Raw genomic sequence first — 57,671 nt, 5'->3', positions numbered from 1 at the left:
TTCTCGCGTAACCTGTTTCGGGACCAGGCTCAGGCCTTCGCCCAGGATGCCTTGGCCCTGGCACTGGCGCAAGAAGCCATTAGCCTGGATTTGGATAAACAATTAAGTCCGGAACAACGGTCGTTTTTATACATGCCCTTTATGCACAGTGAATCGAAACTGATTCACGAATTCGCGTTAAAATTATTTCAGCGCTTAAATAATCCCATGAATCTGGGTTACGAAAAAATGCATAAGGTGATTATTGACCGTTTCGGACGCTATCCGCACCGCAATCACATCTTGGCACGTAGCTCAACTGTAGAAGAGCTCGAATTTTTAACCCAACCGAATAGTCGTTTCTAAGCATTTATTGTGTCTCCTCCCGCGCACAGTAAATCGTATGGAGGTTTAACATGAAGAACAGCATTCTAGGCTTGAGCATGGTGGTGGCATTGGCCCTGTCAGGCTGTGCAACCACGCCTTCAAAACCGCTGACTTTTGACCAGCTCGGGCAATTTAGCAATACCCCTCTGAATGCACAAAGCTATCGCATCAGTTTTCAGGCCCGTCCCAATATGAGTTTTGGCACTGCCGAAGAAATTACCTTGGTAAAAGCCGCCCAGACCACAGTACAAAACGGCTTCCGCTATTTTAAGGTGCTGAATGATCCGAGTAACCGCAACCAGCCTCCCCGTCAGGCCGTGGTTTATTCCAGCCCGATGTACTATCCCTATGGCTATTATCGCCGTTATCCCGGCTTCTGGCCTGACCCGTTTTATGACATGCCGCGTGTAGTGACTATTGACCCGGTACAGGTTTCCTATACCATTGAATGTTATAAAGATCAGAAAAAAGCACCCGACGATGCCTTTGATGCCTATTTGATTTTAAAATATTTAGGACAAAAATATGGCCTGGGTCCTAATGGCCAGGTGCTGCCCCCACCTGTACCGAAAACGGCAAAATAACAATAGTTTAGCAACCGACAGGAATCTTGCATGAGCACAGCGGAAGCAATCACCACACCGAGTTTGCAACGCAGTAAACGCTTTGCCACCATTGCCTTAATCAGTGCCATCGTTACGTGGCTGGTGCTGATGCTGGTGGCCAAGCTGATTCCTGAATATGCCTGGTTCATTCATATTTTGATGCTTTCTGCCGAAGCAGGTGTGGTCGGCGGACTGGCCGACTGGTATGCCATTACCGTATTGTTCCGCAATCCGTTTGGGAAAATGCCGATTCCCAAGTTCTTGCTCGATCATACTGAAATCATTCCGCGCAATAAGGCCCGGATTGCCGAATCCATGGGGCGTTTTGTCCAGGAAAACTTTTTATCTCCACAAGTGGTGGAAAGAAGCCTAAAAAGTACCGATCTGAGTCTGGCGATTGGACAATGGCTGGCAAAGCCGGAAAATAACACCCAGGTCATGCAAGTGATTCAGCAAACCGTACCCAAGATTTTCGAATTTGTGGGTCAGGAACAGATTGGAAACTTTATTCAAAACAACAGTGTGCAATGGGTGCGTAATACCCAGGTCAATACCCTGGCCAGTGAAATGCTGCGCGCGGTGCTGGAAAATGATTTCCATCAGGATGTATTGCAACGCGGACTGGATTTGGCGCATGAATGGATGATCTCACATCCTGAACAAGCCCATGAAATGACTCGCCGGCTGTTCAAAGAATTAGGCGTGTGGAAACTGGCCAAAGGTGCCAGCTGGATTGGGATTGATGTACAGCAACGCACCATCGATTCACTGATTGAACGGGTGGAATCCATGCTGGCCGACCCGCAGCATCCGTGGCGGCAAAAAATTGAACAGATGGGCCTGCAGCTTATGCTGGAACTGGCCGATAGTGAAAGTGAGGCCAGTGAGCGCTTAAACCGCACCAAAAATGCCCTGCTGGATAGCCCGCAGGTACTGAATTTTATCAGTGGCGCCGTAGTGATCCTCTGTGATGCCATTAAAGCCGATTTACTCAAGGCAGATTCAGGCATTGCGCAAAACCTGCGTATTGCCATTCAACAGGTCGGGGAAAATATCATTTCCAATCCGGCTGTACGTCAATTGCTGAATGAGCGGATGAGTGGCCTTGCGGTTAATTTAAGTGATCAATACAGCGAAAAAGTGATCCGTTTTATCAGCGAACGCATTCATGAGTGGGATTCGCGCGAAATGATCGACAAAATTGAAAATGAAGTCGGTGGCGACTTGCACATGATCCGGGTCAATGGTGTGGTGGTCGGCGGTTTTATCGGTTTAGTGCTGGGGATTATTCGTGCCCTGATTGACTGGGCGCTTTAGCAGGGAGCAAGGCACCCACACACAGACTCATTCTGAGCTGCATCTGACAGAAAACTAGCCGTGCTTTGCTTTGGTTCAGGCTGAGGACAGCGTAGGCAGAACGACCGCTTTTGCAGTCCTTTTACATAGTACCGGCAATAAAATCAGCATAATAGGAAAAGCAAAGTCCCGGGAATGATCCGTTTAGACAAGCCTAAATCATGCTTTTTTACATCTTTGGCAGCATTTATCCGGCTTCAATTCTGCACTCGTTGTCGGACAAGATTCATTCAATACAAATGGGTTCACCTAAAGACTGTGAAATTTGCTATATTTGCTGTTTTTCTGCGACATTTATTTTTCGACTGATTATGAATACGGCAATCCAAGCAGCTCTCGATCATGCAGTGCAATCTCTTCAAGCTGAAGGTGTACTTCCATCCGACTGGAATAACAGCGGTCATTTAACGCGAACCAAAGACCGAAGCCACGGTGACTTCGCTTCGAATATTGCCATGATTGGTTCTAAAGCTGCAGGTATGAAGCCTCGCGATCTTGCAGAAAAAATTCTTGCAAGCCTTCCTGAAGTAGCAGACATCAGCAAAGCAGAAATTGCGGGTCCCGGCTTTATTAACTTCTTTTTAAATGCCGACCAGCGCTTTGCTGTTTTAGACCAGATTCAGGCGCAACAAGATCAGTTTGGCCGTACCCGGGCCAATGCCGAAAAGCGTATTCAAGTCGAATTTGTTTCAGCAAACCCGACTTCCAGCCTGCACGTCGGTCATGGCCGTGGTGCAGCATACGGCATGACCGTTGCCAACCTGCTGGAAGCAACCGGTGCCAAAGTTGACCGTGAATATTATGTCAATGATGCTGGCCGTCAGATGGACATTCTGGCGACCTCTACCTACCTGCGTTATTTAGAGCTTAGGGGTCAAAGCTTAGTCTTCCCTAAAAATGCTTACCAGGGCGACTACGTTAAAGAAATCGCGCAAAGCATTATCGACCAGGATGGCGATGCTTATGTCCGTCCCGTTGCTGATGTCTACAAAGATGTGCCTGAAGATGTGCAATATGCTGAAGAACTGGATGCAGATGGCAGCAAGGTTGTGCTTTCAGGCGATAAAGAAAAACACATTGATGGCCTGATTCATAACTCTCAAGCCCTGATTGGCGAAGGTTATCGCGTATTCCATCAAGCAGCGCTCAAAGCCATTCTGGATGACATTAAAGATGACTTGGGCGAATTTGGTGTAACCTTCAACCAATGGTTCAGTGAAGCATCTTTAACCGAAAAAATTGAAGAAGCGCTACAAACCCTGGATCAACGTGGATTCTTATACGAACAAGATGGAAATATCTGGTTCAAATCGACTGAATTTGGCGATGAAAAAGACCGCGTAGTCAAACGCCGTAATGGTCAAACCACTTACTTCGCCTCTGACATTGCTTATCACCTGAACAAATTGCAACGTGGCTATACCGATATCGTGGATATCTGGGGTTCAGACCACCACGGTTATATCGCACGTGTTAAAGCAGCGATTGATGCCATGGGCTATGACTCGAAAAAATTGACCGTGCTTCTGGTTCAGTTCGTGAGCCTATGGCGTGGTGGCGAGATGGTGCAGATGTCATCCCGTTCAGGTCAGTTCGTGACCTTACGTGACCTGCGTAAAGAAGTCGGCAACGATGCAGCGCGTTTCTACTACGTGATGCGTAAGTCTGAACAGCACATTGACTTTGACTTGGACCTGGCTGTGTCGCAAAGCAAAGACAATGCCGTGTACTACATTCAATATGCACATGCCCGTATCTGCCGTATGCTAGAAAAAGCAGCGACAACAGGCGTGAACTTTGATGCTGCGAATGCACGTCAATTTGCGGCGAAACTTGCGCTGGATGCAGAAACAGAAATTCTGGCCAAACTTGCAGCCTACCCGGAAATCGTGGTTCGTGCAGCCAACAGTTATGAACCGCATCAAGTCGGTAACTATCTGAAAGAATTGGCAGCATTATTCCACGGTTGGTATAATGAGCATAAAGTACTCAATGATGATGCTGAACTTACACAAGCCCGTTTATTGCTTTCAGTAAACGTACAACAGGTTTTACGTAATGGTTTAGAATTATTAGGTGTATCTGCTCCTGAGGCGATGTAAGCAAAACCAGCTTTTGCATCACTGCAAGACTGAAAGTCATGTTGATGATGCAAGCTTAGCTCATGGTTTATAGACAACAGGCTAAACAAGGGATTATTATTTTAAAAATAAGACCTTGTTTTAAAAAACATTTAATTCAAAAATAACACACGAGGAATCCCACGTGTTTGGAAAAACGCAGCGCGGTGTCTCTGAACGACCGAATAAGCCGAAAAAGCCATTAATTCCTGCATGGCTGGGAACGCTTGTCGTTATTTTAATTGTGTTGAGTTTTGCGGTAGCTTTGATGCTATGGAAACCGTGGGCACCGGTTAAACCGAAAAATCAGATCAGTTCTGAACATTATCAGGAAGATACCAACAAGGACTATCGTTTCTACGATTTATTGCCACAGCAGCAAGTAACACCTATTCCAGATCAGGCAGTCCCTGAAACTAAAAATTCAGAAACTGTGGTGATTGTTGAAGCTCCAGAAACAGAAACCGCTCCTCCAGCTGAGACAGCCGAGCCAGGTCTGGAAAGCGCTGAAGCGCCAGTTGCCCACCAGCCGAGTTATATTTTGCAGGTGCGTAGCTATCCCGATCCAGATAGTGCCGATGCACGCCGTGCCGAAATTATCCTGAATGGTCTGTCTGCTGACGTAGTGAAATCGGTTGAAAGCGGTCAAACCTGGTATCGGGTAATTTCTGGGCCTTATGATTCTCAGGAAGCTGCAATGATTGCACAGCAAACTTTGCAACGCAGTGGCATTGATTCCATTGTGGTGAAACGATAAACCCCAGATATAAAAAAGCGCCTCTATTGAGGCGCTTTTTTATGGCTTAAATTCCCTCTCCTTGCTAGGAGAGGGTTAGGGAGAGGTAATACTTAAAAGCCCCTCCACCTAACCTCCTCCCATAGGGAGAAGGAATATTATTAAACCGTATGCCCCAAAGCTTCGCCCATCACTACAACGGAATTGGCTTTAAACATCGGGTCCCATTGCATTTTATCTTTTTCAAATAGCACCACAGCGGTTGAACCCAAATAGAAACGGCCCAGCTCTGCGCCTTTTTCAAGAAACAGGTTGTGCTGGTTGAGTTCCAGATGTCCACTCGGTTTTACCTTACCCGTTGCCACGGTTTCAATGCCTGCAACAATCATGGCACCGACTAGAACCACCGCCATACGCCCCAGTTCAGTATCAAACAGACAGACCATACGTTCATTACGCGCAAACAGGCCTGGAATATTTTCTGCCGTGGTTTGATTGACCGAGAACAATTCACCTGGCACATACAAGGTTTCAGTCAAAGTTCCGGCAAAAGGCATATGCACACGGTGATAATCTTTAGGTGATAAATACACTGTCGCGAAATGACCATTTTTGAAGGGTTCAGCCAATTGCGGATCGGCAATCAGTTTTTCCACCGAAAAGCTTTGACCCTTGGCCTGAAAAATATCGCCTTCTTCAATTTTACCCAATTGTGAAATGGCACCATCTGCAGGTGACACAATACTGTGCGGATCCGTATCGATTTGACGCACACCCTCTTTTAAAGAGCGGGTAAAAAATTCGTTAAATGATTTGAATTTCAATGCATTGCTTTGTTCAGCAATCGACATATCAATCCCATACTGGGCTTTGAAAGCCTGAATCACGGTATTTTTGATGATTGGGTTTTCGCTCGCTGCGAGTTTACCCACGACACGTGATAACTGGTGTTGGGGCACAACACGTTGAGCTTGAATAAATAATTGTTTTTTTAAACGTGATGTGAAACTCAAGACGGTAACTCTCCGGTAATAATCGGACTGTCGAGGCGGTTGCCCCATTCACTCCACGCACCATCATAAGCCTGTATCTTCCAACCGAGTAATCGACCCAGAATATAGGCCAGACCCGAACGGTGATGTGACTGACAATACACCACCACAGGTTCATTTAAATTGAAACCCAGTTGTTCCAAGCGCTGCTGAGTGCGTTCTAGGGGATGCAATTTTAAATGATTTTCACGATTTAGGGCAGTGCTCCATTCAAAATGTCGCGCATCTGGAATGTGACCGCCGCGTCGCGCTGCGAGTCGAAGACCGGTATATTCATCTTCGGTACGGCAATCCCACAATTGAATGTCATGGTTCTGGACTTTTTCTAACAGCTCTGCATATTCAATACGGTACTTTTCAATATTGCTCTGGTTAATGTCCACTAGAGACCCTACGGGAACTAATTTTTCCACGTCTGAAGAAGTAGGCAAACCGGCGGCCAGCCAGGCATGAATGCCTCCATTCAACAGGCTGGTATTTTCAAAACCCAGACAATGCAGGTTCCAGATCAGGCGCCCTGCCCAGGCACCCCCTTCATCATCATAAGCCACCACATGATGTTCAGGCGAAATGTTCAGGTATTCGATCAGGGCTTTTAAACCCTCTACATCGGGCAATAAACCTGATGCTTGCTCTTCTTGGTGTACCAGCTGTTTCGGCTGCACATGAATGGCATGCGGAATATGCAATTGATCATAAACAGAACGACGGCTTAAATCGACAATGCGTAATTTTTCATTGCCTAAAAATGGAACCAGCTCTTCTGCTTCTATCAGCAGACCAAAATTAAGTGCAGATACAGTCATACTTTTTCATGTTTTATTTAGATCAACATTGCCGATCTTAGCATAAGTCATTTTCACTATTATGCTGATTTTTTACATTCATTTAGCAGAAAATCAGCTATAGCCATCATGATTATTCCGTTTCGGTAAGATTAAATACCTGACGTAAATAGGCCAGAAAGGTATCGTTATCGGTCATGGTTTTTCCTGGGCTGTCGGAAATTTTTGCCACCGATTGACCATTGCATTCCACCAGTTTTAACACAATATTGAGAGGCGCTTGTCCCAAGTCATTGGTTAAATTAGTGCCAATCCCAAAGCTGACCTGAAAACGGTCTTTAAAGTATTGATGCAAGTCCCAGGCTTTTTCCAGATTCAGACCATCACTAAAGGTCAGCATCTTGGTTTTGCTGTCAATTTTTAATTTCTTATAGTGGGCATAGGCTTTGTCACCCCATGCATAGGGATCGCCACTGTCATGCCGCAGACCGTCAAACAGTTTGGCAAAATACAAATCGAAGTCACGCAGGAATGCATCCATCCCCACCACATCCGTCAGGGCAATCCCTAAATCGCCACGATATTCCTGTACCCAGGTTTCCAGTGCCGCTTTCTGAAAATCACGCAAACGCACATCCAGAGCCTGAAAGGCCTGTAAAAACTCATGCGCCATTGTTCCAATCGGCGTAATGCCCAATTCCTTGGCAATCAACACATTGCTGGTACCACGGAAAATATCCGGTGAAGCATGGTTAAATACTTCAATCACATGTTTTTGCCATGCAAAGCTATAACGACGACGCGTACCAAAATCCGACACCAAGAAAGGCGGATCATGAGGCTTCTGTTCTTTTTCATAATGCTTTAACAGTTCGACTTTGGCCTGCAAGCGACGTTCACCTTCTGCCAAAACGTCATCACTGCGAATACGCATGAAATACAGTTCATTGACAATGGCCAGGACAAAAATCTCAAACATCATGGCCTGAACCATCGGGCCCTCAATCCAGATGTCCAGACGGCCTTGCTCATCAATGCTGGCCTTAATAAAACGGCGTTTCAGCTGGAACAGTTCCAGATAATCGACGAAGTCACTTTTGATAAAACGTAAACTGCGGAGATAGAGCAGCTCATCTTCTTTAAACTTAAGCTGGCATAAAGAGTCGAGTTGCTGATTCAAATCGTCCAGAATATCCGTCAGCGGATAAACGGTATCCTCTAAATTACGGCAACGGAAATGATAAACACTGTGCGTTTGAGGAAATTTATGCAGTACCACCTGTAGCATGGTGAATTTATACAAGTCGGTATCAAGCAAAGATTGAATGATTGGAGCCATATCTAATGAAATTTCGCTGTGCTGACTGCATTAAAACACACTTTTTATCTTGATATTGCTAGTTTTGCGTACAGCTGTACCCGTCAAGCCCATAGCGTAAGGGCTAAACCTCACTGTTATTCAGCAATAGAGCCGTATTTCATTTCCTATAAGGTGCCTTGGGTCACGACTCTCACATTTACTTACTCATATCCAGTTTCGTGAAATCCTGCTTGAATTTATTCATGCAAAGATAGCGCAAAATATCTTTAACCAAACCTGATAATCCAGTGGAGATATTATGTGTATTTTAAAGCTTAAATTTCTGCCTGTTTGCTACAATGCTGGAGATAAATTGAAGATTTAAATTGGTTAAGTTATGCGTGCATTATTGCAACGGGTCCTGGAAGCAAAGGTTGTGGTGGATGGTGAAACCACCGGGCAAATTGAAAAAGGCATTCTGGTTTTTCTGGGTCTAGGCAAAGAAGACAATCTGGACAAAGGTAAAAAGCTGATTGATAAGATATTAAAATACCGTTTTTTCGATGATGAACAGGGCAAAATGGGCTGGAATGTCAGCCAAGCCGGTGGAGGAATCTTGCTGGTTTCACAATTTACCTTGATGGCACAAACCCAAAAAGGTTTACGTCCTGACTTTGGTCCAGCCATGCCACCGAGTGAAGCCAAAGCGCTTTATGAACAATTAGTAGAATATGCACAATCCCAATTTGAGCATGTGCAAACCGGTATTTTTGCCGCCGACATGAAAGTGCATTTGGTCAATGATGGGCCAGTGACGTTTAATCTGGAAGTTGAATAACGCGATAATATTGTTATCACAAAAAAGCCCTCGATTGAGGGCTTTTTATTTTTAGCGTATTTATTTAAAAACTATCTGCCTGTTTTTTCACGAATAAATGAACGTACCAGTTTGACTTTTTCTTGGACCGGTTTAGGTAATTTTGGCGGAATGAGTTTGGCAACTTTATTAAACCAGACCAAAAGGCCAAAATCGCCTTCCATCTTAATGGTCCCATTTTGCATGCCAGTCATGAAAGCACTTGGATCACCTTTCATTAAAGTTTTTACGCCCTGTTCACTGTCTGCAAACTGCAAAATGAAGTCCGCTTTTTCTGCATCGCCTGCTACTGTGTCAATTTGCCCATTGTTTACAATAATTTGACGTGCAACACCCAAGTCGGTACCAATTTGAATACGGAATTGACGTTCATGAACCAGCTCAATAAATTTTGGACTGGTACGCGCCAATTGCTTCATACGCAAGGCTAAGCCCGCAACTAACAAATCAAGCGGATCCGTGCTTACATCGACCAGCGGTAATTTTACGACAGGAATCGAAGATAGTTTCATGACATTTAAGCCTATTGTAATTGTTGGAAAATTGACGAGTTATCCTACCATAACTTGGGTTTTTTGAAGTAAGGCTTTGTATAACAATAATCAATAAAAAAAGATGTGCCGGAGCACATCTTTTGAATTCTTTGATTTATAAGTCTTTCGAATTAACGGCTTGAATAATGTTGCTGCTCATCGTCATAGACTGGGGTATGTTCAATATAGCGACGTTTGGCTAAAGCGCGTTCTGCACGACGATCTTCGCGGATTAACAGCAGGGTTAAAATTGCCATGACTGACATTAAGGCAGTCAGATAACTGTATCCCATAGGTAAATCAAACACCACTTGAGTACTGAGGCGAATGGCTTCAATCAATCCCCAAAACAGCATACCTGCAAACATAAAGCTTAACAAACGACGATAAGGCGAGAAGAAAACAGCTATCAAAGCAGCGGCAATCAAGCTTAAGCCTATGATGGTTGCTAAATTCGCTGTAACCATAAAAACCTCCGTCCTAATAGGATTTTGACACTTTTATATGGGTCTAAATCAAATCCCCGATACCGTGAATAAATGATGAAATATATTGATATCAATCTCTATGCAAGCATTATGCGGAGTTTTTTTGAGAAAAAAAGTCTTGTATTTTCAGCAAGCGACACACCTTGTCGCAATATTATTTTGTCATTACATTTTTTTATTTTTAACTTTTTCTGGAAGTGCGATGGGCTCAGACTTGCCGTGTCATTACAAAAAAACAACGCAGTAAAAACATTAAAAAAATATTTTTTACGAATGGAGAGATTGTGGTTTTTATCAGCCATTTAAGTCAACCGCTCATCGTAATTTGACTCTTTTTATCACAAAAAAACGCGACATCAATGTCGCGTTTTGTCAATGAACATCTACAGTTAGACCTAATCCTTAAGCACGGCTCAGGTCTTTATCATGCACACCTAAAAGATATAACACCCCATCCAGGCCCACACTTGAAATCGCCTGATTGGCATTCTGGCGTACTAGAGGCTTGGCACGGAAAGCCACCCCTAAACCGGCAATCGACAGCATTGGCAAGTCATTGGCCCCATCACCGACGGCAATGGCCTGTTCCAGCGAAATGTCCATCTTGTCCGCCAATTCACGCAGCAACAAGGCTTTGCGAGCGCCATCCACAATATGACCTTTGACTTCACCGGTGACCACACCATCTTTGACATCCAGAATATTGGCATGTACTTCATCAATCCCCAGTTTTTCTTGCAGATATTCGGCAAAATACTGGAAACCACCGGAAAGAATTGCCGTTCTATACCCCAACGCTTTCAAGGTCGAAATCAGGCGCTCTGCCCCTTCGGTCACGGTGAGACGCTCGGCAATTTTGGGTAAAACAGACGCATCCATGCCTTTGAGCAAGGCCACGCGGGCACGGAAACTTTGCTGGAAGTCCAGTTCGCCTTGCATGGCACGTTCAGTGATTTCAGCCACTTGCTCACCGACACCGGCTTCAATGGCCAGCTCATCAATGACTTCCTGTTCAATTAAGGTAGAGTCCATGTCGAAACAGACCAGACGGCGGTTACGGCGGTAAGCATTATCTTCCTGAACCGCGACATCGACACTCAGTTCAGCCGATAAACGCAAGCAGGCTGCACGCATGGCAGTCGCATCCAGCATTTGTCCTTTGAGGCCAAATTGTACGCAAGAGCGTTTTGGCCCTTCAACTGCACCATTGAGTTCCGGACGGCCCGACAAACGGGTCACAGTTTCAATATTAAAGCCCTGACTGGAGACAATCTGGGTCACCGCCTGCAAATGTGAAGCGGTCAATTCAGGTGCCAGTGCAGTCACGATATACCGGGTCTGCCCCCCTTCACTCACCCATTGATCATATTCTGATGCAGTGATTGGCTTAAAGCGCACTGTTAAGCCAATATCATGTGCTAGAATCAGGATCTCCTTCATGGCTAATGCTGTAGCAGTTTGGTCATCTGACGAAACAACAATACCTAAAGTCAGTTGGTTATGGATGACGGCTTGTCCAACGTCCAAAATTTGTAAAGAATGTACGGACAATACCTGCATTAATCGTGTAAATTGATTAGGCTGGTCGGGTCCCAAAAATGATATAAGAATGATTTCTCGCATGAATTGACTCGGATCTGAGCTACAACTATTGTTAGAATCATAATCGAATTTGAACATAAATGCCTTGGAAGTTTACGTTGAATGCGCCTAGACAAGGGCTATTTGCTAGCCTACTGATTGTAAGTTTTGCTTTACACACCTTTTTACTGGTACTTGCGACAACGCATCAGCTGAATGCTAACCGCGCCAGTCAGGGACAGCTGATGACCTCGCAACTGGTCACGGACAGCCTGTCCGAGCTGGAACCGGCCAATACGGTGTCATTGGCATTATTGGCCGACCGTTATGCCACCAACCCGAGTGTGGCCTCTATCCGTATTTTGGATGCGAATAATCAGGTACTGGCAACAGGTGGATTAACCAAGACACGTCAAGGCGAAGTGTTTGTTCGTGAAGCCCTGCAAAATGAAAAGAAAGTCGGCAGCATTGAAATTACCCTGATTCAGCCCAGTATTGGGGAAATTTTACGTACCCAATGGCTGGCGATTTTACTATCGCTGCTGATTCATGGCTTGTTATGGCTGGCCTATCGTGCCATTGCCCGTCCAAGCCGTACCGAATATCTGGCGCGTATTAACAATGAATCACGCCTCAAACATGAAATTCAAACCCTGACCCAGGCTTTGGAACAGGAACAGCACAATGCCGCCGTTGCGATTGCCCAGGCACAGAACAATGCCCAGACCAAAGCTAAAGTCAAAGAATCGAAACCGGTCGTTCTGGATGACAATTGCATTGCCTTGAATATCCAGTTTTATGATCCAAAACAGCTGATGGATTCGGTCAATAAAACCGTTTCTGTTCCCTATTTCAATTTATGCCAGATTTTTCTGAACAAAGCCGCTGAGCTCTGTGTTCAGCACTACAAGTTAAACAGTTCGGATATCGCCACCATCCATAAATTTGATGAACATGGCGCCACCATTAGCATGTCGGTAGAAACCCCCAATGCGGTGCAATGTCTGGTGATGATCAGTACCGTGTTCCAGCTCTTGTCGGATGTGCTGTACAAACGTTATCGTGAAGAAAAGCGTTTCGTGTTGCAAACCCGCAGTGCCATTTCCAGCCATGTTGAGGCTATGCACCTCAGCCCTGTCCAGGCGGCAGAACGTTTGGTACAACAATTGGCAGCCAAAGAAAGTGCCATTCATTTGCCGAATGAATTACTGAAAGCCATTTCAGACCGTTACCAGCTGGTCAGCCTGCCGAATCCCACCAATGTGCTGACCCGTCATGCCTTTATGATGAACGGTATGGATAGCGAAGTGGCCGAATTGGCACAAACCTTTAGAACTGAAATTTTAAAAGCCAAGCAATCCAAAGCATCTTAAAAAATAACTCAATAAAAAAAGCCGAGTTCATGGACTCGGCTTTTTTTATTTCTGATTCTATGCTGAAGTACCACTGTGCCCAGCAGAAATCTCCTGATCATTCTTCTATTTTATCTGTCCTGCTTGCCCAATAACTGGCTAATGCAGGACCCGAAATGTTATGCCATAAACTAAAGATGGCACTTGGTACCGCCGTAATCGGTGAGGCTGCAAAATGTACCGCAGCCAAGGCCACGCCCAGACCCGAGTTTTGCATGCCGACTTCTACCGCAACGGCTTTACAGTCTGCATAAGGCAGTTTAAACAGGCGGCTTGCCCAAAAACCCAGTAAATAACCCAAACCATTGTGCAAGGCCACTACCCCTAGAATCAATAAGCCGGATTGCAAAATTTGGGTCTTACTGCCTGCAATAATTGCCGCCACAATGGCCACAATCGCCACCACTGAAATTAAGGGCATCACCTGAATATAAGAGTCCACTTTTGACTTCAGGACAGCCCGAACAATTAAACCCAGGATGATTGGAAACAACACCACCTGAAGAATCGAACCCAGCATCGACAGGGCATTCATCTCAATCCACTGGCTGGCCAGAAGATAAAAAATGGCCGGGGTCAATACAGGCGCCAAAAGAGTCGAAACCGAAGTACAGGCCACAGACAAAGCCGTATTCCCTTTGGCCATATAGGTAATCACATTGGAGGCTGTCCCGCCCGGGCAACAGCCCACCAGAATCACACCTATGGCAATTTCAGGGGGCAACTGAAACAGTTGACATAAGCCATAGGCCAGTCCCGGCATGACAATAAATTGGGCAGCCACCCCGATCACCACGGCTTTAGGACTGTGCACCACCCCTTTAAAATCATCGACTGTCATGGTCATGCCCATACCGAACATGATGATTCCCAGCATCCAGGCGATATAGGCTTTCAGCCAGACAAAGGCTTCAGGGAAAATTAAAGCAATACCGGCAAATAGTACGACCCACAGGGCAAAGGTTTTCTGAATAAATTGCGTAAAGCGCAAGAAATAAGGCATGAAGATTAATCCCGATATTTATTCCGGTATCTAACCGATGCAGGAGCTTTTACCATATTCAGCAGCAAAAACGGATATTTTCCCGGATTAAACTGTCGATGCTGCCTGTGGCTGAATAATATCTTTAACCAGAATACGCTTTACTCCGGCTGCCAACATGTCTTGCCAGGCATGTTGCAATGAACCGTGCAAATCGATGCCCTTGGTGGCATCGGAAATTACATAGGTTTTAAATCCCAGTCTGCTGGCATCTATTGCCGTCCAGGCCACACAAAAATCAGTGGCAATGCCGACAATAAAAACGCTATCAATGCCGCGTTCTTTTAAATAGCCGGCCAAACCGGTTGTGGTTTTTTGATCTGCTTCCAAAAAGGCTGAATAGCTGTCGATATGGGCATGCGCGCCCTTGCGGATAACCAGTTGTGCCTTCGGTAAATGGAGGTCAGGATGGAGTTCTGCATCAGCAGTACCTTGTACGCAATGTGTAGGCCACAGCACCTGAGTGCCATAATCCAGTTCAATCGTTTCAAACGGTTGCTTTGCTGGATGATTTTCAGCAAATGACACATGATTCTGTGGATGCCAGTCCTGGGTAATGACAATATTGTCAAAATGCTGCCCCAATTGGTTAATGTTCGGAATAATCTGATCCGCATTGGCCACAGCCAAGTTGCCACCGGGGGTAAAACCATTTTGTACATCTACAACAATCAAAGCCGCATTCTGCATTATTTTCATCCCTTGCAATCTGAGTTTGCGAGCAAGCATAGCCTAAAAGCGGAGCAGATTTTTAGCCTTGGGGCTAAAAATAGCATGACTGCCGGTTCGGATAAAAATCATCAGCTGACTCGGCTTGTTCAAAGCGAGTAGTGAAACAGGGAGCCATTCTTGCTGCCTCATCCAGAGCGGGTATGAAAACAAAAAAGCCTGCAAATGCAGGCTTTTTGAAATGTTTTTATCTTTACACTTTGGTGCGGTTGACCAGGATCAGCATACATACTGCCGAGATAATGATACAGGGAATCGCTGCGGTAATAACGCCTGCTGCACCGAAGCCTGCAGTCAGTAACTGACCTGCAATCACAGGACCCAGCATTGCGCCAATACGGCCTACTGCAGAAGCAACACCTACACCGGTACCACGTACTTCGGTTGGATACACGATACTACCGAAAGCGTACAGTACACCCTGACAGCCAATCACGAAGGCACCGGCTAATGCTGCAGCCATATACATCTGGTTCAGCGAGTTTGCACCGTTTAATGCCAATAGGCCTGCCAAAATACCGCCGTACATCAACAGAATCACGTAGGCTTTTTTCCAGCGGTCGGTCAACATACCCAGAATAATCGTACCGATGGTCGCAGTCACCATGAAGTAGAACTGTGCAGTTGAACCGTCTTTACGGGTAAAGCCCAATTCCATAAACAATGATGGCAACCAGCTCAGCATGATGTAAACTACCATCAGCGTGAAGAAGTAGCTCACCCAGATGCAAATTGTGCGTAACAGGTTATCGGAGTTAAACAGATCCTTGAATGAACCTTGCGGTGCAGCAGCAAGTTCAGCAGCAGTTTTGTTCTGCGCTTTCAGGTATTCTTTCGATTCAGGCAGGAATACCATCATCAGTGGAATCACCAAGATTGGTAATAAACCTCCCAAGTAGAACACATTCTTCCAGTTCGCACCGAATTCAGTGGCGGCAATTAAAGACAAAATTGCTGCACCGACCGGCATACCACAGTACATCAGGCCCACGGCACGACCACGGTTTTTTGGAGACACGGCTTCTGATGCCAGCGTGATCAGAATTGGCATCGCACCACCCAGACCGGCACCCGCCAGGAAACGCACGGCCAGCAACGTGTTAAAGCTGTTCACCCAAACCGTACATAAAGTAAATACGGCAAATGTTGCTGTCGACCAGATCAACACTTTTTTACGACCAATCCGGTCAGCGAGTCGGCCACCGATCAGTGCACCTGGTAATAACCCCAGAATCCCTGCACTAAAAAACACACCCAACTGAGAGCTGTCGAGACCAAAATGTTCACGAATACCTGCAGCGGCGATGCCGGCTGCCTGAATATCCAGACCTTCAATCACAGCAATCAGAAAACAGATCGCTACCGTGACGATGGCATGCTTATTATCTGATTTTTCCATTGGATTATCCTTGTTCAATCAGCGTTACTAAAAAGAAGGCCATCATCCATGAGTCTGGACATTCAAATAACTACCAATAAGTGGAAGAATCTACAGTTTATTGACAAAAATACGGGAAATTTAAAACTTTTCGATACCAACACACATAGTCGCAAAAGCACTTAATCAAGTTTAATCCACACACAAAAAATCAACATGCCCCTTATCATTTCAATTCTGAAAAATCATCTTATGCGAAAAGCGTTAAAATAGATTAATAGTTTTTATTAATTATTCTGGTAGTTTTGAATAATTATTTTGATGGATTAAATGCCTATTTTATATAGCTTTAAAGTCTATACTGATCTTTAATAAATCTTAAATTCTGAGGTTTTTACCCGGAATTGGCGAGTTGATTGGGCTCAGTATAGTTTTTTGAAATATAAGTCGCCATTTTTACAGTCCAAAAAAGTGATCTTGAGTGATTAAAGCGGATAAGCATTTCAGGACATATCCATTTAAAAAATTATCTGGCTTTTTAATTGTTAGATTTTTCACTTGCTTTTCATAAAGTTTTTAGATGGTTTGACTAAAGCATATTGTTCTTCACCGCTTGTTCGTTCATAATTTGCATAAGCATTATTCAATTGCATTGAATTGGCTATAAATCAAAATACGTAACCATCCAAATTGATGTTTTTCTACCTGACCGGATGGCCAAATAGGATAATTTTTTAAAATGACTCAGCAAGCACAGATCATTCAAGGTTCAATTGTCGCAATCGTCACCCCAATGTTTGAAGATGGCAGCGTAGATTGGAAGGGTCTAGAAAAGCTGGTTGAGTGGCATATAGAACAAGGCACCAACAGTATTGTGGCTGTAGGGACCACAGGCGAAGCATCAACTCTAAGCATGGCTGAACATACCCGGGTGATTAAAGAAATCATCCGTGTAGCCAACAAACGCATTCCGATTATTGCCGGCACTGGTGCAAACTCGACCCATGAAGCCATTGAGCTCACCAGAGAAGCAAAAGAGCTCGGTGCAGATGCCGCATTACTGGTTACGCCTTATTACAACAAGCCTACCCAGGAAGGTTTATATCAGCACTACAAAGCGATTGCTGAAGCCGTTGATTTGCCGCAAATTCTGTATAATGTTCCGGGCCGTACCGGCGTGGACATGCTGAATGAAACCGTGATCCGTCTGGCTGACATTCCGCAAATTGTCGGCATTAAAGATGCGACTGGCGACGTTGCTCGTGGCAAAGAACTTATTGAAGGATTAGCCGGCAAAGACATGACCGTTTATTCTGGCGATGATGCTACGGCATACCAGCTCATGGGTGTGGGTGCCAAAGGCAACATTTCTGTCACTGCCAATGTCGCACCAAAAGAAATGAGCCTGATCTGTGCTGCTGCACTTGCAGGTGATACAGAAGGTGCTGAAGCTTTAAATAATAAAGTTGCAAATTTACACAATATTTTATTTTGTGAATCTAACCCAATTCCTGTGAAATGGGCACTCCATGAAATGGGCTTAATTGGTACCGGTATTCGCTTACCATTAACTCCTCTTGCAGAACAATATCGCACCCCATTGCGTGAAGCACTCAACGCTGCGGGTGTCATTAAATAAAGAGCACAACACTATGCAATTACGTTTCGGTTTAACCCTTGCACTTTCAGCATTCAGTTTAGCGGGTTGTAGTTCAATGGGAATCAGCAATGGTTCACTGGACTATAAAAATACAACAACCCTTGAGCCTCTGAAATATCCTGAAGGTTCAATGGTTCGCCCGGCAACGCCGTTGTATCCTGCCCCAACAATTGACCCGCTGGCGATTGAGCATGCACCCCAGCTTGAAAACAAGCGTGGTAACCGCTTTGCTCTGCCCCGTCCTGACAAGGCTCAGGAGAATACTGCAGCTGATACTCAACAGGACAGCACAAATATCGGTCGTCCACAGCTGGTTCGTGATGGAAACCAAAATCCACTGCTCAAAATAGACGGAAATTCTGCTACAATTTGGCAGTACACACTTGCCACCCTCAGCAGCCTCAACCATAGCATTGTTGGTCAAAGCAAAAATCGTTACGAAGTAACCATTAAGATTGATCAGCAGATTTATGTATTAAGACTAAGCTCTGTAGGCACAAGTAACAACCTAGCTGTATTCAATGCCGATAACAGCTTTGCAGACAAAGAAAAAGCTGCAGAACTGTTAACCCAGATTTACCAAAATTGGCCAGCCTAGTCGTACTAGGCATTTTTTTTTGAAAAAGGTTCCCCCATGTTGAAACAAACCTTGCTCTATACTGGTAAAGCCAAATCTGTTTATGAAACAGACAGTGCAGATCACCTTATCCTGGTTTTCCGTGACGATGCTTCTGCATTTAACGGCGAAAAAATCGAACAGCTGGATCGTAAAGGCAAGGTGAACAACCGTTTTAACGCCTTCATCATGGAAAAATTGGCTGCTGCCGGCATTGAAACTCACTTTGAAAAACTTCTTTCTCCGACTGAAGTTTTAGTGAAAAAATTAAAAATGATTCCGGTTGAATGTGTAGTGCGTAACTATGCAGCGGGTTCTTTATGCCGTCGCTTAGGTGTAGAAGAAGGGAAAGAACTTGTTCCACCTACTTTCGAACTGTTCTTCAAAGATGATGCGCTTGGCGACCCAATGGTGAACGAATCTCAAGCGATTGCTTTAGGTTGGGCAACTGCTGAACAATTGGCTCAAATGAAAGAACTCACTTACAAAGTGAACGAAGTGCTTAAAGGTCTGTTCGATGCAGGTAACATGTTACTTGTAGACTTCAAACTTGAATTCGGTGTGTTCCACGACCGTATTGTGCTGGGTGATGAATTCTCTCCAGACGGTTGCCGTTTATGGGACAAGGACACCAAGAAGAAACTCGACAAAGACCGTTTCCGTCAAGGTTTAGGCGGTGTTGTTGAAGCTTATGAAGAAGTTGCTGCACGTTTGGGTATCGACCTTTCTGATATCTAATTCGTTCATCGAATTTTAAAAAACCGGGCTAAACTGCCCGGTTTTTTTATATCTTCAAAAATCGAGAAAACAGATTTAGTTAATAAAAATGATCGTTTTTACAATATTGGTTTTTTTACTTAATCTATCTTACATAGCAGGTAGCAAAAGATTGAAGTCAATGGCTTTATAAACTCCTGCTTAACGACCCAGATTTTTAGTTTACCCTCCAGGATGTATCTCCCCTAAGACATCCTATTTTCAGCCCAATCCGTGCTCTGGATTGGGGTTTTTTTTTACTTACTTTACTGCTGTTGTTGCTGTTGCATCCAGCGGCGCTGTTGCAGTTTTTCTCCTTCAACTTCACGCTTGTTCCGTGCAGATTCGTAGAGCTTGGTGCCTTTTAATTCAGGAGGCATATACTCTTGCAGTACGAAATGCTCTGGGTAATTATGCGGATATAAATAATCCACCCCGTAACCCTGCTCTTTCATCAATTTGGTTGGGGCATTACGTAAATGTAGCGGCACAGGCAGATTGGCCGTTTTTTCTGCTAAATCTAAGGCCTTATTGATGGCCAGATAAGTGCTGTTACTTTTGGCACTGGTGGCCAAATACACTGCACACTGGCCGAGAATAATACGACACTCCGGCATGCCCACCGCCTGTACCGAGCGGAAACATTCGCCTGCCAGCAGCAAGGCATTGGGGTTGGAATTGCCAATGTCTTCCGAAGCTGCGATCAGCATACGGCGGGCAATAAACACCGGATCTTCTCCACCTTTCAGCATGCGCGCCATCCAGTACAAGGCGGCGTCCGGATCACTGCCGCGGATGGATTTAATAAAGGCAGAGACCAGGTCATAATGCTGCTCACCCGATTTGTCATAACGGGCAATGTTCTGCTGGGCTACTCTCACGACAATGGCATTGGTAATGCTATTTTCCAGTTCCGGTTCAAAGGTACTGGCAATTAAATCTAATAAATTAAGTGCTTTACGTGCGTCTCCAGCCGCAAATTGCAGTAATGCTTCGTATTCTTCAATTTGAATATAGCGTTCTTTTAAAAATGCATCTTGCTGAATCGCCTTATTCACCAAGGTCTTAATTGCCTCGTCATCCAGCACATTTAAGGTATACACCTGACAACGCGATAACAAGGCATTGTTCACTTCAAAAGATGGATTTTCTGTGGTCGCTCCAATTAAGGTAATTTTGCCTTTTTCCACCGCATTCAATAAGGCATCTTGCTGTGACTTGTTAAAACGATGAATTTCATCAATAAACACGACCGGGGTCAGTAAATCGCCACTTTCGGCAATTACTTCACGCAGTTCTTTTACTCCGGTATTGAGTGCCGATAAACTGATAAATGGCCGATCTACCGCTTGAGCCAAAAGCAAAGCAATGGTGGTTTTTCCGACTCCCGGTGGTCCCCAAAAAATAATGGAAGGCAAATGTCCCTGATCAATCATCTGACGTAAGGGTGCACCTGCTCCCAAAAGATGATCTTGACCAATAATTTCGGACAAGTCACGTGGGCGAAGGCGTTCAGGGAGTGGAATATGGCTCTCGGACATCTTGTTATTTCTTTGCTGTACTTAAAACAAGTCTACTATGTAATTTTAATATCGCGTATTTCAAATCAAGTGATTTACAAAAAATCATACTGTTATTTTAAAAAAAAATATCCATCATCATGATGGATATTTTACGTGAATTACTTTTAAATAGAGTAAAGTGGCTTATCCAAAACAAGCAGGCCATCAGAGATACAAACCGAATCATTCTCCTTTTGTATGTTCACGGATATAATTATTGTGTGAAATAAATCACACTTTTAAGCATTTTGATTATTTAAATGGGTAAGCTTTATGGAATATATTTTCAAAAACAAGCGAAAACCTTTCAGTCAGGATGGCCAAACACCCGATCAGCAGTGCATTAAAACCCCTCAAACTCAATTATCTGCCGAAAACATTATTATCCAAAATATCCTTAATCAATTACCCCAGCTGGTCTGGGTCAAGAACAAACAGAACCAGTATTATTATAATCAGGCAATTTGTGACTACATCGGTAGCCCTGTCAATTTATCGCATAATGATGAATGTCAAAGCTTCATTCATCCTGAAGATTACCCGAACTTTAAGGTACTTTGGCAAAATGCCTTGCACATTCAACAAGGCTTCGAACACGAATGCCGTATTCAACACCATCAACAGGATTACCGGGTTTGCCGGGTTTCCGTTCAACCGGCACAACATTTAGATAATATTGAATGGATGATCACTGCCACAGATATTCATGATCATTATTTAAAGCATAGCGAATTGCATCAGCAAGTGCTTGTACAGGGCAAAATGCTGGATGCCAGCGTAGACTGCATCAAGCTTTTAACACCACAGGGTCAGTTGACCCATATGAACCGTTCCAGTTGTCTCGCCTTAGGCGTACCGGTCAATGAAAATAAGTTGGGTATGTCCTGGTTAAATTTACTGCCCGAATCCATTCAGCATTCGGGACAACACGCATTAAAACAGGCCTCTACGGGAAAAAATGCGCGTTTTGATGGCATCAGCATCATTGCCGGTCAGCCTCCGCAATATTGGGATACCATGTTAACTCCCATACTGAATGAGGATGGTTCGACCCAAAGTATTCTTTGTGTTTCCCGGAATGTCACCCAACAAAAGATGGCGGAAAAAAATCTGCAACAGGTGACTGAACTTGACGAATTGACTGGCTTATATAACCGTCGTGCATTCCATAAAATTTTTAAAAAGACCCTTCAAAATGCCCAGCATCAACAAGAATCTGTTGGTTTTTTGCTGATTGATTTAGACTATTTCAAGCATATCAATGATATCTTGGGTCATAGTGCAGGCGATTATTTAGTCCAGATTCTTGGTCAGCGCTTAAGTGGCTGTTTTAATGAAAAAGTCATGGTGTCACGTCTGGGCGGTGATGAATTTGCGATTATCGTGCCACATCTGCGTGATGAGGCTGAATTGATGAACATTGCACAAATAGCACGCCAGCAACTGGATAAGCCGATCTGTTATGCCGGGCAATATATTAATGGCGGAATGAGCATCGGTTGTGCCATATACCCGCGTGATGCAAAAAATAGCTCAACCTTGTTACGCTGTGCCGATGTAGCGCTGAATGATCTTAAAATCAGTGGCCGTGGCGGTATTCGAATGTTTACGAGTACCATGTTTAACAGCATCGCACTCACCACCAAACAGCTTTCGCTGGCGCGGGCAATTATACAGCACGATAAAATTTTTCCAGTCTACCAGCCCAAGGTCAAGCTCGCAGACGGAACAGTTACCAGTTTTGAAGCGTTGCTGCGCTGGCAGGATGCAGAAGATCAAACCCAACTCCCCTTGCACATTTCTTGCGCTTTTCAGGATTATGAACTGGCCACGCGAATCAGCGAAATTATTCAGCTCAAAGTCTTTCAGGATATGAGCCAGTGGCAGGAAGCAGGCCTGAAACTGTTACCCATTTCCATCAATGCGGCACCGGTTGAATTCTTAAGGGACAATTATGCAGAAACCCTGTTAAACCGGCTTGCTCAATTTAAGATTCCCCACCCTCTGATTGAAATAGAAATTACCGAACAAAGTCTTTCTGAGCATGGTTCCGACTATGTCATCCGTGCCTTGAACCTGTTAAAACAATCCGGTCTGAAAATTTCACTGGATGATTTTGGGACCGGTCATTCTTCCTTGACCCGATTAAGGGATTATCCGATTGATTGCCTAAAGATTGATCGAAATTTTATTAAAAATATACCGGACAACCCTTCTGATTTAGCAATTGTGAAGGCCATCAGCCAGATCGGCGCAAGCATTGCCTTAGATATCCTGGTCGAAGGCATTGAAAGTTCAGAGCAGGTTGAAGTGCTGAAAGCTTGCGACTGTTCTACCGGGCAAGGTTTTTATTTTTATCATCCCCTGATCTTTCAGGAAGCCACCCCCTTATTAAATCCTGTGGCTGATGCCGCTCAGCCCCTCATTTCTTCTGCTTAGCCATTCAAGTTTATTCATGCTTGCAGTCCTCCTCTACTTTACAGGCTCAGGCAGTGACTTTATTAGCTGTCGAGGATTAAGGTTTTCAGGTGATTTCAGCCGAAGCTGACAGGAGGATGAACAGGCAATTAACGCACCCAGCGCACAATATATTCTTCAAGATCGTCTTCATTGACTTGCGTTTCGGAAATACAGCGGCCGGCTGCCGATTTTCTCGCCTTGATCACACTGTCACGTGTTCCGGTATTTAAATAATGCCAGGCAGGTAAAGTCTTGCCTTCTTTTAAACGGCGATAAGCACAGCTCGGCGGCAGCCAGTGAATAGTATCTAACTTTTCTGGTGTCAGCTGAATGCAATCCGGCACATGGTCAAGTCGCTGCTCATAATTGCTACAACGTGCAGTCTGGCAGTCTAAAAGTTTGCAAGCCACCTTGGTATAAGCGACTTCTTGCAGTTCTTCATCTTCCAGCTTGATTAAACAGCAGAGACCACAACCATCACATAATGCCTCCCATTCGGCAGGATTAAGTTCAGTTAAAGCGTATTTTTTCCAGAATTGTGGACGCAATTGTTCAGTCATAACAGTGAGAAATTAAAAGAAGCTGCTTATTATAACGTGTTCAAGTTCACAATGTAGGAATATGATTTTTACTTCAAATCATATATTTGCTGTCAAAGTGAACATTTTTTAAACATAAGCATAACACTGTTGGAAATTATCCCCCCCTATACTGAATCTACTTTGAAAATAACAACACATGGAGAAAGCTTATGTTCCGTTGGGCGATTATTTTTGCAGTGATTGCACTGATTGCGAGTCTACTCGGTTTTGCTGGCGTCGCAGGATTATCGAAGGATTTTGCGATTATTTTACTCGTCATTGCCGTTATTCTGGCAATCGTCGGCTTCCTCTCTCGTGGAAGGGTTTAGTTGAATAACCTCCGTTAAAAACATCTCACTTAATCAAAAAAAGAGCCTGTTCAGGCTCTTTTTTATATCCGTTTTTTGCTTCAGCTTTCTATCATCTACCTCTCAAAAAAACCGAATCAAAGTTAGCTATCTTTTTATCTAACTTATCTGGCTGTGGAGAGTTGTAAGCTCAAAATTAAGGGCGTAAGTGACGGGGTCTAAAACCTGTGGCCAATAAACCAATGGCATAAGCCACCACACCGGCGACACACAAACCAATCACTTCCAGAATCCGCATCCACTGCGATACATCTCCATTGTACAAGGTCAAGCCATACCACAGTGCAGCAACCATCGCGGCATTGGCAATCGCATATTGCAGAAACAGCTTTTTCCAGTGTCCGGCAAAGCGGAAAATATTGCGTTTATGCAAATAGAAATACAGCATGCCGGCATTGACCAGTGCCGAACCGGAAGAAGCCAAGGCCAAAGCCATATGCTCTGCATGCCAGTCAATCAGCTTAAAGAAACCAATAAACACCACGTTTAAAATGGCATTCGCGGCTACCGCCATCAGGCCCACACGCACCGGCGTTCGGGTATCTTGCTGGGCATAAAAACCTGGGGCAAAGACTTTAATCAGCATGAAGGAAATCACCCCGGCACTCATACATTGCAGGGCCAAAGCCGTCATTTGCGTATCTTCAAAGGTAAATTGCCCACGCTGGAACAAGGCCTGAATAATTGGCGTAGACAGCATAAATAAGGCGATACTGGCCGGAATACCGACCAGCATGATCACCTTGGCAGCCCAGTCAATCATGCTACGGAACTTGGCCTGATCCTGTTCGGCATGACGTGCAGACAGCGAAGGTAAAATCACGGTACCAATCGCCACACCAATTAAGCCTAAAGGCAATTCCGTCATCCGCTCGGCACTGTATAACCACGATACCGAACCATCCTGCATGAAGGATGCCCAAATGGTATTCAACAGCAGGTTAATTTGCGTGACCGAAACACCAAACAGTGCCGGGAGCATCAATTTCATGATGCGTTCCACACCTTCGTGCTTGAAATCCACTTTAGGTGGAATTAGCAGTTTTTTGCGCCACAGCTCTGGAATCTGAATCACCAGCTGCAAGATACCGGCAATCACCACCGCCCAGCCGAGTGCCATAATCGGTTCGGCCATATAGGGCGTGAGCCACCACGCACCTGCAATCATGGTGATATTCAATAATACCGGCGAAAAAGCCGGTGTTGAAAAAGAACCGTAACTGTTCAGGATGCTGCTGGCAAAAGCCGTTAAAGACATAAACAGCAGATAGGGAATGGTCAGGCGGAACATGTCCGTCGCTAGGGCAAATTTTTCCGGGTCGTCATGGAAACCGGGTGCATAGATATATAGCACGGCCGGCGCTGCAATCATGGCAATAAAGGTCAGGGCGGTCATAAAGGTGGCCAGACAGCCAAAGACCCGACTAATCAGAATTTGCACTTCTGCATGAGTGCGCGTGGTTTTATATTCAGTTAGAACCGGAATAAACGCTTGCGAGAATGCCCCTTCGGCAAATAAGCGCCTGAAAAAGTTCGGAATACGAAAGGCCACCACAAAGGTATCGAAATCTTTACCCGCACCAAACACATTCAGCAACACCACATCTCGGACCAAGCCCAGCACCCGAGACAACATGGTCATTGTACTAACAATAAAGGTCGATCGCCAAAGCGCCATCGTAACCACCCAGTGAAAAAATTAAGTCGCTATTGTAATGAAACTCCACAGGGAGTTTCGTTGTTTAATCATAAAGCCCATTCATTCTTGATGGATTTTATGCTGCTGCAATAAAGTTCTGAATTTGACCCAGTCAAAAAATGGGCCTGGATCGGTTTTACGTCCAGGCGCAATGTCCGAGTGGCCGGCCAAATGTTGTAGAATTTTTGGATAAGCCACCTGCAATGCAGCCGTCACTTGCGCCAGCACTGCATATTGCACCTCGTCAAAGGGCAAATCATCACTGCCTTCCAGTTCAATGCCGATGGAATAGTCATTACATTCTTTTTTACCCAGGTAAGTGGAACGTCCGGCATGCCAGGCCCGATCATTGAAATTCACGAATTGCAGCACTTCCCCACTGCGTAAAATCAGCAGATGCGCAGAAACCTGCATACCTTCAATGCTTTGAAAATAAGGATGCTGTGACCAGTCCAGCTGGTTCTGAAAAAACTGTTCAATATATCCCCCACCAAACTGTGACGGTGGCAGACTGATGTTATGTACCACCACCAGTTGAATTTCAGTATGTTCGGGACGCTGATTATAATTGGGGGAAGCTACTTGCCTGGCACCGATTAACTGACCGTCGATGACCTGAAAAAAGGGTGCCTGTTGCATATGCCGATCCTGAGTCCTGTTCACATAAGCTGATGATTTTAGCGCAATCCTAAAACTTTAAACTTAAAATCTCAAATTCCCCAGATAAAATTGCTGCAAAAAAACAGTTCTTTTAAATGAACAATGCTAAAATAACGCGCAACTTTCATGGGTTAAAAAAGATACGGAAATACTGATGAGCATATCTCAATCTTTGCTTGAACAATCAATCGAAATCAACATTCAGCAAGCATTACAAGAAGATATTGGCGAAGGGGATATCACCGCTTTATTAACCCCTGAAGATGAACAGGCCACAGCAACCATCATTAGCCGTGAAGACATGGTGCTGGCCGGTCAGCCTTGGGTCAATGCCCTGATTCAGGCCTATGATCCAAAAGTACAGGTGACCTGGCTAAAAAATGATGGTGACCGCGTAAACGCCAATGAAGCCTTTTTAAAACTGGCCGGCTCTGCACGCAGCCTGCTCACGGTGGAACGCCCTGCCCTCAACTTTGTGCAAACACTTTCTGCTGTAGCGACCAAAACTGCTTTATATGTCAAAGAACTTGACGGCTTGAATACCAAATTGCTGGATACCCGTAAAACCTTGCCGGGCTTACGTATTGCACAAAAATATGCCGTGGCCATTGGTGGCGGTCAGAACCATCGCCTCGGTTTATTCGATGCCTTCTTAATTAAAGAAAACCACATTATGGCCGCGGGCGGGATTGCTCAGGCGATAGCCAAAGCACATAACATCGCACCGGGTAAACCGGTGGAAGTGGAAGTGGAAACCTGGGATGAGCTGAACCAGGCTTTAGAAGCAAAAGCGGATATCGTGATGCTGGATAACTTCAGCCAGCAGCAAATGATTGATGCGGTGAAGCATGTTGCCGGTCGTTGCAAGCTGGAAGCATCGGGCAATATTACCATTGCAAACTTACGTGAAGTGGCAACGTCAGGTGTGGACTATATTTCGATGGGTGTGTTGACCAAAGACGTGAAAGCCGTGGATTTATCCATGCGTTTTAATGCTTGATCTCCCCCGCTCAACTCAATAAAGATTGAGTAAATAAAAAACGCACCGATGGGTGCGTTTTTTATTGCTGAGATGTTTAAACCAACAACTTACCAGCCTAAAGCTTCTTGCTGTTTTTTAATGAGTTCTTGAATACCTTTTTCTGCCAATTCCAGCATTTCGTTACATTGTGCACGGGTAAATGGCTTGTCTTCAGCCGTACCCTGCAGCTCGATAAATTCGCCTGCCTGAGTCATCACCACGTTTAAGTCAGTTTGGCAATTTGAATCTTCTTCATAACACAGATCCAGTAAGGCTTTGTCCTGATACATGCCGACAGAAATCGCGGCCACCAGACCTTTCAACGGATCTTGCTTAATTTTCTTGGTTTCAAGCAATACATTCATGGCATCCACTAAAGCCACTGCTGCACCGGTAATGGAAGCAGTACGCGTACCGCCATCTGCCTGAATCACATCACAGTCGATGGTAATGGTGTTTTCACCCAGTTTCTTCAAATCGACCATGGCACGCAGGCTACGACCAATCAGACGCTGGATTTCCTGAGTACGGCCACTTTGTTTACCACGCGCGGCTTCACGGTCACTACGGGTATGGGTTGAACGTGGCAACATGCCGTATTCCGCAGTCACCCAGCCTTGTCCTTTCCCTTTCAAGAAACGCGGTACCGAATTATCAATACTTGCGGTACAAAGAACTTTAGTATGACCAAATTCAATCAACACTGAACCTTCCGCATAACGTGTATAGTTACGGGTAATTTTTACCTCACGTAATTGATCTAATGTACGTTGGTCGATACGCATAATGAGTCCTTGTTTTGGCTAAAATTCATTGCGGCCTAGTATAACAGAAGCAGGCTCTCAGGTTTTGCCCGGAGATTCTCCATTGGCAAAAACCATCAAGCCCAGACGCGTCCATTTAAGCTTGCATGAAATTCACTACCCGCCCTGCATATCCTTAAGCTTGTGATAGAATATTAAAAGCCCAATAAGCCTTTTAATTTCTGTTTAGATTGGTCAAGGGTTGAGGTCCATGAATTTGGCAATGAACATTTGGCCAAACGCACCCAGACACTGCCGAACTGTTTAAAAAAGCTGGCTTCGTTATAGTGAATGCCATATTCGGCACATAAGGCACGAATTTTAGGCGCCACTTCTGCATAACGGTTTGCCGGCATATCCGGGAACAGATGATGTTCAATTTGATGACTCAAATTACCGCTTAAAATGTGCAGCCATTCTGTGCCGCTAAAATTGCTCGATCCGCGAATCTGACGTAAGTACCATTCGGCGCGGGTTTCATTTTCAGTATTATCCGGTTCAAAGGTTTCGGCATCTTCCGTGAAATGTCCATTAAAAATCACTGCGGATGCCCAGAGGCTACGAATGACATTGGCCACGGCATTGCCGGCAAAGACCGGCAGTGCATTCGGACCTGCAATTAACGGGAAAAATACATAATCTTTGGCAATCTGACGGGTGGCTTTTTTACGGAATTTTGCCGACTCTTTCCATACCTCTTTCCAGGTTTTGGTTTTATAAACCAGCACATCTTCCAGATGTAAACCCTGTACGCCGACATACCATTCAAAGAACAGCATGAGCTGAATGGTTAAAGGAATATTAAATAAAAAACGCGGTTCCCATTTTTGCGATTCACTGACCCGAATCAGGCCATAGCCCACATCATGGTCCTTACCAATAATATTGGTATAGGTGTGATGGATATAATTGTGGGTATATTTCCAGTCATCCCCAGTCGCCATGGTATCCCAGTCATAATTGGCACCGTTCAGATTCGGGTCGTTCAGCCAGTCAAACTGACCGTGCATCACGTTATGGCCCAGCTCCATATTTTCCACAATTTTGGAAATACCCAACAAGCCCGTGCCCAATAACCAGACTGGCGGAATCCAGCCGCCAAACATCAACATGCCACGGGAGGCAATTTCGCTATAACGGACAAAATCGCGGATTTTATAAATGTATTCAGCATCTTTTTCGCCAATATTGTCCATCACTTCACGGCGAATGGCATCGACTTTTTCACCAAATTCGGCAATTTGTTCAGGGCTTAAATATTTTGATTTACTTTTTTCTTGAAACTTCACTGACATATTCATTGTTTTTCTCCTGAGTGAGCATCGAACCCTGTTTTTAAAAGTGCGATCACTCACTAAACGGCGCTATTAAAGCGTTTTTATTTTTTAAAGGTTAATCACTACCGGACTCACGGCCTGGCTAATACACAACTTGATCTGGGTATTGCTATCGTGGTCGATTTCACCGGTCAGCAGGTTTTTGGTCGAACCGCTCACTTTGGTACAGGTACAGGTATTGCAGATGCCCATGCGGCAACCATGTGCGGGTCTTAACCCCGCCTGTTCGGCACTTTCCAGCAAATTGGTTCTGGCTTCAAACTCTTGTTGGGCACGTAAAAAGACCACCGGTTGTACTGCTGCAGTTTCATCAACCACGACCTGGAAATATTCCTGTCTGAGCAGATCGGCAATCCCCAGCTGTTGATAAATCTGGTTCAGACTCTGCATCATGCCCTGGGCACCACAGGCATAACTTTGACATTGCTGAAAATCCGGCACGGTACTTTCAAGCAGTTGCGTCGTTAAATGTTGTTTATGGTTTAGAGTATTAAAATGATGATATTTAAACTGTGGATGTTGCTCGGCCAATTGCTGCAATTCATTATGAAAGGCATCATCACGCGTGAAATAAATCAGATCAATCTGGCTGACTTGTTGACGAATCGCCTGTGGCAATAAGGCATAAATAGCGGTGATGCCACTTCCAGAAGCCAACAACAGAATAGGCGCCTGAGATGAACTTAAAGTGAAATCACCTCGAGCCTGAGAGATTTCCACCACGCTGCCCGCCGTCAAACGGGTTAAAGCATTGGACACTTTGCCCTGACGTTTCACTGCAATCACGACATGACCGTTTGCGGCAATTTTGACAATGGAATAGCTACGTTGCTCACGCACACCTGCAATCACGACAGTCACTAAAATACTTTGTCCGGCACGAAAAGCATCAGCGCGAAAATTATGATTCGGCTGCAACTCAATTTGATAAAAATCGGAACTGAGCATGTGTACATCAACAATGCTGGCTTTGACTTTTTTCCAGGCCCATACCGGATTGATTTTTTCAGCAATAAAATCGACAAAATCTTCTCGAATCCATTGCGGCTGATATTGCATCACATGACTCATATGACGTTCCTCTTTTATTGCTGGCTATTTATTTGAGTGAACAGTTGTTCTTATAGTGAACACCTGTACACTATAAGGGTTTTTCAATTCAGTCAACACCTGTTCACTGACATTCGTCGTTTATTTTGTTTTTTTTTGATAGACTTCATGCAGAATTTTTTTAGAGTAGTCGAATGTCGATACGGGATGAGCGTAAACAGCAGAGCCGCCAAGCACTTTTAGATGCCGCGCTGGCTTTAAGCACGTCTGGGCGTTCTTTTAGCAGCATCAGTTTGCGTGAAATCGCACGTCATGTCGGCTTGGTGCCGACGGCGTTCTATCGTCATTTTCAGGACATGAACGAGCTGGGACTGGAACTGGTCGATCAGGTTGCCATGCATTTAAAAGGCATTTTGCATCAGCTGGGACAGGCCTATATCTATCAACCGAATACCAAAACCGAAATCAGCCTGGACCTGTTTTTTCAGGCGGTTGAACATCATCCTGAACCTTGGGTTTTTATGATTGCCGAGCGTTGGGGTGGCTCAGAAGTGATCCGCCATGCCATTGCACGGGAAATTAATTTTTTAATTGAAGACCTGGCAAACGATTTGGGTCAAGTTAAGACCATGCAGCACATTGGTAATGCCCAAGACCTGCAAGTATTTTCCAATATTTTAATTAACTTGTCTTTTACCTGGGCCATGACCTGGATGGACATTAGCCGGAAATTTCAGGGTCCGGAACGGTCAACACAGCAAAACCAGTTTAAGCTGCAAACCATGACTCAAGTGCATTTGATTTTCCGTGGCATCTCCAACTGGGACCCATCCAAAGATTCTGCCTCTTCATAATTGAAGACTAGCCGATATAAAAAACCGCCATGATGGCGGTTTTTTTAGAGCCTGTTGCTTATTTGGCTTTACGCTCTTTTTCGACCAGGTAGCTGATCACTTGCGTCACTTTGGCATCTTCGCCTTGTACCACATATTTACCATTGACCACGACCGCAGGCACACCGCTCAATTGATATTGCTGTGCCAATTGCTTGGCTTGTGCCACTTTTGAGGTAATCGCGAATGAATTAAACATGCTGTTAAATTTAGCTTCAGGCACGCCATATTTTACAAAGAACTTGGCCTGGGAGTTTTGATCAAAAATCTGCTGGCCACCCGCATGAATGGCATGGAATAACGGCAGGTGAGTTTTCTTGCGTACCCCTAATGCTTCAGACACGAAGTAGCCACGTGCACCCTGTTCCCACACCGGATTCATGGCAGCCGGAGTACGCACAAAGTTGACATCTTTAGGCATTTTTTTCAGCCAGGTCTGCATATGCGGCTCTAAGCGATAGCAGTGCGGGCAGCCGTACCAGAAGAATTCGCGCACTTCAATTTTTCCAGGTACCTGAACTTTACCCGGGTTGGCCACCACGGTGTAATCTTTACCTGCAACAAAATTTGCTGCCATTGCAGTGCCGGATAAGGCAAAAATAGCCGTCGCTACGCTACCTAAAAGAAATTTTTTCATTGACCTTATTGTCCTCTAAATCATTATGCTTAATTTATGCGATCACTATAAATCAATTATGCCGATTTCGTTTTCATTCTGTGAACTTTTTTACGGCATTTATCGCTTTTTTTAGAATTAACGCTACACTAAGCTTCTGTAACTTTTTTAAATTATAACGACTTGATTAAGGTGATACCGATGTCGCAATTGAATGTTGATCCACAAGAAATTGCCAAATTTGAAGCATTCGCTGCCATATGGTGGGATCAGCATTCTGAGTTCCGCCCCTTGCATATGATCAATCCGCTGCGTTTAAACTGGATTGATGAGCATGCCGGCGGTCTCAGCGGTAAAAAGGTGCTCGATGTCGGTTGCGGTGGCGGTATTCTCTCGGAAAGCATGGCGCGTCGTGGCGCCGATGTTTTGGGTATCGACATGGGTGAAGCACCGTTAAATGTGGCACGCATTCATGCCGAACAGGAAGGCGTACAGAATATTCAATATCGTCAGGTTCCAGTAGAGCAGTTGGCACAAGAGCAAGCCGGACAATATGACGTGGTCACCTGTATGGAAATGCTGGAACATGTACCCGATCCGGCATCGATTATTCAGGCCTGCCAGACTCTGGTCAAACCGGGCGGTCACGTGTTCTTCTCAACCATTAACCGTAATCCGAAATCCTATCTGTTTGCCATTATTGGTGCAGAATATGTCCTGCGTATGCTGGCCAAAGGCACACATGATTACAGCAAGTTTATTAAACCTTCCGAGCTGGCACATGATATCCGTGCGGCAAATCTGAAACTGAAAGACATGACCGGCCTGCATTACAACCCGCTCACCAAACGTTACTGGCTGGCACCGAATGTCGATGTGAACTACATGGTTCACACGGTAAAAGAAGGTGTCTGATGAAAGCTGTACTGTTTGACCTGGATGGCACCCTGATTGATACCGCGGCCGACTTCATTCGCATTATTCAGGACATGTGCCGCGATAAACCCTGTGACATCGTGGCGGCTGATTTAATTCGTACCCAGGTGTCTGAAGGCGCACGCGCCATGGTGAAACTGGTCTATCCGGAACTGGAAGTGGATGATCCTGTGTTCCTTGCACATCGCCAGCGCTTTTTAGACCTGTACGGTGAAGATATTGCAGTAGAGACCGACCTGTTTGAAGGCATGTATCCCTTGCTGGAGCAACTGGAAAGTCAGAATATTCCCTGGGGGATTGTCACCAACAAGCCACGCTGGCTCAGTGAATCCTTGCTTCAGGCACTGAATTTGACTGAACGCTGTGCGGTTCTGGTTTGCCCGGAAGATGTCAGCAACACCAAGCCCGATCCGGAACCGATGTATCTGGCAGCCAAGCAAATTCAGGTCAGAGCTGAAGACTGCATTTATGTCGGTGACCATCCGCGTGATATCGATGCGGGCCGCAATGCCCATATGTACACCATCCTGGCGGGCTATGGCTATTTACCATTGCAACACAAAGATGACTTAACAGCATGGCAGGCGGATTGTATAGTGAAGACAGTTGCAGAATTACATCAAGTGATTAATCAACTAGTCGGTGTAAAACAAGATCATCATTCACTCATTTCATAACGACATAACAATATAAACGAGGAGGTATGCAATGAAATATTCAGAATATCAGCCTCGCCCCGATCTGTTAAAAGATCGCATTATCCTGATTACAGGTGCGGGCGATGGTATTGGCCGTGCGGCTGCAATAAGCTATGCCCTGCATGGTGCCACTGTAGTGCTGCATGGACGTACCCTAAACAAGCTTGAAGTCATTTATGATGAAATTGAAAGCCTGGGTGCGCCACAACCGGCTATTCTGCCTTTGCAGCTCTCCAGCGCCTCTCCTCGTGACTATGAATTGCTGGTCGATACTTTAACGCAACAGTTCGGCCGTCTGGACGGCATTTTGCACAATGCCGGCATACTGGGGGAACGTACCGAACTGGCGCATTACCCAGTAGATGTCTGGGATGATGTAATGGCGGTGAATCTGCGTGCTCCCTTTATTTTGACCCAGGAACTGCTGCCCTTACTGGCAAAATCCGAGCATGCTTCGGTGGTATTTGCCAGTTCCGGTGTAGGACGTGAAGCGCGGGAACGCTGGGGAGCCTATTCGGTCTCTAAAATTGCCATTGAAGCGGTGAACCAGATTTTTGCCAAGGAAAATGTCTATCCTAACGTCCGTTTTAACTGCATCAATCCGGGTGCCACCCGGACCGCCATGCGTGCCAAGGCTTATCCTGAGGAAGATCCAAAAACCTTGCCAACACCGGAAAGCATTATGCCGGCTTACCTGTATTTAATGGGAGATGACAGCCTGCATCTGAATGGTCAAAGCATTGATGCCCAAGACTGATCTGTAAAGATGAAAAGGGAGCGAATACCGCTCCTTTTTTATTACAGATGCAAACTGATTAAAAAAACTGAAAAAGCAGATTTTGAGTATTCCAAACATTAAATCGAATTTTCAAATAAATTTTACAAAAATATTCGTTTTTATAAATCATAACAATACCGCTATGCTGAACAACATGAAAAAACCTTCAACATGAGGAAGTGCAACATGGCAGACCAAAAACGTAAAATTGAAACAATTCGTGTTATTGAAAAACTACAGCTTTCAAATACCTTGACCATCGGTCTGGAGGATGCCAAACAGGCAGAAGCCATTGCTGAGGCAGTCAGCTCACTACAAGGCCTGGTTGAACAATGGAACTAAAAGTAAAATGATATTGAGCAGTCAAACCAGATCAGCTGTTCAGCCAGTTTCTGAGAACATTTTTGAATGAATAAGCATGATCTCAAAAATTTGATACAAAGTTTTCATCAACACAAAGTTTTTTAGTATTTAATAGCCCTATAAAATTGCTGAAGATTTTTAAATGATGAGATATTTTTCCAGTAATATCCTTATTATCTCTGCATTTTTTAAGAAATGAGTGATTTATCTTCACAGTTTCTCTGCAATTTTTGCGTACATTAACATCAATGAAATTAATACTTTTTTTATGAGGGTTCAACATGAAAAAGATTTTGACAATTCTGGCAATTTCTTTCAGTGCATTGATGGCAAACAGTATCACTACTGCTGCACCTCATGAAAAACATGATAATCGTGGCTGGGATCAATCCGATCATCCAAAATTCAATAAAGGCCGTGATTTTCGTGAAGATGATAATGACATGCAGGGCAAACGCCGTATGCGTGAAGAACGCGGATTCAAGCGTCTACAACAGCATAAATGGCAACCGGGATATGTGATGCCGCAGCATTATCGTGGCAATGGCTACAAGGTTGACTATAAAAGCCATGACCTACCTAAACCGTCGCGTAACCAGCAATGGTACAAAATCAACAATGACTATATTTTAGTGGATACAGACAGCAATAATATTATACGTATTCAAGGTTTCTAAACGCCGCTTTTAATTCTCCACGCCCAAACTTCAGTTTGGGCTTTTTTTATTTTTATGCCCTTATTTTCAAATTTCCTTTTTTAACGCTATAACTTTCAGACCTTTACAATCTTCTTTTTTTCTCCATCAATTTCACAATTCAACTAAGATTCCAACATCGTTTATCTCTACTTTTCCTCTAATTTTGAATCATCGAAAACATCTTCCTAAATGATTCAGGGTGAAAGTAATGAAAAAAGTTCTGACTACAATTGCGCTTTCTTTATCTGCATTGATGGCAACTTCTGCAATGGCCGCACCGGACCATCGTTATGATGATCATCGTTACAACCATGCACCATCACATCAGGACAAGCGTTGGGATAATAATAACCGTTATGACCACAACCGTTACGACAATAAAAAGCTCAACCCAAGTCGTGACTGGCGTGCTGGCCAAAACTTCCCACGTTTTTACGACTCATCACGTTATAAAGTCAGCGACCGTGAAGCACGCCGCTTACCCAATGCCAATCGTTATCAACAGTGGTATAAAATCAATGGCGACTATGTATTAGTGAATGAACGTACCGACCGTATTGTGCGCATCATCAACTAAAACCGGTTTAAGTTTCCTCTTCCCTAAAAAAAACACCTGAACGCCATTCGGGTGTTTTTTTATTTTTTAGCTTCCCCCCCGTCATTTTTTGATTAGAATCAAGGAAAGAAATTTTTTAATTTTGAGATAGGTATGCAAACGAATTCATCTGAAACTTCACAAAGCACAAATTTGCAATATGTGCATTGGTTTCGACATTCTGCGCCCTATATCAATGCCCACCGCAACAAAACCTTTGTCATCATGTTTGATGGCGAAGCGGTACAGCATGAAAATTTCCAGCATATTATTCACGACATTGCCCTGCTGCATTCTTTAGGCATTCGTCTGATTCTGGTGCATGGTGCCCGTTCTCAAATCAACCAGAACCTGAAAACCAGCGGCATTCAAACCCCTTTCCATAATCACCGCCGCATTACCACACGAGAATCCTTAAGCTGCGTCATGAATGCGGTGGGATCTATTCGCCTGCAAATTGAAGCCCTGCTTTCCATGGGACTCGCCAACTCACCCATGTACGGCGCCCGTATTGATGTGATCTCGGGCAATTTTGTCACCGCTAAACCCTATGGCATTCGGGACGGCATCGATTTCCAGCTGACGGGTGAAGTGCGTACCGTCGATACCGACGCCATTCAGAGACATCTGAAAAACCACAATATTGTATTGCTGGGTCCAACCGGCTATTCCAGTACCGGTGAAGTGTTTAACCTGGTCGCGGAAGAAGTGGCCACCAATACCGCCATTCTGCTAAAAGCCGACAAGCTGATCTTTTTGGGGAAACAGCAAGGTCTGGTCAATGAATTTGGACAATTGCAGCGTGAAATAGCACCGCATCAGCTGGATCGGCAGATCTTGCAATATCAGGATTCTAACCCGGATATTGCCCTGCAATTGCGCGGTGCCAAAAATGCCTCACTGCAAGGGGTACATCGTGTGCATCTGATTTCTTATACTTACGATGGTGCCTTGCTGGAAGAACTGTTTACCCGTGATGGTGCAGGCACCATGATGACCGATGCCCATTATGAAGATGTGCGTACGGCTACGATTCAGGATGTCGGCGGCTTGATGAATCTGCTTCGTCCACTGGAAGCTGAAGGCATTCTGGTGTATCGCTCACGTGAACGATTAGAAAGTGAAATTGAACAGTTTTCCGTGATTGAACGGGATGGCATGATTCTGGCCTGCGCCGCGCTGTACCCTATTCCCACCTCAGCCAATGAAATTAAATCGGCCGAGATTGCCTGTGTCGCGGTCGATCCAACCTATCGCAAATCTAACCGCGGCAGCCAGATTCTGCATTACCTGGAAGACAAGGCCAAAAGCCTGGGCATTCAGCAGCTGTTTGTACTGACCACACGTACTGCACACTGGTTTGTCGAACATGGTTTTGAAGCAGCCAGTGTGGATGACTTGCCCAATGCCCGTCAGGCGCTGTACAACTATCAACGTAATTCTCTGGTCTTTAAAAAGTCACTTTAAGTCACTACGGTCCCATAGTTGAAGTCCATGTATTAGATTCGCGAGTGTGGCAGGGATGCCACACATTCCCCATCACGACAGGATGTCGTGTATGGGGAATAAAGACTTTTGCCTACTTTTGGTCTGTCAAAAGTAGGGTTTAGCCTACACAGAGCCACTTAAACTTTTAAAGAAAAGACAAGGCTATGAAAAATATAAATATCAAATATTTAAAGATAACAAATCATCATGCTGGTTCAGTATTAAAATAAAATTCAAATTATGGGACAGCAGTGCACTTGAAGTGGCTTTTTTTATGCCTGCTATAGCTTTATTTTTTATATCTTTATCTATGCTTTTGCGAAATTTTTGACGATTTTCTTATGCTGTATTTAAATAACGTTATACCCGCATAAGATTTAGAATTTAAATTATTTAATATCAATAGCTTAATTAAATAAAACTGGATATTGAATTGTCCGGATAAATCACATTTCTGCATAAGTTTTTCTTTTTTTTATTTATCTTTTTTCCTCATTAGAAATTTATCTTTTCTTATTTTTTTCGAAAAAGAAAAGGCTTTAGCGTATGTGTTCAATATTCAACACTTCCTTATTGCGGAGCACACATACATGAGCGCCATTCAAGCAAAATTCTGGGCGAAATCACTGGTCCTTTCTTCAGTAGTTGCTGGCGCAATGATGATGTCAGGTTGCGGAAAAAAAGAAGCTGAAACGGTCACTTTAAATATCGGCTTTCAAAAATATGGCTTGTTACCGATTATTAAAGAACGCGGCACTTTAGAAACGGCATTGAAAGACCAGGGCGTCAATGTGAAATGGGTGGAATTCCCTGCCGGTCCTCAATTACTTGAAGGCTTGAATGTCGGCAGTGTTGTATTAGGCGAAGCAGGTGAAGCGCCGCCAATTTTCGCGCAGGCAGCCAATTCGAATCTGGTTTATATCGCCAACCAGCCGGCAGCGCCTAAAGCTGAAGCCCTGATTGTACAAAAAGATTCAGCCATTCATAGCATCCAGGATTTAAAAGGCAAACGTGTTGCCCTCAATAAAGGCTCAAATGTTCATTATCTACTGTTAAAAGTGTTAGAAGCCAACAAGCTCACTCTAAATGACATCCAGGTGGTGTACTTGCCGCCTTCGGACGCACGCGCTGCCTTTGAACGGGGTGCGGTCGATGCCTGGGTAATTTGGGATCCGTTCTTTGCTGCTGCAGAAAAGCAGATTGGTGCCCGTGTCATTGCCACCGGTGAAAACCTGGTCAGTAACCATCAGTTTTATCTGGCTGACCGCAAATTTGCCGAGCAGCATCCGGATGTGCTGAAAGCGGTCGTGAATGAACTCAACACCACCACCCAATGGGTATCCCAGCATCAGGACGAAGCCGCCAAGCTGCTGGAAAAACCAACAGGACTGTCTAACGAAATCCTGAAAACCTCCATTTCCCGCATGGGCTTTGGGGTACAACCGATTTCTGCTGAAGTGGTGCAAAAGCAGCAATATGTTGCCGATGCCTTTTATAACCAGAAACTGATTCCAAACAAACTCAATATTCAAGCCGCAATTTTAGCGAAGTAAAGCATAGATAAAACTTAGGGGATTTAACATGACTCAGCATCAGCCACACCACAAAGCAAACACCTGGTTCAAAACCTCCAGTCATGGCATGAATGCCCTATTGGTTGCTTGCGCGATGTTGGGTTCAAGCGCCACCTGGGCTGTGGATCCTTCAGTAAAACAGCTACGCGTCGGTTATCAAAAATCTTCCGTCAATCTGGTGATTGCACAGCAACAAAAGCTGTTTGAACAGGAATTTCCTAATGCAAAAATCACTTGGAATGAATTTCCAGGTGGTCCACAAATCTTAGAAGCCCTAGCAGTCGGTTCGATTGATATCGGTGCCACAGGGGATACGCCGCCTGTGTATGCTCAGGCAGGCAACAAGCCACTGCATTATTTTGCCTATGAAACGGCAAAACCTTTGGCTTCTGCCATTTTGGTGCCAAGCAACTCCAAAATTACCCAGCTCCGCCAGTTGAAGGGTAAACGTATTGGGGTGCATCGCGGTTCAAGCTCACATTATTTATTGGTGCAGGCGGTACGCAAAGCCGGTTTGCAATGGACAGATGTTCAACCGATCTGGCTCAGCCCAGCTGATGCCCGAGCAGCGTTCCAGAAAGGCGCGATTGATGCCTGGGCCATTTGGGATCCGTACTATGCTGCGGCACAACTGGAAGATAAAGCCAAGGTGCTGGCTTCAGGTAAAGGCTTAAGCCCAAATTACACCTTCTATCTGGCTTCAAATAATTTGGTGAAGAATCATCCTCAGGCACTAAAAGGCATTATCAAGCAAGTGAACGTTGCAGATAAATGGGTACAAAACAATAAAGCCGCTACTGCAAGCCTGTTTGCGAAAAGCACAGGTCTGAAACCGGTGGTCAGCCAGACTTTTATCCAGCGCCGTCCGAACCCGTCTGGTGCAGCTCTGCTCACAAAGAAAGTGATTGCCGATCAGCAAGAACTGGCCAACCGTTTTAGCGAACTCAAGATCATTCCAAAATCTATCAATATTCAGCAAGCCGTTTGGGCAGGCAAATAATCTAAGGATCAATACAATGAAAATTTTCTGGTTTATTCCTACGCATGGTGACAGTCGTTATTTAGGCACAAGCAAAGGCGCCCGTCAGGTCGATCATGCTTATATGAAACAGATTGCAGTCGCGGTAGATAACCTGGGTTATGAAGGCGTACTGATTCCAACCGGTCGTTCATGTGAAGATCCATGGATTACCGCCGCCAGCCTGATCGATGCCACCAAAAACCTGAAATTTCTGGTGGCATTACGTCCAGGCGTGACCACGCCTGCACTGGCTGCACGTATGGCAGCAACCTTTGACCGTTTGTCTGGCGGTCGCGTTCGGCTGAACCTGGTCACCGGTGGTGATGAGCAAGAGCTGAAAGGTGACGGCGTGTATGAAGATCACGCGACGCGCTATAAAACTGCGGCTGAATACACCACCATCTGGCGTGAAATTTTAAAACGTTCACATACTGGTGAAAGTTTCACTTTCCACGGTGAACATTTAAGTGTCGATGATGCAAAACTGCTTTATCCACCGGTACAGCAGCCTTATCCACCGCTTTGGTTTGGCGGTTCTTCCGATGCCGCCGTGGAATTGGCCACCGACCAGGTCGATACTTACCTGACTTGGGGCGAACCACCGGCAGCCGTAAAAGAAAAAATTGAAAATGTCAGAGCCAAAGCTGCGGCTAAAGGCCGTAGTTTAAGTTACGGTATCCGTTTACACGTGATTGTGCGTGAAACCAATGCACAGGCATGGGCTGCTGCTGAAGAGCTGATTCAATATGTGGATGATGCAACCATTGCAGCTGCACAACAAAAATTCAAGCAGATGGATTCCGTCGGCCAACGCCGTATGGCTGAACTGCACAACGGTGACCGTACTAAACTTGAAGTATCTCCAAACCTTTGGGCAGGTGTAGGCCTGGTACGTGGCGGTGCGGGTACGGCACTGGTCGGTGACCCTGAAACTGTGGCTGCACGCATTCAGGAATATGCCGATTTAGGCATTGATACCTTCATTTTCTCAGGCTACCCGCATCTGGAAGAATCCATCCGTTTTGCTGAACTGGTGTTCCCGCTGTTGCCTTTAGAAACCCGTAAAAAACTGGCTCAACCGAACCTGACTGGCCCTTTTGGCGAAATCGTGGCAAATAACTATGTCGCAGATGAGGCCAAGAAGGAAGTGAAACATCAGGAGCCGGCTTAATGAGCAAAAGCATTTCTGCGGGAGCCTTGGCCAAACCCAAGGTTTCACGTGGAACACCCTTTGGGCAGCGTTTGCTGCCCTGGCTGTTCCCGATTGCCCTGATTGTCATCTGGCAAATTGCCTCCAGTACCGGGCTGTTGGAAAGCCGCATTCTACCTGCACCGACGGCGGTCGTAGCTGCATTCTGGCAGCTGCTGGTCAGTGGTGAACTTTGGCAACACGTAAAGGTGAGTGCTGGACGTGCCCTGCTCGGTTTATTGGTCGGTGGCGGTTTGGGTTTATTACTCGGCCTGCTGAACGGTTCTTCTAAAACCGCCTCCACCCTGCTGGATACTACCTTACAGATGATCCGTAATATCCCGGCTTTGGCACTCATTCCTTTGGTGATTTTATGGTTCGGCATTGATGAATCTGCCAAGCTGTTTCTGGTTGCTGTCGGGGTATTCTTTCCGCTTTATATCAATACCTATCATGGCATTCGTTCAGTCGATCCGCAGCTGATCGAGATGGGCAAAAGTTACGGTTTAACGCGCTGGCAGTTGTATAAAGAAATTATTTTACCGGGTGCGATGCCGTCGATTCTGGTCGGTTTACGCTTTGCACTGGGTCTGGTCTGGGTGCTGCTGATCGTGGCCGAAACCATTTCTGCACAATCCGGCATTGGTTACATGACCATGAATGCACGTGAGTTTTTACAGACGGACGTGGTCCTGGTAGGCATTTTACTGTATGCCCTGCTGGGTAAACTGGCCGATGTACTGGCCGTCACTTTAGAAAAATACCTGCTCCGTTGGCATGCTGGCTATCAAAAATAAGGAATAAGACATGACTGATTTAAGCATCGGGCGTCATGCATCTGAAGAACGCCCAATACCGCAACAACCTGACCCTACCGATATCAATCCTCATGCTGTAGTCGGTGCAGAAATTCTGATTGAACAGCTGCACAAATTCTATGCTGAAGTCAAAGTTCTGGAAGATCTGGATCTGCACATTCAGCCAGGTGAATTCCTGGCCATTGTCGGACGCAGTGGCTGCGGTAAAAGTACCCTGCTGCGTCTGATTGCCGATCTGGAACAGCCGAGCTATGGTGAAATCAAGTTTAAATCGGCGCGTCATATTCGCGAAGGCATCACCAGCGATGACATTCGGGTCATGTTCCAGGACCCGCGACTGTTGCCATGGCGGAGTATTGAGCAGAATGTACAGCTGGGTTTACCTAAACACCAGCAAGACAATGCTTCTGCCCTGCTAGAAAAAGTCGGCTTGAAAGACAAAGCGGGCTTGTGGCCATCGCAGCTTTCAGGGGGGCAGCGTCAGCGTACGGCACTGGCCCGGGCCTTATCGCATAAACCCCGTATCTTGCTACTGGATGAGCCCTTAGGAGCACTGGATGCACTCACCCGTCTGGACATGCAGAACCTGATTGAAAAACTCTGGACCGAACAGGGTTTTACCGCAATTCTGGTAACCCATGATGTCAGCGAAGCCGTGCAGCTGGCCGACCGGATTATCCTGTTAGATAAGGGACACATTGCCCAGCAGTTTAAAGTGGATTTGCCTCGACCACGTCAAAAAGATTACGCCTTTAATGAACTCGAGCAACAAGTATTAAATGCCGTACTGGCGACCTGATTTTTATTTTTGAATCAGGATTTAAAATAAGCGCTTATCAATCCGGAGTTGATTGGCGCTGATCTCAAGATGATGTAAAGGCAAGATAAACAGATTCTTTAATTTTATTTAATGATGGCTCTTCCCCTCACATATTGCACCACCTACCGGGCCTCAATATTTTAATTTGTAATCTGACTGAAATACTGGAGAATATGCATCGGGTACTAAACAGCCATCTTTCTACCTCAATTTTTTACTTTTTTGAATTTATCGTAATTTCATAGCTCATCTACAAAATAAATCATCATTATTCATAAAATTAAAACTTTTGCTTATGCACAAATCTGACGATTTGCCGTACAATTTATGTTTCCCCTTTAATTTTTTAAATTTGCCAATGGAACAAAAAAAGAGTACACAAAAAAGACATCAATTGCTGAATGCTGCACTCGATGTATTTTCCCTTTACGGTTTTAATGGGGCAAGCTTAGACGAGATTGCTCAAATTGCTGAAATGCATAAATCAAATATTTTCTATTATTATGAAAATAAAGAAGCGTTATATGTAGAAGTGCTCACTACCGTTCTACAGAAATGGCTTGCGCCACTGCAAATGCTGGAATCAGAGCTAGAGCCTGAAGAAGCCATCACCAATTATTTATTGCAAAAAATTGAAGTATCGCGTACTCAACCGAAAGCATCCCGTCTGTTTGCATTGGAAGTGATTCAAGGTGCTCCGCATATTTTGCCAATTCTAAAAGGTCCTTTAAAGAAACTGTTCAAGCGCAAGGCTAAAGTGATTAGCACATGGCAAGAACAGGGGAAAATTGCCAAAGAAATTGACCCTGAACTGCTGATTTTGAATATTTGGGCATTGACCCAGAACTATGCCGATTTTGCTGTCCAGATGGAAATGGTCACCGGCAAAACCTTACGCAATCGCAGTATGCAACAACGTTGTATTCACCATACGGTACACATGATGTTATATGGCGTCATTCCCCGTCCATAACTCTTAAATTATCGTCAACGATAGTTTTGGCATACGACCATAGTTTTCTATGGTCGCCGAATTTCCACTTTCACTGTTCTTCTTTTATCGTTTGATATAATTTTGATAGCTTTTGCGCACCCAACAATAAATTTTCTTCCCAATCCAGATGCGCAGTTTCATTGGCCCCATCGGTAATATATTTCACTGAAACAAATCTTACCCCCAGTTTTTTACACACTTTGGCCATGGCATAGCCTTCCATATCGACCAGATGGCATGGCACTTTAGGCAGGCCTGTTTCAAAGCTGTCCCCCGTTCCACAGATGCCTTGAGGCAAATACTGAAAATAGGACTGCAAATGAATTTCTGCCGGATGGTCCTCATCCATAGGAGTCACCCCGACTGCAAAACCGAGCGGGGATACATCCATATCCCGTTGCACAAAGGTTGTGACTTCCACCAGTTCATGCGCATTAAAATGTGAACTTCCCGCCGTACCCAAATTCAGTAAGGTCTTGCAACCGGTCTTGTGAATCACCTCAAAGGCTTTAAAGGCCGCATTGACTTTGCCAATACCGCTGTAATGGACTTCGATGCCTGCCTGCTCAAACAGACCTTTAGATTCACTGGGCAAGGCCATAATTAAAGCCAGATCAGACATAGCAAAACCTTCGTAACGTGCAAATTTAAAGTTGTGCACATTAGAAAAGAATTACCCAGCAAGTGCAAATTTAAAATCGTGAGCATGCTAGCGTGCAAAAATTTAATAGCCCGCATTCACTTGAATATTTGAATTTATTTTTCTTGGCATCACCAAGTTTAAAACCATTCCATGCAATGAATCTGCTGTATGCAGATTTTTTTCACATCCTATTTTTGCAAGAAATTTAATATTTTTTTGTATGAAAACACAACAACAAGACGAAAGCGTAAGATTATGGCAATATATAGCCCTGATAATTTTTCACTTATTGATTCGCCCATGAAGCTGCTCCGCCTGAATGCTTTAGCGCCCAATTTTCAATTGCCAAAAACGGCCGTAACCATTGGTAATTTTGACGGTGTACATTTGGGCCATCAGGCGATGATTAGCCAGTTAAAACAGCTGGCAGCCGCAGAAAATCTAAAAACCCTGGTGATGATTTTCGAGCCGCAACCTCTGGAATTTTTTAAGGGTTATGATGCTCCTCCACGCATCACCTCACTGCGTGAAAAAGTGGAATATCTGACCGAACTGGGCGTGGACTACATTGCCGTTGCAAAATTTGATAACCATTTCCGCAGTCTCAATGCGGAAAGCTTTGCTGAACTGTTAAAACTCAAACTGAATGCCCACAGCCTGGTATTGGGAGATGACTTCCACTTTGGCAAAAACCGTCAGGGCAATAGTGAGTTTTTAAGAGCCTATGGTTTTCAGGTCACCAACTTAACCACGGTTGCACTGGATGGTGAACGTGTCAGCTCGACCCGTATTCGTCAGACCCTGCAAGCAGGCGATTTAGCCCTGGCTGCCAAATTACTCGGCCGTCCCTATAGCATTACCGGTCGGGTACAATACGGTGACCAGATTGGACGAACCCTTGATTTTCCAACCATTAATGTTGCTTTAAATCGTCATAAACCTTGTCTAAACGGGATTTACGGCGTCGAAGTAGTATGTGAAACCCTATCGTTAAAAGATAAAGTGAAGGCTGACAATCCTGAAAAATCAGGCATTGCAGGCTATGAACCTACTGCCCTGTTCGGTGCCGGACATGTCGGCACACGACCGGCCATCAAACAAGTCCATCCAGAATGGCGATTAGAAGTACATTTTCCTGATGTTTCTGCTAATCTGTATGGCCTGTTAATGCGGGTGACATTCTTGCACTATTTACATGGCGAAAAGGACTACCCTTCGCTTGAAGCATTAAAAGCCGGAATTGATGACGATGTTGAGAAACTGCTTGAGTTTCGACAAAACACGCCCCATTTTCCCTTTTAAATCCCAGATTTTTTATTGTAAAACGCGTCAGCCCAAGGCTGATTAAATTGGAAGACAACTTGCATGAGCGATAAGCAAACTCCTGAAAATGCAGTGGATTATAAAGCCACGCTAAACCTCCCAGGTACTGAATTTGCAATGAAAGCAAATCTGGCAGTACGTGAAGCAAAATGGTTAGAAGAGTGGTATGCCGACAACATTTATCAGCAGATTCGTGCATCGCGTATTGGCAAGAAAAAATATGTGCTTCATGACGGCCCTCCGTACGCCAACGGTCAAATCCATTTAGGTCACGCAGTCAATAAGGTTTTAAAAGACATCATCATCAAAAGCCGCGTGATGGATGGCTATGATGCCCCTTATGTGCCGGGTTGGGACTGTCACGGTCTGCCAATCGAACTGAAAGTTGAAGAAAAAGTCGGTAAGGTCGGCGTGAAAGTCGATGCCGCAACTTTCCGCAAGCACTGCCGTGAATATGCCTACACCCAGGTTGAATTACAGAAAAAAGACTTCGTGCGTATGGGCGTGTTCGGTGACTGGGACAATCCATATCTCACCATGAACTTCAAGCAAGAAGCCGACATCGTGCGTTCTCTGGGTGCCATTGCCAAAGCAGGTCATATCGAACCGGGTTTAAAACCGGTGAACTGGTGTCTGGACTGTGGTTCGGCATTGGCAGAAGCTGAAGTTGAATATGAAGATAAAAAATCGGATGCGATTGATGTCGGTTTCAGCGTGGTTGACTTGGCAGACCTGTCTGCACGTTTAGGCGTGCAAGTGACTGACCGCACCGACATCGTAATCTGGACCACAACACCTTGGACATTGCCTGCCAACCAGGCGGTTGCCCTGCATGCTGAAATTGAATATCAATTGGTCAAAGCACGTGCCGATGAAAAAGCACCACAAAACTTTATCTTAGCCAAAGAATTAGTACAGTCAGCGACTGAACGCTACGGCTTTAGCAGCTATGAAGTATTGGCTGACTTCACAGGTGACAAACTCGAAAACCTGATCTTGCAACATCCACTGATTCAAGCACGCCAAGTGCCTGTAATTTTAGGCGAACACGTGACCGCAACAAGCGGTACAGGTGCAGTACATACCGCGCCTGGACATGGTGTGGACGACTATAAAGTTGGCCTACAATACAACCTAAAAGTTGACAATCCTGTTGGTGGCAATGGCGTATATTTACCTACTGCACCAATCTTTGCAGGCGAACACATCTACAAAGCCAATCCACAAATTATTGCGACTTTGGCAGAAAACAATAAGCTTTGGGCACATCACCCAATCAAACACAGCTATCCACACTGCTGGCGCCATAAAACCCCGATTATCTTCCGTGCAACACCGCAATGGTTCATCAGCATGGATGCCAAAGGTTTACGTCAAGGTGCATTGAACGCGATTGAAAATGAAATCAGCTTTGTGCCGGATTGGGGTAAAAACCGTATTCAGGCGATGATTGAAGGCCGTCCGGACTGGTGTATCTCACGTCAACGTACCTGGGGCGTACCAATTCCATTCTTTGTACACAAAGACACCAACGAGCTTCACCCACGTACACCTGAACTGATTGAAGAAGTTGCAAAACTGATAGAACAGGAAGGCATTGATGGCTGGTACAACCGCGATGCTGCCGACTTTATTGGTGCGGATGCTGAACACTACAATGCGGTACGCGATACGCTGGACGTATGGTTCGACTCGGGTACAACCCACTACGCCGTACTTCGTGAACGTGAAGAACTGCAAGACCCTGCGGATTTGTACCTGGAAGGTTCAGACCAGCACCGTGGCTGGTTCCAGTCGTCATTGCTGACTTCAATTGCGATTAACGAACGCGCACCGTACAAAGGCTTGTTGACGCATGGTTTCGTGGTCGATGAAAAAGGCCGTAAGATGTCTAAATCGTTGGGTAACATCATCACCCCGCAAGACATCATTAAAGACATGGGTGCAGACGGCTTACGCTTCTGGATTGCATCTGCAGATTACCGTTATGAAATGACGGCGGGTAAGGAAATCTTTAGCCGTGCTTCGGACGGTTACCGCCGTATCCGTAATACCTTGCGTTTCTTGCTGGCAAACCTGAACGGCTTCCAGCCAGCAACTGATGCTTTACCAGTCGATCAATTGATTGCCTTGGATCAATACATCCTGCAACGCGCAAGCGACGTACAAAAAACCATTCAGCAAGCTTATGAAGATATGAACTTCCATATCGTCACTAACGCGCTGACCAACTTCTGTATTAACGACCTGGGTGGTTTCTATCTCGACATCATCAAAGACCGTCAATACACCACCAAAGCGGATTCACAAGCCCGTCATTCTGCACAAACTGCCTTGTATCACCTGGTCCAGGCCTTTGTACGCTGGATGGCGCCAATCTTGAGCTTTACTGCACAAGAAGCTTGGCCTTTAATTCCAGGTCAAAGCGAGAAATACGTATTCACTGCCGAGTGGTATGACATTCCGGTGGCTTCAACTGCCAATCTGGTTTCAGAAGCTGACTGGCAGACTTTAATTAGCGTTAAGTCTGCGGTGAACAAGCAAATTGAAGCAGCGCGTAATGCCAAACTGATTGGTTCTAACCTGTCTGCCAAAGTTGAACTGTGGGCCAATGCCGAATTGAAAGCGGTACTGGATCAGTTAAACGATGAACTTCGTTTTGTCCTGATTACTTCACAAGTGGCAGTAAATGCCTTTGATGAAGCACAAGGCGAAGCAAGCGATCTGGAAGGTTTACGTGTGAAAGTTTCAGCGGCCGATGGTGAAAAATGTGCACGCTGCTGGCATGTCTTGCCTGATGTGAATACACATCATGAACATCCAGGTCTTTGTTCTCGTTGTATTATTAACCTTCCTACAGGTCAAGGCGAAGAGAGAAAGTATGCCTAATCCGCAAAACAAAAAGGGCTTATTTCAATTCTACCCGCACAATCTTGTGTGGGTCGGATTATCCATTGTGGCGATTATTCTGGATCAATGGACCAAATGGTTTGCAACGACCCATCTGAACTATGCAGATCCGGTCCCTGTACTGCCCTTTTTAAACTGGACATTGCTACATAACTATGGCGCAGCCTTTAGTTTCTTGTCCGATGCCGGTGGATGGCAACGTTATTTCTTTACTTCACTGGCAGCATTAGTGTCTGTGATTTTTGTATTTTGGCTGATGCGGATGCCAAAAAAGATCGTGATTTTACCCATGGCGATTGCCCTGATTTTAGGTGGCGCCATCGGTAACCTGATTGACCGTGTAACTTTGGGTTATGTGGTCGATTTTATTCACGTTTATTACAACAACAGCCACTTTCCTGCTTTTAATATTGCCGATAGTGCCATTACCGTAGGCACGATCTTGCTCCTGATCGATACGTTTTTCCTGGAAAAACACCGTATTCAACGTGCGGAAGCGCAACAAAATGACTGAAATTATTAATCCGAATGAAGAAACCCGAATTGCAGCAGGCTCTAAAGTTGAGCTGCATTTTTCGGTCGCTATTGAAAATGGCGTGGAAATTGACAACACCCGCAGCCGTGAAACGCCTGTCAGCCTGGTAATGGGTGATGGCAGTTTGTTGCCGGGCTTCGAAAAAGCCCTGTTTGGTCTACGTGCCGGGGACCGTCGTACCGTGAGTCTTCCTCCTGAAGAGGCTTTTGGTCCATGGAATCCTGAAAACGTACAAAAGTTTGACACGGTTAAATTCGAACAGACACCTGTTGTGGGTCATATGATTGAGTTTGAAGATAAAGCCAAGCAAAGCCTGTTTGGTGTGGTGAAATCGGTCGGTGAAGACATTACCGAAATTGACTTTAACCACCCGCTTGCCGGTAAGGATATTACTTTTGAAGTGGAAATCTTTAAAGTAACGCCTGCGGGTCAGCAAGGCATTAAAATTATGTAAGGTTTCAGCCCTATACCTTTAAAAGCTCCTTCGGGAGCTTTTTATTTTCTGTTTTTATAACAGGCTAGAAGATACAAATCCCTAATATTCAATAAATAACATTCATAATAAGTTAAAGACGAAAATTCAAAAAACTAGGGAGCATACATGAAAATATATATTGTCGTGGGTAGCGTGCGTGAAGGGCGGACCGCCATTAAAGTGGCACGCTGGGTAAAGCGCAGTATAGATCAGGCCAATTTTAGTACCGTTCAGGCCGAACTGGTCGATTTAAAAGAATGGAATCTGCCGATTTTTGCCGGCAGCCATCCGCCCATAACAGGCATTTATGATCAACCCAAACAGCAAGACTGGGCAGACAAAGTGGCTTCGGGCGATGCCTTTATTTTTATCAGTCCTGAATATAATCATGGCTACAGTCCGGCGCTTAAAAATGCACTCGACTACGTTGGTAAAGAATGGCAAGGCAAACCGGCTGCCTATATTGGCTACGGTGCAACCAATGGCTCCCGTTCCATAGACCAGATTCGCCAGGTCGGCACACAACTCGGTTTAATCGACAGTAATGCGGTCATTGAAATTCGCGATATTTTTTCACGTAATAAAACCGAAGAATTTGAACCAAATGAGTTTGACCAGAAGACCTTAAAGGACGTGCTGAATAAACTGATTCAATACGTAAGTTCTTGATGTGTTGGAAAACGTTGTACGTTTAAGCTTACAAGATTTGAAGAATATATCTCCTTTTCACACATTATTTTTCACGATATATTTAACTCATACCGAGACAGGAAGTCTCTAAGCTTAAAACTAAAAAGATAAGCGAAAATAACAGCAGGATGCTGCAAGGTACGACAGGAGTTATACCTTTGAATGAATATGAAAAACCCCGACAGGATGTCGGGGTTTTTTCTTTATACATGACTGTGATCTGACTGACCATTTATCGAAAACTTGAACCCAAACGATCAAAAGTTACATGAGATGCAAATTTCAAACTCTATAATTACACCCATGCAAAAATGAGGAATCAAAGGAATAATCCTCAGAATTATTCCAGCCATCCTCAACAAAATAATAAAATGGAACGATCAAGACAAGCAGGCCTTTTTTGATGCCATGTACCGGGATGCCCTGTTACTGCAATGACAGAAAGGTGATGTAGCCATTGTGGATAATATCAAGATCGCCCATTGGCGCATGAATGGCGAACAAGGCAACCGTAAACTGATCCAGATACAGGCCAATGCGTTTAATGCAGATGAACACTACGCCGCCTGATCCAGGCAATCATGAATATCCATTATTCCCAAAGCCCCACCTGGGGCTTTTCAATTGTATAGGCCGTATTATTTCGCAGTCATTTTCAGCAATCTGGCATTTTGACCGTCTTCCAGCACCCAAATAGAGCCATCCGGGGCTTCCAGCACATCACGGATACGTTGCTTCATATCCACGCGTTGTACTTCAGTCACAGGTTTCATCGCTGTATCCACCACCACAATGGATTTGGAAGATAAACCGCCAATCAGGGCTTTGTTTTTCCATGCAGGAAATTGGGAACCCTGATAAAAAATCAGGCTGGATGGGGAAATGACAGGTGTCCAGCTGATTTCAGGTGCTTTAAATTCAGGGCGGGTATGATGGTCAGGAATATCTCTGCCATCATAATGATCGCCATTTGAAACCAGCGGATAACCGTAATTTTCACCTTTTACAATCAGGTTCAGTTCATCGCCACCTTTGGGACCCATTTCAACCACCCAAAGTTTGCCTTGTGCATCAAATGCAATGCCTAATGGATTGCGATGTCCCAACGACCAGACCTGTTTTGCAACTTCGCCCTGACTGCTAAACGGATTACCTGCAGCAGGCGTTCCATCCTCATTAAGACGCAATATTTTGCCTAAATTGGATTGCATATTTTGCGCCGGATCAAACTTCTGGCGTTCACCCGAGCTAATCCATAACTTTCCATCCTGACCAAACAGGAGCCGATGGGCATAATGTCCCTGCCCTTGTACTTTAGGTACCTGTTTCCATATGGTTTTTAAATTTTTAACTTGCGGTTGCTGACTATTAGATAAATCTAATTCACCCCGGGCAACTACAGCACCATAACCGCCCTGTCCTGCTTCGGCATAACTGAAGTAAATGATATGGTTCTGTTCAAATTGTGGATGCAAGGCGATATCGCCCAAGCCGCCTTGCCCGCCATAGGCTACTTTAGGTATGCCTTTGACTTCAATTTTTTGTCTGGTTTTGGGGTCAAATAGCTGTAACTTTCCCTTTCTTTCAGTGACCAGTAAACGGCCATCCTTCAGCTCTGCCATGGCCCAGGGTTCATTAAATTCTGCGATGCGCGTCAGTTTATACGTTTGATTGACTGAACCTGAAGAAGGTTTGGAAGATGCAGTTTCTGCGGCTGACTTGGCTGCCGGATTGACAGCATCAGTTTGTGCATTACACGCGGTTAAACCTGCTGTACTGATCAATATGATGGTGCTCAACATACGCTGTCGGAATATTTTCATTCTGATTATCCTCTGCCATTCAAAGAGCTCACCCGTTTTATTCTAAGTACAATATTGAAAATCACTATTTTTTATTGGTAACAAACTTTCATTTGGTCTGGTGGGTTATGTAAGACATAGCGTACACAAAATGGTTCTATTGACCTCTATCTCCTTCAAGATAAATTTCTTATTCTGAACTCATCAGGAGACAGGAAGTTTCCCAAACAGAAAACAACAATAATAATGTTTGAGCATCAGGATGTGAGGTACGACAGGAGTTATACCTAGGCAACCCATATAAAGAAGCCCTATCAGGATGATGGGGCTTCTTTTTTATCAGGATAATCCTTTTAAGCTTTTAAGGTAAGCTACGACTTCTTTATTGCCTGCCATTTCAGCAAGCTCCAGAGCGGTATAGGTACTGCGATGATTGACATCTGCGCCTTTACTGATCAATAGCTTCACGACTTCTAAGTGATCATTTTCAGCTGCTGCATGTAAGGCGCTATAGCCTTCTTCATCGGCAGAGTTGACGTCCAGACCTTCCTGTAAAGCCTGTTCAACCTGGTCGATGTCGCCTAGCGATGCCCAGTACACCAGTTCAGGAAGATGCAGTTCGTCGTCATCTTCAGGGATAGGGGAGAATGATTTAATAGTCATAATTGTATTACCTAAAATTTTTCTAATTATGAAATGGTTGATTTTATCCAGTCAACATCAAGAAAGTTCATCATATATAAATCTTTGGTTAATTACTTTTGAATTTTTTTAATAGTTCTTCACTTCCTGATAACACTGACAAAGCCATATCAATCATTAATTTTTTCCCTGATTGTATATTATCGATATCTATATCTTCCAAATTAGCATCAGTAAAATCTGGATTGATTGCCATTTCAAAGTTAACGATCCACCAGTTTTCAATTTTATGAATTAATTGGTAAGCACATAGAAAGTTCTTCGTCAGGTCTTTTATTTCACCATTAAAAACGATATCACTCATTTCATGTGCCAAATAATTTCTATAACTTTTTAAAACTTCAATATTTTCCTTATCTTCTTCATTAATTACTTCATTTTCTATTAACCAAGAAATAGAAGCGTAGAAATGATTTTTATGTCTTGATAAAACTTCTAATCTATATTCTTCCTCTCCTTCTAAATCCTTAGCACCAATTAAAGTCATAACATAAAAGTCTTTGATTCGACTAATAATCGAATCTTTCAACATTTCATAAATAGTTATATACATCGAAATATTAATTATTCGATCTCTAAATACTTCAGGATTTAAAAAGCTTTCCCATTGTTCGCGATAATCCATTTTTTATAAATTTTAAGCTCATGATTTTTTAATTTAAATTGCTTTAGATGATCAGTAAATAAAAAAGCCCCCTTTCGGAGGCTTCTTTTTAAACTTAACTTTTAAGCTTTAGATACTGCCGGTTCAGCTGAACCAATCTTTTCAGACTCATCGTCATGCATAATCAATGCAACTGCAATCGCAGTAATTAGCACCGGTAAGCCGACTGCAATGAAGTTGAAATGTGCAGGCAGGTTCATACCCAGTAAGCCACCAATCAAAATTGGACCTACAATCGCGCCCATACGACCAATCGCAGATGACCAGCCAATTCCTGTTGAACGTACTGCCAATGGATAGAACTGCGCAACATAGCTATACAGCAACATTTGCGAACCAATCGATGCTGCACCCGCCAAGAACACCAAGATGTAAAGTAAGAACTGGTTAGACGCAAAGCCCATTGAGCTCATCACAACCGCGCCCATCATGCCTAAAACCATCAATACCGGTTTCAAGTGGAAACGGTCTGCAAGAATACCGCCGCCCACAATACCGACCACTGCACCCACGTTCATGACCATCATAAACATCAGGCTGTTATCCATCGAGTAACCAGCTGCCATCATCAGCTTCGGTAACCAGCTGCTCAAGGCATACATGGTCAGCAAGCAGGTGAAGAATGCAACCCAGAACAATAAGGTATTGGTTGCACGACCACGACGGAACAGGCTTACTACGTTTGCCGCTTCAGGTACACTTTCCTGTGGCAAAGTAAATGTGGTCTGGTCCGTAACCTTGGTATTTGGCGACAGGCGACGCACAATACGACGTGCTTCAGCCTGCTTGTTTTGCTTTACCATAAACGCCAAAGATTCAGGCAAGAATTTCCAGATTACAGGCAGTAAAAATAAAGGAATACCGGCAATAAAGAACATGATTTGCCAACCAAAATCAGGCGTAAACCATGAACCTAATAATGCCGCCATCACACCACCAACGGCATAACCGCTAAACATGGTGGTCACAAGTGTGCTGCGCATTTTTTGTGGAGCATATTCAGAAGTCAATGCCACCAGGTTTGGCATCACACCGCCAATACCCAGACCAGCCAGGAAGCGTAAAATACCAAATTCAGTTGGGTTAGAAGCAAAACCACCAGCAAAGGTTAAACCACTGAATAAAACAATACAGATCATGATCACTTTTTTACGACCAATCTTGTCCGCCAAGGAACCAAAGATCATCGCACCAAACATCATGCCTGCAAGAGCTGTACTGGCAAGCATTCCCGCTTGAACGGCACTTAGGCCCCAGTCCTTCATTAATAGTGGTAAAGTTACACCATTAATTGCCAAATCATAACCATCAAATAAAATTACCAGTAAACACCAAGCAACTACATTGAAGTGAAAAGGCGTAAATTTCGCATTGTCGACTACAGAATTTATATCTACAGTTTCCATTGTCATCGTTCTCATCTCCCATGAGTACTTGTCCGTAACATCCTTTAAATATTCGGCTGAATATTTAATTCGACGCAATATACGCAAGCCGGATTTAACGCACAATAAGACTAATTGATATTCTTCTATGAGCACTGGAATAACATTTATTTGATTGATATATCACATTATTATTAGATTAATTTATGATCATTTTTATAAGTAAATTGGGCTATTCAGGCCTTTTAGATCGATTATCTTTTTTGATGGGTTTGATTTTGTACAAAAGATATGCAAAAGCCCCTTAATTCAAAGGGGCTTTTTTAACTGGATGGACCAATGACGGCAGTTTAAATTTTGGCTGTTTTCAATTGTTTCACTACAACGCGAACAGGTTTTGGTTGACGAATCATTGAAATAGCGATCATGCCGATAATGCCTGGAATTGCAACCGCGATAAAGTTCCATTTATGTGGTAATTCCATACCAAGCAGCATACCAATCACGATTGGACCAACAATTGCACCGGTACGTCCCACAGCAGAAGCCCAACCAATACCAGTAGAACGTACTGCAACAGGATAGTATTGAGCAACAAAGCTATATAACAAGATACTTGTACCAATCGATGATGCACCTGCCAAGCTGACAAGTAAGTAAATAACAGGCTGTGGAGAATTAAAGCCTAAACCAACCAAAGACAGTACACCGACAATTAACATGCCAATAAGAACAGGTTTAAAGTCAAAACGGTCTGCTAAAATACCACCACCAATCGTTCCGATCACTGCACCAATATTCAGTGCTAATAAGAACATTAAACTGCTGCCTAAAGAATAACCTGCAGCCATCATCAGTTTTGGTAACCAACTTCCAAGTGCGTAAAGCATAAGTAAGCACATGAAGAAAGCAACCCAAAATAAGAATGTTCCTGTTGCACGATTTTCTGAAAATAAAGCTTTTACAGATGCACTGTGTGTCTGATCGCCTGTTGCTAGAACGAGTTCAGTATCTGCTCGTACGTCTGCAGTTGGCTCAACTCGTTTGATAAAACGACGTGCTTCATTCATTTTTTGTTCTTTAACCAGGAAAGTTAAAGACTCAGGTAAGAATTTCCAAAAAAGTGGCACAAAAAGTAATGGAATACCTGCAATGAAGAACATAATTTTCCAGCCAAAGCTTGGTGCAAACCAGGAACCACATAATGCAGCCATAATACCGCCTACGGCATAACCACTAAACATTGTGGTTACAAGTGTACTTTTTAAACGTTTAGGCGCATATTCAGATGTTAAAGCAACGAGATTCGGTAATACGCCACCAATCCCTAAACCTGCAATAAAACGTAAAATACCAAACTCTGTTGGATTCGTTGCAAATCCACCTAAAAATGTAAAACCACTAAATAAAGAGACGCAAATTAAAATAACTTTTTTACGACCAATTTTGTCTGCAAGCATACCAAACAGCATTGCTCCAAACATCATGCCAGCGAGTGCTGTACTTGCCAGCATACCGGCTTGAACAGCACTCATGCCCCACTCCTGCATCAGCAGAGGCAGAACCACACCATTGATCGCTAAATCATATCCGTCAAATAGAACAATGAATAAACACCATAATACAATGCTCAAGTGAAATTTAGTGAATTTTGCCTGATCAATCACATCATTCACACTAACCGTGTTTGCTGCCATTTTTTTCTCACCTCCAATTGTGAGTTTTAATTAATTGTTATTACTACGACACAGCACATGATCTGTAATCTTTTTATTATTTTCGATGATTTATAGCAGTATGCTTTCGTAACAGACTAAGTTGAACACAGCCATTTTCGAGTAAACACTCTACTAAAGTATTAAAAATGACCAGAATTCTAGACCCTTGAGTTTAGTTTTTAACCATTTTTAAATTGACAATGCTGAATTGGGGGCAAGGAAAGTAAAATTGAATTGTTTTTTTGAATCATTCTTCTTTTTAATAAAAATTCTACGCATAAAAAAAAGCCCCCTGCTTATGCAGAGGGCTTTTTAGAATAATGAGCTGGCGATGACTTACTCTCACATGGGTAATCCCACACTACCATCAGCGCTAAGAGGTTTCACTTCTGAGTTCGGGAAGGGATCAG

The 57,671-nt window shown here is 44.4% G+C and carries 55 protein-coding genes and 1 rRNA gene (1 of these 56 running past the window's edge); 32 read left to right on the top strand and 24 right to left on the bottom strand.

Annotated features, from left to right (window positions below):
• The 5 genes from BLP85_RS13350 to BLP85_RS13330 form a co-directional block, all read left to right on the top strand.
• Positions 1–345, top strand: the 3' portion of a protein-coding gene (locus BLP85_RS13350) for a DUF924 family protein (RefSeq protein ID WP_092820653.1). The gene continues 195 nt to the left of window position 1, outside the view; only the last 345 of its 540 coding nucleotides appear in the window; its start codon lies off the left edge, out of view; the stop codon is at positions 343–345.
• Between the two features lie 50 nt (positions 346–395).
• Entirely contained in the window at positions 396–950 is a 555-nt protein-coding gene (locus BLP85_RS13345) for a CC0125/CC1285 family lipoprotein (RefSeq protein ID WP_092820651.1), read from the top strand.
• 30 nt (positions 951–980) lie between these two features.
• Positions 981–2,288, top strand: coding sequence for a DUF445 domain-containing protein (locus tag BLP85_RS13340; protein ID WP_092820649.1), 1,308 nt, complete (start codon positions 981–983; stop codon positions 2,286–2,288).
• A 350-nt stretch (positions 2,289–2,638) separates the two neighbouring features.
• The gene (argS, locus tag BLP85_RS13335) at positions 2,639–4,429 is read left to right on the top strand and encodes an arginine--tRNA ligase (protein ID WP_092820720.1); all 1,791 of its coding nucleotides are present in this window, start codon (positions 2,639–2,641) and stop codon (positions 4,427–4,429) included.
• 163 nt (positions 4,430–4,592) lie between these two features.
• Positions 4,593–5,204: an SPOR domain-containing protein gene (locus BLP85_RS13330; RefSeq protein WP_092820647.1), complete on the top strand. Its 612-nt coding sequence runs from the start codon at positions 4,593–4,595 to the stop codon at positions 5,202–5,204.
• Between the two features lie 140 nt (positions 5,205–5,344).
• On the opposite strand, the gene asd is transcribed toward BLP85_RS13330, so the two are convergent.
• From asd to pncB, 3 genes are all read right to left on the bottom strand, one after another.
• Positions 5,345–6,196 (bottom strand): archaetidylserine decarboxylase, encoded by an 852-nt coding sequence (gene asd, locus BLP85_RS13325; RefSeq protein WP_092820645.1) that lies wholly within the window; start codon positions 6,194–6,196, stop codon positions 5,345–5,347.
• Positions 6,193–7,041: a sulfurtransferase gene (locus tag BLP85_RS13320; protein ID WP_092820643.1), complete on the bottom strand. Its 849-nt coding sequence runs from the start codon at positions 7,039–7,041 to the stop codon at positions 6,193–6,195. The genes asd and BLP85_RS13320 overlap by 4 nt, the downstream gene beginning before the upstream one ends.
• Positions 7,042–7,153: 112 nt before the next feature.
• Positions 7,154–8,359, bottom strand: a complete 1,206-nt coding sequence (gene pncB / locus BLP85_RS13315; RefSeq protein WP_092820641.1) for a nicotinate phosphoribosyltransferase — start codon at positions 8,357–8,359, stop codon at positions 7,154–7,156.
• Positions 8,360–8,717: 358 nt separating this feature from the next.
• Between pncB and dtd the strand changes: the two genes are divergently transcribed.
• The gene (dtd, locus tag BLP85_RS13310; protein ID WP_092820639.1) at positions 8,718–9,158 is read left to right on the top strand and encodes a D-aminoacyl-tRNA deacylase; all 441 of its coding nucleotides are present in this window, start codon (positions 8,718–8,720) and stop codon (positions 9,156–9,158) included.
• Between the two features lie 71 nt (positions 9,159–9,229).
• On the opposite strand, the gene BLP85_RS13305 is transcribed toward dtd, so the two are convergent.
• From BLP85_RS13305 to serB, 3 genes are all read right to left on the bottom strand, one after another.
• Positions 9,230–9,709, bottom strand: coding sequence for an SCP2 sterol-binding domain-containing protein (locus tag BLP85_RS13305; protein ID WP_092820637.1), 480 nt, complete (start codon positions 9,707–9,709; stop codon positions 9,230–9,232).
• Between the two features lie 152 nt (positions 9,710–9,861).
• On the bottom strand, positions 9,862–10,197 hold the full coding sequence (gene aciT, locus BLP85_RS13300; RefSeq protein WP_092820635.1) for a ciprofloxacin tolerance protein AciT: 336 nt from the start codon (positions 10,195–10,197) through the stop codon (positions 9,862–9,864).
• 423 nt (positions 10,198–10,620) lie between these two features.
• Positions 10,621–11,841: a phosphoserine phosphatase SerB gene (gene serB / locus BLP85_RS13290; RefSeq protein ID WP_092820717.1), complete on the bottom strand. Its 1,221-nt coding sequence runs from the start codon at positions 11,839–11,841 to the stop codon at positions 10,621–10,623.
• A 77-nt stretch (positions 11,842–11,918) separates the two neighbouring features.
• Between serB and BLP85_RS13285 the strand changes: the two genes are divergently transcribed.
• Complete coding sequence (locus tag BLP85_RS13285) at positions 11,919–13,172, top strand: hypothetical protein (protein ID WP_092820715.1); 1,254 nt, start codon at positions 11,919–11,921, stop codon at positions 13,170–13,172.
• Positions 13,173–13,269: 97 nt separating this feature from the next.
• Here the strand turns inward: BLP85_RS13285 and BLP85_RS13280 are convergent, their stop codons facing one another.
• From BLP85_RS13280 to mhpT, 3 genes are all read right to left on the bottom strand, one after another.
• Complete coding sequence (locus BLP85_RS13280; protein ID WP_092820631.1) at positions 13,270–14,214, bottom strand: bile acid:sodium symporter family protein; 945 nt, start codon at positions 14,212–14,214, stop codon at positions 13,270–13,272.
• 87 nt (positions 14,215–14,301) lie between these two features.
• A complete protein-coding gene (gene pncA, locus BLP85_RS13275) occupies positions 14,302–14,946 on the bottom strand; it encodes a bifunctional nicotinamidase/pyrazinamidase (RefSeq protein WP_092820713.1) in 645 nt (214 codons plus the stop codon).
• Between the two features lie 229 nt (positions 14,947–15,175).
• On the bottom strand, positions 15,176–16,381 hold the full coding sequence (gene mhpT / locus BLP85_RS13270; protein ID WP_092820629.1) for a 3-(3-hydroxy-phenyl)propionate transporter MhpT: 1,206 nt from the start codon (positions 16,379–16,381) through the stop codon (positions 15,176–15,178).
• A 718-nt stretch (positions 16,382–17,099) separates the two neighbouring features.
• Here mhpT and dapA point away from each other — a divergent pair.
• Genes dapA through purC form a run of 3 tightly spaced genes read left to right on the top strand, consistent with a single transcriptional unit; the run spans position 17,100 to position 19,374 of the window.
• Positions 17,100–17,999, top strand: coding sequence for a 4-hydroxy-tetrahydrodipicolinate synthase (gene dapA, locus BLP85_RS13265; protein WP_092820626.1), 900 nt, complete (start codon positions 17,100–17,102; stop codon positions 17,997–17,999).
• Positions 18,000–18,012: 13 nt separating this feature from the next.
• Positions 18,013–18,618 (top strand): lipoprotein-34 precursor (NlpB), encoded by a 606-nt coding sequence (locus tag BLP85_RS13260; protein WP_092820624.1) that lies wholly within the window; start codon positions 18,013–18,015, stop codon positions 18,616–18,618.
• Between the two features lie 36 nt (positions 18,619–18,654).
• Positions 18,655–19,374, top strand: coding sequence for a phosphoribosylaminoimidazolesuccinocarboxamide synthase (gene purC, locus BLP85_RS13255; protein ID WP_092820622.1), 720 nt, complete (start codon positions 18,655–18,657; stop codon positions 19,372–19,374).
• Between the two features lie 284 nt (positions 19,375–19,658).
• On the opposite strand, the gene BLP85_RS13250 is transcribed toward purC, so the two are convergent.
• Complete coding sequence (locus BLP85_RS13250; protein ID WP_092820620.1) at positions 19,659–20,933, bottom strand: replication-associated recombination protein A; 1,275 nt, start codon at positions 20,931–20,933, stop codon at positions 19,659–19,661.
• 294 nt (positions 20,934–21,227) lie between these two features.
• Between BLP85_RS13250 and BLP85_RS13245 the strand changes: the two genes are divergently transcribed.
• The gene (locus BLP85_RS13245) at positions 21,228–23,393 is read left to right on the top strand and encodes a sensor domain-containing protein (protein ID WP_092820618.1); all 2,166 of its coding nucleotides are present in this window, start codon (positions 21,228–21,230) and stop codon (positions 23,391–23,393) included.
• A gap of 128 nt (positions 23,394–23,521) precedes the next feature.
• On the opposite strand, the gene BLP85_RS13240 is transcribed toward BLP85_RS13245, so the two are convergent.
• The gene (locus tag BLP85_RS13240) at positions 23,522–23,974 is read right to left on the bottom strand and encodes a YcgN family cysteine cluster protein (RefSeq protein WP_092820615.1); all 453 of its coding nucleotides are present in this window, start codon (positions 23,972–23,974) and stop codon (positions 23,522–23,524) included.
• 191 nt (positions 23,975–24,165) lie between these two features.
• On the opposite strand from BLP85_RS13240, the gene BLP85_RS13235 reads away from it, so the two are divergent.
• Complete coding sequence (locus BLP85_RS13235; RefSeq protein WP_092820613.1) at positions 24,166–24,324, top strand: DUF1328 domain-containing protein; 159 nt, start codon at positions 24,166–24,168, stop codon at positions 24,322–24,324.
• Between the two features lie 175 nt (positions 24,325–24,499).
• Here BLP85_RS13235 and murJ read toward each other — a convergent pair whose 3' ends face one another.
• Both murJ and ampD read right to left on the bottom strand, forming a co-directional pair.
• Positions 24,500–26,050: a murein biosynthesis integral membrane protein MurJ gene (gene murJ, locus BLP85_RS13230; protein WP_171259720.1), complete on the bottom strand. Its 1,551-nt coding sequence runs from the start codon at positions 26,048–26,050 to the stop codon at positions 24,500–24,502.
• Positions 26,051–26,122: 72 nt separating this feature from the next.
• Complete coding sequence (gene ampD / locus BLP85_RS13225) at positions 26,123–26,701, bottom strand: 1,6-anhydro-N-acetylmuramyl-L-alanine amidase AmpD (protein ID WP_092820609.1); 579 nt, start codon at positions 26,699–26,701, stop codon at positions 26,123–26,125.
• A 175-nt stretch (positions 26,702–26,876) separates the two neighbouring features.
• Here ampD and nadC point away from each other — a divergent pair, with 175 nt between their 5' ends.
• Positions 26,877–27,722, top strand: a complete 846-nt coding sequence (gene nadC, locus BLP85_RS13220; protein ID WP_092820607.1) for a carboxylating nicotinate-nucleotide diphosphorylase — start codon at positions 26,877–26,879, stop codon at positions 27,720–27,722.
• A gap of 89 nt (positions 27,723–27,811) precedes the next feature.
• On the opposite strand, the gene rph is transcribed toward nadC, so the two are convergent.
• From rph to BLP85_RS13205, 3 genes are all read right to left on the bottom strand, one after another.
• Positions 27,812–28,528 (bottom strand): ribonuclease PH, encoded by a 717-nt coding sequence (gene rph, locus BLP85_RS13215; protein ID WP_092820605.1) that lies wholly within the window; start codon positions 28,526–28,528, stop codon positions 27,812–27,814.
• A gap of 173 nt (positions 28,529–28,701) precedes the next feature.
• Entirely contained in the window at positions 28,702–29,847 is a 1,146-nt protein-coding gene (locus BLP85_RS13210; protein WP_092820603.1) for a fatty acid desaturase family protein, read from the bottom strand.
• A gap of 84 nt (positions 29,848–29,931) precedes the next feature.
• A complete protein-coding gene (locus BLP85_RS13205) occupies positions 29,932–30,954 on the bottom strand; it encodes a ferredoxin reductase (RefSeq protein ID WP_092820601.1) in 1,023 nt (340 codons plus the stop codon).
• A gap of 173 nt (positions 30,955–31,127) precedes the next feature.
• On the opposite strand from BLP85_RS13205, the gene BLP85_RS13200 reads away from it, so the two are divergent.
• Complete coding sequence (locus BLP85_RS13200) at positions 31,128–31,787, top strand: TetR family transcriptional regulator (RefSeq protein WP_092820599.1); 660 nt, start codon at positions 31,128–31,130, stop codon at positions 31,785–31,787.
• Positions 31,788–31,845: 58 nt separating this feature from the next.
• Here BLP85_RS13200 and BLP85_RS13195 read toward each other — a convergent pair whose 3' ends face one another.
• On the bottom strand, positions 31,846–32,463 hold the full coding sequence (locus tag BLP85_RS13195; RefSeq protein ID WP_092820597.1) for a thiol:disulfide interchange protein DsbA/DsbL: 618 nt from the start codon (positions 32,461–32,463) through the stop codon (positions 31,846–31,848).
• A gap of 180 nt (positions 32,464–32,643) precedes the next feature.
• Here BLP85_RS13195 and ubiG point away from each other — a divergent pair, with 180 nt between their 5' ends.
• From ubiG to BLP85_RS13130, 13 genes are all read left to right on the top strand, one after another.
• Positions 32,644–33,357 carry a bifunctional 2-polyprenyl-6-hydroxyphenol methylase/3-demethylubiquinol 3-O-methyltransferase UbiG gene (ubiG, locus tag BLP85_RS13190; protein ID WP_092820595.1) on the top strand — a complete coding sequence of 238 codons (714 nt, stop codon included), beginning with the start codon at positions 32,644–32,646 and terminating at the stop codon, positions 33,355–33,357.
• Positions 33,354–34,055 carry an HAD family hydrolase gene (locus BLP85_RS13185; protein ID WP_171259722.1) on the top strand — a complete coding sequence of 234 codons (702 nt, stop codon included), beginning with the start codon at positions 33,354–33,356 and terminating at the stop codon, positions 34,053–34,055. The genes ubiG and BLP85_RS13185 overlap by 4 nt, the downstream gene beginning before the upstream one ends.
• Before the next feature lie 31 nt (positions 34,056–34,086).
• Positions 34,087–34,833, top strand: a complete 747-nt coding sequence (locus BLP85_RS13180) for a YciK family oxidoreductase (RefSeq protein ID WP_092820591.1) — start codon at positions 34,087–34,089, stop codon at positions 34,831–34,833.
• A 207-nt stretch (positions 34,834–35,040) separates the two neighbouring features.
• Entirely contained in the window at positions 35,041–35,196 is a 156-nt protein-coding gene (locus tag BLP85_RS14980; RefSeq protein WP_171259719.1) for a hypothetical protein, read from the top strand.
• Between the two features lie 302 nt (positions 35,197–35,498).
• Positions 35,499–35,894, top strand: coding sequence for an RcnB family protein (locus BLP85_RS13170; RefSeq protein WP_092820587.1), 396 nt, complete (start codon positions 35,499–35,501; stop codon positions 35,892–35,894).
• A 229-nt stretch (positions 35,895–36,123) separates the two neighbouring features.
• Positions 36,124–36,492, top strand: a complete 369-nt coding sequence (locus BLP85_RS13165) for an RcnB family protein (protein WP_092820585.1) — start codon at positions 36,124–36,126, stop codon at positions 36,490–36,492.
• Between the two features lie 132 nt (positions 36,493–36,624).
• Positions 36,625–37,977: an amino-acid N-acetyltransferase gene (argA, locus tag BLP85_RS13160; protein WP_092820583.1), complete on the top strand. Its 1,353-nt coding sequence runs from the start codon at positions 36,625–36,627 to the stop codon at positions 37,975–37,977.
• Positions 37,978–38,588: 611 nt separating this feature from the next.
• Positions 38,589–39,551 (top strand): sulfonate ABC transporter substrate-binding protein, encoded by a 963-nt coding sequence (locus BLP85_RS13155; RefSeq protein WP_092820581.1) that lies wholly within the window; start codon positions 38,589–38,591, stop codon positions 39,549–39,551.
• Positions 39,552–39,639: 88 nt separating this feature from the next.
• Positions 39,640–40,572, top strand: coding sequence for a sulfonate ABC transporter substrate-binding protein (locus BLP85_RS13150; RefSeq protein WP_228143305.1), 933 nt, complete (start codon positions 39,640–39,642; stop codon positions 40,570–40,572).
• Between the two features lie 16 nt (positions 40,573–40,588).
• Positions 40,589–41,764 carry an FMNH2-dependent alkanesulfonate monooxygenase gene (ssuD, locus tag BLP85_RS13145; RefSeq protein WP_092820577.1) on the top strand — a complete coding sequence of 392 codons (1,176 nt, stop codon included), beginning with the start codon at positions 40,589–40,591 and terminating at the stop codon, positions 41,762–41,764.
• Entirely contained in the window at positions 41,764–42,579 is an 816-nt protein-coding gene (gene ssuC / locus BLP85_RS13140; protein ID WP_092820575.1) for an aliphatic sulfonate ABC transporter permease SsuC, read from the top strand. Before ssuD ends, ssuC begins: the two co-directional genes overlap by 1 nt.
• Before the next feature lie 10 nt (positions 42,580–42,589).
• Positions 42,590–43,399, top strand: a complete 810-nt coding sequence (locus tag BLP85_RS13135) for an ABC transporter ATP-binding protein (protein ID WP_092820573.1) — start codon at positions 42,590–42,592, stop codon at positions 43,397–43,399.
• Positions 43,400–43,778: 379 nt separating this feature from the next.
• Complete coding sequence (locus tag BLP85_RS13130; RefSeq protein WP_092820571.1) at positions 43,779–44,393, top strand: TetR/AcrR family transcriptional regulator; 615 nt, start codon at positions 43,779–43,781, stop codon at positions 44,391–44,393.
• A 70-nt stretch (positions 44,394–44,463) separates the two neighbouring features.
• Here the strand turns inward: BLP85_RS13130 and BLP85_RS13125 are convergent, their stop codons facing one another.
• The gene (locus BLP85_RS13125; RefSeq protein WP_092820711.1) at positions 44,464–45,036 is read right to left on the bottom strand and encodes a phosphorylase family protein; all 573 of its coding nucleotides are present in this window, start codon (positions 45,034–45,036) and stop codon (positions 44,464–44,466) included.
• 321 nt (positions 45,037–45,357) lie between these two features.
• Between BLP85_RS13125 and ribF the strand changes: the two genes are divergently transcribed.
• The 5 genes from ribF to BLP85_RS13100 all read left to right on the top strand — a co-directional run bounded on the left by ribF (position 45,358) and on the right by BLP85_RS13100 (position 50,969).
• Positions 45,358–46,359, top strand: coding sequence for a riboflavin biosynthesis protein RibF (gene ribF, locus BLP85_RS13120; RefSeq protein WP_092820569.1), 1,002 nt, complete (start codon positions 45,358–45,360; stop codon positions 46,357–46,359).
• A 63-nt stretch (positions 46,360–46,422) separates the two neighbouring features.
• A complete protein-coding gene (gene ileS / locus BLP85_RS13115) occupies positions 46,423–49,269 on the top strand; it encodes an isoleucine--tRNA ligase (protein WP_092820567.1) in 2,847 nt (948 codons plus the stop codon).
• Positions 49,262–49,804, top strand: coding sequence for a signal peptidase II (gene lspA, locus BLP85_RS13110; RefSeq protein WP_086196606.1), 543 nt, complete (start codon positions 49,262–49,264; stop codon positions 49,802–49,804). Before ileS ends, lspA begins: the two co-directional genes overlap by 8 nt.
• Positions 49,797–50,279 (top strand): FKBP-type peptidyl-prolyl cis-trans isomerase, encoded by a 483-nt coding sequence (locus tag BLP85_RS13105; RefSeq protein ID WP_092820565.1) that lies wholly within the window; start codon positions 49,797–49,799, stop codon positions 50,277–50,279. Before lspA ends, BLP85_RS13105 begins: the two co-directional genes overlap by 8 nt.
• 147 nt (positions 50,280–50,426) lie before the next feature.
• Positions 50,427–50,969: an NADPH-dependent FMN reductase gene (locus tag BLP85_RS13100; protein WP_092820563.1), complete on the top strand. Its 543-nt coding sequence runs from the start codon at positions 50,427–50,429 to the stop codon at positions 50,967–50,969.
• Between the two features lie 659 nt (positions 50,970–51,628).
• Here BLP85_RS13100 and BLP85_RS13090 read toward each other — a convergent pair.
• From BLP85_RS13090 to rrf, 6 genes are all read right to left on the bottom strand, one after another.
• Positions 51,629–52,813 carry a PQQ-dependent sugar dehydrogenase gene (locus BLP85_RS13090; RefSeq protein ID WP_092820561.1) on the bottom strand — a complete coding sequence of 395 codons (1,185 nt, stop codon included), beginning with the start codon at positions 52,811–52,813 and terminating at the stop codon, positions 51,629–51,631.
• A 318-nt stretch (positions 52,814–53,131) separates the two neighbouring features.
• The gene (locus BLP85_RS13085) at positions 53,132–53,455 is read right to left on the bottom strand and encodes an ankyrin repeat domain-containing protein (protein WP_092820559.1); all 324 of its coding nucleotides are present in this window, start codon (positions 53,453–53,455) and stop codon (positions 53,132–53,134) included.
• Between the two features lie 88 nt (positions 53,456–53,543).
• Positions 53,544–54,119, bottom strand: coding sequence for a DUF4145 domain-containing protein (locus BLP85_RS13080; RefSeq protein WP_228143303.1), 576 nt, complete (start codon positions 54,117–54,119; stop codon positions 53,544–53,546).
• Positions 54,120–54,220: 101 nt separating this feature from the next.
• The gene (locus BLP85_RS13075; RefSeq protein WP_092820557.1) at positions 54,221–55,570 is read right to left on the bottom strand and encodes an aromatic acid/H+ symport family MFS transporter; all 1,350 of its coding nucleotides are present in this window, start codon (positions 55,568–55,570) and stop codon (positions 54,221–54,223) included.
• Positions 55,571–55,893: 323 nt separating this feature from the next.
• Positions 55,894–57,240, bottom strand: a complete 1,347-nt coding sequence (locus BLP85_RS13070) for an MFS transporter (RefSeq protein WP_092820555.1) — start codon at positions 57,238–57,240, stop codon at positions 55,894–55,896.
• A 344-nt stretch (positions 57,241–57,584) separates the two neighbouring features.
• A 5S ribosomal RNA gene (rrf, locus tag BLP85_RS13065) occupies positions 57,585–57,671 on the bottom strand; the annotation flags it as partial.

Source organism: Acinetobacter kookii (assembly GCF_900096895.1).
Lineage (GTDB): Bacteria > Pseudomonadota > Gammaproteobacteria > Pseudomonadales > Moraxellaceae > Acinetobacter > Acinetobacter kookii.
The sequence above is the reverse complement of the archived record's forward strand: the minus strand, read 5'-3'. Positions and strand labels throughout refer to the sequence as shown.

Coding starts and splice junctions, on each gene's coding strand:
- ssuD (WP_092820577.1), top strand. CDS start 40,589: ATGAAAATTTTCTGGTTTATTCCTACGCATGGTGACAGTCGTTATTTA.
- lspA (WP_086196606.1), top strand. CDS start 49,262: ATGCCTAATCCGCAAAACAAAAAGGGCTTATTTCAATTCTACCCGCAC.
- BLP85_RS13210 (WP_092820603.1), bottom strand. CDS start 29,847: ATGAATATGTCAGTGAAGTTTCAAGAAAAAAGTAAATCAAAATATTTA.
- BLP85_RS13070 (WP_092820555.1), bottom strand. CDS start 57,240: ATGGCAGCAAACACGGTTAGTGTGAATGATGTGATTGATCAGGCAAAA.
- BLP85_RS13260 (WP_092820624.1), top strand. CDS start 18,013: ATGCAATTACGTTTCGGTTTAACCCTTGCACTTTCAGCATTCAGTTTA.
- serB (WP_092820717.1), bottom strand. CDS start 11,841: ATGCGAGAAATCATTCTTATATCATTTTTGGGACCCGACCAGCCTAAT.
- BLP85_RS13080 (WP_228143303.1), bottom strand. CDS start 54,119: ATGGATTATCGCGAACAATGGGAAAGCTTTTTAAATCCTGAAGTATTT.
- aciT (WP_092820635.1), bottom strand. CDS start 10,197: ATGGTTACAGCGAATTTAGCAACCATCATAGGCTTAAGCTTGATTGCC.
- ampD (WP_092820609.1), bottom strand. CDS start 26,701: ATGCAACAGGCACCCTTTTTTCAGGTCATCGACGGTCAGTTAATCGGT.
- BLP85_RS13280 (WP_092820631.1), bottom strand. CDS start 14,214: ATGCCTTATTTCTTGCGCTTTACGCAATTTATTCAGAAAACCTTTGCC.
- nadC (WP_092820607.1), top strand. CDS start 26,877: ATGAGCATATCTCAATCTTTGCTTGAACAATCAATCGAAATCAACATT.
- BLP85_RS13165 (WP_092820585.1), top strand. CDS start 36,124: ATGAAAAAAGTTCTGACTACAATTGCGCTTTCTTTATCTGCATTGATG.
- BLP85_RS13105 (WP_092820565.1), top strand. CDS start 49,797: ATGACTGAAATTATTAATCCGAATGAAGAAACCCGAATTGCAGCAGGC.
- BLP85_RS13320 (WP_092820643.1), bottom strand. CDS start 7,041: ATGACTGTATCTGCACTTAATTTTGGTCTGCTGATAGAAGCAGAAGAG.
- pncB (WP_092820641.1), bottom strand. CDS start 8,359: ATGGCTCCAATCATTCAATCTTTGCTTGATACCGACTTGTATAAATTC.
- BLP85_RS13085 (WP_092820559.1), bottom strand. CDS start 53,455: ATGACTATTAAATCATTCTCCCCTATCCCTGAAGATGACGACGAACTG.
- BLP85_RS13100 (WP_092820563.1), top strand. CDS start 50,427: ATGAAAATATATATTGTCGTGGGTAGCGTGCGTGAAGGGCGGACCGCC.
- ssuC (WP_092820575.1), top strand. CDS start 41,764: ATGAGCAAAAGCATTTCTGCGGGAGCCTTGGCCAAACCCAAGGTTTCA.
- dapA (WP_092820626.1), top strand. CDS start 17,100: ATGACTCAGCAAGCACAGATCATTCAAGGTTCAATTGTCGCAATCGTC.
- argS (WP_092820720.1), top strand. CDS start 2,639: ATGAATACGGCAATCCAAGCAGCTCTCGATCATGCAGTGCAATCTCTT.
- ubiG (WP_092820595.1), top strand. CDS start 32,644: ATGTCGCAATTGAATGTTGATCCACAAGAAATTGCCAAATTTGAAGCA.
- ribF (WP_092820569.1), top strand. CDS start 45,358: ATGAAGCTGCTCCGCCTGAATGCTTTAGCGCCCAATTTTCAATTGCCA.
- argA (WP_092820583.1), top strand. CDS start 36,625: ATGCAAACGAATTCATCTGAAACTTCACAAAGCACAAATTTGCAATAT.
- BLP85_RS13150 (WP_228143305.1), top strand. CDS start 39,640: ATGAATGCCCTATTGGTTGCTTGCGCGATGTTGGGTTCAAGCGCCACC.
- BLP85_RS13075 (WP_092820557.1), bottom strand. CDS start 55,570: ATGACAATGGAAACTGTAGATATAAATTCTGTAGTCGACAATGCGAAA.
- BLP85_RS13155 (WP_092820581.1), top strand. CDS start 38,589: ATGAGCGCCATTCAAGCAAAATTCTGGGCGAAATCACTGGTCCTTTCT.
- BLP85_RS13195 (WP_092820597.1), bottom strand. CDS start 32,463: ATGAAAAAATTTCTTTTAGGTAGCGTAGCGACGGCTATTTTTGCCTTA.
- BLP85_RS13200 (WP_092820599.1), top strand. CDS start 31,128: ATGTCGATACGGGATGAGCGTAAACAGCAGAGCCGCCAAGCACTTTTA.
- ileS (WP_092820567.1), top strand. CDS start 46,423: ATGAGCGATAAGCAAACTCCTGAAAATGCAGTGGATTATAAAGCCACG.
- BLP85_RS13130 (WP_092820571.1), top strand. CDS start 43,779: ATGGAACAAAAAAAGAGTACACAAAAAAGACATCAATTGCTGAATGCT.
- BLP85_RS13170 (WP_092820587.1), top strand. CDS start 35,499: ATGAAAAAGATTTTGACAATTCTGGCAATTTCTTTCAGTGCATTGATG.
- BLP85_RS13205 (WP_092820601.1), bottom strand. CDS start 30,954: ATGAGTCATGTGATGCAATATCAGCCGCAATGGATTCGAGAAGATTTT.
- BLP85_RS13235 (WP_092820613.1), top strand. CDS start 24,166: ATGTTCCGTTGGGCGATTATTTTTGCAGTGATTGCACTGATTGCGAGT.
- BLP85_RS13180 (WP_092820591.1), top strand. CDS start 34,087: ATGAAATATTCAGAATATCAGCCTCGCCCCGATCTGTTAAAAGATCGC.
- mhpT (WP_092820629.1), bottom strand. CDS start 16,381: ATGGAAAAATCAGATAATAAGCATGCCATCGTCACGGTAGCGATCTGT.
- BLP85_RS13340 (WP_092820649.1), top strand. CDS start 981: ATGAGCACAGCGGAAGCAATCACCACACCGAGTTTGCAACGCAGTAAA.
- purC (WP_092820622.1), top strand. CDS start 18,655: ATGTTGAAACAAACCTTGCTCTATACTGGTAAAGCCAAATCTGTTTAT.
- BLP85_RS13240 (WP_092820615.1), bottom strand. CDS start 23,974: ATGACTGAACAATTGCGTCCACAATTCTGGAAAAAATACGCTTTAACT.
- BLP85_RS13305 (WP_092820637.1), bottom strand. CDS start 9,709: ATGAAACTATCTTCGATTCCTGTCGTAAAATTACCGCTGGTCGATGTA.
- rph (WP_092820605.1), bottom strand. CDS start 28,528: ATGCGTATCGACCAACGTACATTAGATCAATTACGTGAGGTAAAAATT.
- BLP85_RS13245 (WP_092820618.1), top strand. CDS start 21,228: ATGGAATATATTTTCAAAAACAAGCGAAAACCTTTCAGTCAGGATGGC.
- BLP85_RS13125 (WP_092820711.1), bottom strand. CDS start 45,036: ATGTCTGATCTGGCTTTAATTATGGCCTTGCCCAGTGAATCTAAAGGT.
- dtd (WP_092820639.1), top strand. CDS start 8,718: ATGCGTGCATTATTGCAACGGGTCCTGGAAGCAAAGGTTGTGGTGGAT.
- BLP85_RS13090 (WP_092820561.1), bottom strand. CDS start 52,813: ATGAAAATATTCCGACAGCGTATGTTGAGCACCATCATATTGATCAGT.
- BLP85_RS13345 (WP_092820651.1), top strand. CDS start 396: ATGAAGAACAGCATTCTAGGCTTGAGCATGGTGGTGGCATTGGCCCTG.
- BLP85_RS13250 (WP_092820620.1), bottom strand. CDS start 20,933: ATGTCCGAGAGCCATATTCCACTCCCTGAACGCCTTCGCCCACGTGAC.
- BLP85_RS13135 (WP_092820573.1), top strand. CDS start 42,590: ATGACTGATTTAAGCATCGGGCGTCATGCATCTGAAGAACGCCCAATA.
- BLP85_RS14980 (WP_171259719.1), top strand. CDS start 35,041: ATGGCAGACCAAAAACGTAAAATTGAAACAATTCGTGTTATTGAAAAA.